The 57,116-nt window shown below is 34.2% G+C and carries 63 protein-coding genes and 1 pseudogene (2 of these 64 cut by a window edge); 28 read left to right on the top strand and 36 right to left on the bottom strand.

Annotated elements, in window-relative coordinates:
- The 27 genes from CLV55_RS01990 to htpG form a co-directional block, all read right to left on the bottom strand.
- Positions 1-1,449 carry the 5' portion of a M61 family metallopeptidase gene (locus tag CLV55_RS01990; protein WP_112112058.1) on the bottom strand. 402 nt of this gene lie to the left of the window's left edge, so the window shows 1,449 of its 1,851 coding nt (coding positions 1-1,449); the start codon lies at positions 1,447-1,449; its stop codon lies beyond the left edge, outside the window.
- A 56-nt stretch (positions 1,450-1,505) separates the two neighbouring features.
- Positions 1,506-2,903: an alpha/beta hydrolase family protein gene (locus CLV55_RS01985; protein WP_112112057.1), complete on the bottom strand. Its 1,398-nt coding sequence runs from the start codon at positions 2,901-2,903 to the stop codon at positions 1,506-1,508.
- A 52-nt stretch (positions 2,904-2,955) separates the two neighbouring features.
- Positions 2,956-3,231 carry a TIGR03643 family protein gene (locus tag CLV55_RS01980; RefSeq protein WP_112112215.1) on the bottom strand — a complete coding sequence of 92 codons (276 nt, stop codon included), beginning with the start codon at positions 3,229-3,231 and terminating at the stop codon, positions 2,956-2,958.
- A gap of 144 nt (positions 3,232-3,375) precedes the next feature.
- Positions 3,376-3,978 carry an alpha-ketoglutarate-dependent dioxygenase AlkB family protein gene (locus tag CLV55_RS01975; protein WP_112112056.1) on the bottom strand — a complete coding sequence of 201 codons (603 nt, stop codon included), beginning with the start codon at positions 3,976-3,978 and terminating at the stop codon, positions 3,376-3,378.
- A 247-nt stretch (positions 3,979-4,225) separates the two neighbouring features.
- The gene (locus tag CLV55_RS01970) at positions 4,226-4,456 is read right to left on the bottom strand and encodes a uroporphyrinogen decarboxylase (protein ID WP_112112055.1); all 231 of its coding nucleotides are present in this window, start codon (positions 4,454-4,456) and stop codon (positions 4,226-4,228) included.
- 762 nt (positions 4,457-5,218) lie between these two features.
- Positions 5,219-6,163 carry a peptidase associated/transthyretin-like domain-containing protein gene (locus tag CLV55_RS01965; RefSeq protein ID WP_112112054.1) on the bottom strand — a complete coding sequence of 315 codons (945 nt, stop codon included), beginning with the start codon at positions 6,161-6,163 and terminating at the stop codon, positions 5,219-5,221.
- Positions 6,164-6,217: 54 nt separating this feature from the next.
- The gene (locus CLV55_RS01960; RefSeq protein ID WP_112112053.1) at positions 6,218-6,850 is read right to left on the bottom strand and encodes a hypothetical protein; all 633 of its coding nucleotides are present in this window, start codon (positions 6,848-6,850) and stop codon (positions 6,218-6,220) included.
- Between the two features lie 553 nt (positions 6,851-7,403).
- Entirely contained in the window at positions 7,404-8,471 is a 1,068-nt protein-coding gene (locus CLV55_RS01955; RefSeq protein WP_112112052.1) for a type I restriction endonuclease, read from the bottom strand.
- A gap of 110 nt (positions 8,472-8,581) precedes the next feature.
- The gene (locus tag CLV55_RS01950; RefSeq protein WP_112112051.1) at positions 8,582-9,331 is read right to left on the bottom strand and encodes a hypothetical protein; all 750 of its coding nucleotides are present in this window, start codon (positions 9,329-9,331) and stop codon (positions 8,582-8,584) included.
- A gap of 250 nt (positions 9,332-9,581) precedes the next feature.
- Positions 9,582-10,433: a hypothetical protein gene (locus CLV55_RS01945; protein ID WP_112112050.1), complete on the bottom strand. Its 852-nt coding sequence runs from the start codon at positions 10,431-10,433 to the stop codon at positions 9,582-9,584.
- Positions 10,434-10,664: 231 nt separating this feature from the next.
- Positions 10,665-11,174 carry a hypothetical protein gene (locus tag CLV55_RS01940; RefSeq protein WP_112112049.1) on the bottom strand — a complete coding sequence of 170 codons (510 nt, stop codon included), beginning with the start codon at positions 11,172-11,174 and terminating at the stop codon, positions 10,665-10,667.
- Positions 11,171-12,034: a histidine kinase gene (locus tag CLV55_RS01935; RefSeq protein WP_112112048.1), complete on the bottom strand. Its 864-nt coding sequence runs from the start codon at positions 12,032-12,034 to the stop codon at positions 11,171-11,173. The genes CLV55_RS01940 and CLV55_RS01935 overlap by 4 nt, the downstream gene beginning before the upstream one ends.
- An 88-nt stretch (positions 12,035-12,122) precedes the next feature.
- A complete protein-coding gene (locus tag CLV55_RS01930; protein ID WP_112112047.1) occupies positions 12,123-12,830 on the bottom strand; it encodes a hypothetical protein in 708 nt (235 codons plus the stop codon).
- Between the two features lie 105 nt (positions 12,831-12,935).
- Positions 12,936-13,514, bottom strand: a complete 579-nt coding sequence (locus CLV55_RS01925; protein WP_112112046.1) for a DUF2971 domain-containing protein — start codon at positions 13,512-13,514, stop codon at positions 12,936-12,938.
- Positions 13,515-13,524: 10 nt separating this feature from the next.
- Positions 13,525-14,406 carry a macro domain-containing protein gene (locus tag CLV55_RS01920; RefSeq protein WP_112112045.1) on the bottom strand — a complete coding sequence of 294 codons (882 nt, stop codon included), beginning with the start codon at positions 14,404-14,406 and terminating at the stop codon, positions 13,525-13,527.
- Positions 14,403-14,906: a TIR domain-containing protein gene (locus CLV55_RS01915; protein WP_112112044.1), complete on the bottom strand. Its 504-nt coding sequence runs from the start codon at positions 14,904-14,906 to the stop codon at positions 14,403-14,405. The genes CLV55_RS01920 and CLV55_RS01915 overlap by 4 nt, the downstream gene beginning before the upstream one ends.
- Before the next feature lie 22 nt (positions 14,907-14,928).
- A complete protein-coding gene (locus CLV55_RS12775; protein ID WP_146739516.1) occupies positions 14,929-15,141 on the bottom strand; it encodes a hypothetical protein in 213 nt (70 codons plus the stop codon).
- Positions 15,142-15,243: 102 nt separating this feature from the next.
- Positions 15,244-15,711: a hypothetical protein gene (locus CLV55_RS01910; protein ID WP_112112043.1), complete on the bottom strand. Its 468-nt coding sequence runs from the start codon at positions 15,709-15,711 to the stop codon at positions 15,244-15,246.
- Between the two features lie 238 nt (positions 15,712-15,949).
- Positions 15,950-16,396 (bottom strand): lysozyme, encoded by a 447-nt coding sequence (locus tag CLV55_RS01905; RefSeq protein WP_112112042.1) that lies wholly within the window; start codon positions 16,394-16,396, stop codon positions 15,950-15,952.
- A gap of 18 nt (positions 16,397-16,414) precedes the next feature.
- Entirely contained in the window at positions 16,415-17,302 is an 888-nt protein-coding gene (locus CLV55_RS01900; protein WP_112112041.1) for a hypothetical protein, read from the bottom strand.
- 21 nt (positions 17,303-17,323) lie between these two features.
- Complete coding sequence (locus CLV55_RS01895; RefSeq protein WP_112112040.1) at positions 17,324-17,812, bottom strand: hypothetical protein; 489 nt, start codon at positions 17,810-17,812, stop codon at positions 17,324-17,326.
- Positions 17,781-18,053, bottom strand: a complete 273-nt coding sequence (locus tag CLV55_RS01890; protein WP_112112039.1) for a hypothetical protein — start codon at positions 18,051-18,053, stop codon at positions 17,781-17,783. The genes CLV55_RS01895 and CLV55_RS01890 overlap by 32 nt, the downstream gene beginning before the upstream one ends.
- A gap of 214 nt (positions 18,054-18,267) precedes the next feature.
- Entirely contained in the window at positions 18,268-18,879 is a 612-nt protein-coding gene (locus CLV55_RS01885; RefSeq protein WP_112112038.1) for a response regulator transcription factor, read from the bottom strand.
- On the bottom strand, positions 18,876-20,666 hold the full coding sequence (locus tag CLV55_RS01880) for a tetratricopeptide repeat-containing sensor histidine kinase (protein WP_112112037.1): 1,791 nt from the start codon (positions 20,664-20,666) through the stop codon (positions 18,876-18,878). The genes CLV55_RS01885 and CLV55_RS01880 overlap by 4 nt, the downstream gene beginning before the upstream one ends.
- Complete coding sequence (locus CLV55_RS01875; RefSeq protein WP_112112036.1) at positions 20,657-21,139, bottom strand: hypothetical protein; 483 nt, start codon at positions 21,137-21,139, stop codon at positions 20,657-20,659. The genes CLV55_RS01880 and CLV55_RS01875 overlap by 10 nt, the downstream gene beginning before the upstream one ends.
- Positions 21,140-21,363: 224 nt before the next feature.
- Positions 21,364-21,780, bottom strand: coding sequence for a DUF2721 domain-containing protein (locus tag CLV55_RS01870; RefSeq protein WP_112112035.1), 417 nt, complete (start codon positions 21,778-21,780; stop codon positions 21,364-21,366).
- 234 nt (positions 21,781-22,014) lie between these two features.
- Positions 22,015-23,901: a molecular chaperone HtpG gene (gene htpG, locus CLV55_RS01865; protein ID WP_112112034.1), complete on the bottom strand. Its 1,887-nt coding sequence runs from the start codon at positions 23,899-23,901 to the stop codon at positions 22,015-22,017.
- 176 nt (positions 23,902-24,077) lie between these two features.
- Between htpG and CLV55_RS01860 the strand changes: the two genes are divergently transcribed.
- From CLV55_RS01860 to CLV55_RS01825, 8 genes are all read left to right on the top strand, one after another.
- The gene (locus CLV55_RS01860; RefSeq protein ID WP_112112033.1) at positions 24,078-24,551 is read left to right on the top strand and encodes a lipocalin family protein; all 474 of its coding nucleotides are present in this window, start codon (positions 24,078-24,080) and stop codon (positions 24,549-24,551) included.
- Positions 24,552-24,571: 20 nt separating this feature from the next.
- Positions 24,572-25,264, top strand: a complete 693-nt coding sequence (locus CLV55_RS01855) for an OmpA family protein (RefSeq protein ID WP_112112032.1) — start codon at positions 24,572-24,574, stop codon at positions 25,262-25,264.
- 71 nt (positions 25,265-25,335) lie between these two features.
- Positions 25,336-26,262: an ABC transporter ATP-binding protein gene (locus CLV55_RS01850; protein ID WP_112112031.1), complete on the top strand. Its 927-nt coding sequence runs from the start codon at positions 25,336-25,338 to the stop codon at positions 26,260-26,262.
- Between the two features lie 115 nt (positions 26,263-26,377).
- Positions 26,378-27,385, top strand: a complete 1,008-nt coding sequence (locus tag CLV55_RS01845) for a 3-oxoacyl-ACP synthase III family protein (protein ID WP_112112030.1) — start codon at positions 26,378-26,380, stop codon at positions 27,383-27,385.
- Positions 27,386-27,507: 122 nt separating this feature from the next.
- Complete coding sequence (gene argS / locus CLV55_RS01840) at positions 27,508-29,286, top strand: arginine--tRNA ligase (RefSeq protein WP_112112029.1); 1,779 nt, start codon at positions 27,508-27,510, stop codon at positions 29,284-29,286.
- A gap of 51 nt (positions 29,287-29,337) precedes the next feature.
- Entirely contained in the window at positions 29,338-30,675 is a 1,338-nt protein-coding gene (ffh, locus tag CLV55_RS01835) for a signal recognition particle protein (protein ID WP_112112028.1), read from the top strand.
- 89 nt (positions 30,676-30,764) lie between these two features.
- On the top strand, positions 30,765-31,649 hold the full coding sequence (locus tag CLV55_RS01830; protein ID WP_112112027.1) for a bifunctional 5,10-methylenetetrahydrofolate dehydrogenase/5,10-methenyltetrahydrofolate cyclohydrolase: 885 nt from the start codon (positions 30,765-30,767) through the stop codon (positions 31,647-31,649).
- A gap of 1 nt (position 31,650) precedes the next feature.
- The gene (locus CLV55_RS01825) at positions 31,651-32,142 is read left to right on the top strand and encodes a GNAT family N-acetyltransferase (protein ID WP_112112026.1); all 492 of its coding nucleotides are present in this window, start codon (positions 31,651-31,653) and stop codon (positions 32,140-32,142) included.
- 46 nt (positions 32,143-32,188) lie between these two features.
- On the opposite strand, the gene secA is transcribed toward CLV55_RS01825, so the two are convergent.
- From secA to CLV55_RS01810, 3 genes are all read right to left on the bottom strand, one after another.
- Positions 32,189-35,530, bottom strand: coding sequence for a preprotein translocase subunit SecA (gene secA, locus CLV55_RS01820; RefSeq protein ID WP_112112025.1), 3,342 nt, complete (start codon positions 35,528-35,530; stop codon positions 32,189-32,191).
- A gap of 96 nt (positions 35,531-35,626) precedes the next feature.
- Positions 35,627-35,848, bottom strand: a complete 222-nt coding sequence (locus CLV55_RS01815; RefSeq protein ID WP_022828503.1) for a DUF2795 domain-containing protein — start codon at positions 35,846-35,848, stop codon at positions 35,627-35,629.
- A 198-nt stretch (positions 35,849-36,046) separates the two neighbouring features.
- Positions 36,047-36,616, bottom strand: a complete 570-nt coding sequence (locus CLV55_RS01810; RefSeq protein ID WP_112112024.1) for a cob(I)yrinic acid a,c-diamide adenosyltransferase — start codon at positions 36,614-36,616, stop codon at positions 36,047-36,049.
- A gap of 135 nt (positions 36,617-36,751) precedes the next feature.
- On the opposite strand from CLV55_RS01810, the gene CLV55_RS01805 reads away from it, so the two are divergent.
- The 5 genes from CLV55_RS01805 to CLV55_RS01785 all read left to right on the top strand — a co-directional run bounded on the left by CLV55_RS01805 (position 36,752) and on the right by CLV55_RS01785 (position 41,139).
- Positions 36,752-37,648, top strand: a complete 897-nt coding sequence (locus CLV55_RS01805; RefSeq protein ID WP_112112023.1) for a MerR family transcriptional regulator — start codon at positions 36,752-36,754, stop codon at positions 37,646-37,648.
- Between the two features lie 65 nt (positions 37,649-37,713).
- A complete protein-coding gene (locus CLV55_RS01800) occupies positions 37,714-39,174 on the top strand; it encodes a phytoene desaturase family protein (protein WP_112112022.1) in 1,461 nt (486 codons plus the stop codon).
- Positions 39,171-40,010 carry a phytoene/squalene synthase family protein gene (locus CLV55_RS01795; RefSeq protein ID WP_112112021.1) on the top strand — a complete coding sequence of 280 codons (840 nt, stop codon included), beginning with the start codon at positions 39,171-39,173 and terminating at the stop codon, positions 40,008-40,010. Before CLV55_RS01800 ends, CLV55_RS01795 begins: the two co-directional genes overlap by 4 nt.
- On the top strand, positions 40,007-40,456 hold the full coding sequence (locus tag CLV55_RS01790) for a sterol desaturase family protein (RefSeq protein ID WP_112112020.1): 450 nt from the start codon (positions 40,007-40,009) through the stop codon (positions 40,454-40,456). Before CLV55_RS01795 ends, CLV55_RS01790 begins: the two co-directional genes overlap by 4 nt.
- The gene (locus CLV55_RS01785) at positions 40,456-41,139 is read left to right on the top strand and encodes a lycopene cyclase domain-containing protein (protein ID WP_112112214.1); all 684 of its coding nucleotides are present in this window, start codon (positions 40,456-40,458) and stop codon (positions 41,137-41,139) included. Before CLV55_RS01790 ends, CLV55_RS01785 begins: the two co-directional genes overlap by 1 nt.
- A 3-nt stretch (positions 41,140-41,142) precedes the next feature.
- On the opposite strand, the gene CLV55_RS01780 is transcribed toward CLV55_RS01785, so the two are convergent.
- Positions 41,143-41,841, bottom strand: a complete 699-nt coding sequence (locus tag CLV55_RS01780) for an ABC transporter ATP-binding protein (protein WP_112112019.1) — start codon at positions 41,839-41,841, stop codon at positions 41,143-41,145.
- A 185-nt stretch (positions 41,842-42,026) separates the two neighbouring features.
- Between CLV55_RS01780 and CLV55_RS01775 the strand changes: the two genes are divergently transcribed.
- The 3 genes and pseudogenes from CLV55_RS01775 (at position 42,027) to CLV55_RS01770 (ending at position 43,391) form a co-directional block, all read left to right on the top strand.
- Positions 42,027-42,611, top strand: coding sequence for an RCC1 domain-containing protein (locus CLV55_RS01775; protein WP_158527011.1), 585 nt, complete (start codon positions 42,027-42,029; stop codon positions 42,609-42,611).
- A gap of 12 nt (positions 42,612-42,623) precedes the next feature.
- Positions 42,624-42,722, top strand: a pseudogene (locus tag CLV55_RS13070) (hypothetical protein); the annotation flags it as partial.
- Between the two features lie 72 nt (positions 42,723-42,794).
- Positions 42,795-43,391, top strand: coding sequence for a T9SS type A sorting domain-containing protein (locus CLV55_RS01770; RefSeq protein ID WP_112112017.1), 597 nt, complete (start codon positions 42,795-42,797; stop codon positions 43,389-43,391).
- Between the two features lie 2 nt (positions 43,392-43,393).
- Here the strand turns inward: CLV55_RS01770 and CLV55_RS01765 are convergent, their stop codons facing one another.
- Together CLV55_RS01765 and CLV55_RS01760 are read right to left on the bottom strand one after the other, a co-directional pair.
- On the bottom strand, positions 43,394-44,173 hold the full coding sequence (locus CLV55_RS01765) for an O-methyltransferase (protein ID WP_112112016.1): 780 nt from the start codon (positions 44,171-44,173) through the stop codon (positions 43,394-43,396).
- A 97-nt stretch (positions 44,174-44,270) separates the two neighbouring features.
- Complete coding sequence (locus CLV55_RS01760) at positions 44,271-46,130, bottom strand: ABC-F family ATP-binding cassette domain-containing protein (protein ID WP_112112015.1); 1,860 nt, start codon at positions 46,128-46,130, stop codon at positions 44,271-44,273.
- A gap of 85 nt (positions 46,131-46,215) precedes the next feature.
- Between CLV55_RS01760 and CLV55_RS01755 the strand changes: the two genes are divergently transcribed.
- From CLV55_RS01755 to ftsY, 10 genes are all read left to right on the top strand, one after another.
- Positions 46,216-47,340: a glycosyltransferase family 2 protein gene (locus tag CLV55_RS01755; RefSeq protein WP_112112014.1), complete on the top strand. Its 1,125-nt coding sequence runs from the start codon at positions 46,216-46,218 to the stop codon at positions 47,338-47,340.
- A 76-nt stretch (positions 47,341-47,416) separates the two neighbouring features.
- Positions 47,417-48,724 carry a dihydrolipoamide acetyltransferase family protein gene (locus CLV55_RS01750; protein ID WP_112112013.1) on the top strand — a complete coding sequence of 436 codons (1,308 nt, stop codon included), beginning with the start codon at positions 47,417-47,419 and terminating at the stop codon, positions 48,722-48,724.
- Positions 48,725-48,856: 132 nt separating this feature from the next.
- Positions 48,857-49,627: a 3'-5' exonuclease gene (locus tag CLV55_RS01745; protein ID WP_112112012.1), complete on the top strand. Its 771-nt coding sequence runs from the start codon at positions 48,857-48,859 to the stop codon at positions 49,625-49,627.
- A 41-nt stretch (positions 49,628-49,668) separates the two neighbouring features.
- Positions 49,669-50,280 (top strand): fumarylacetoacetate hydrolase family protein, encoded by a 612-nt coding sequence (locus CLV55_RS01740; RefSeq protein ID WP_112112011.1) that lies wholly within the window; start codon positions 49,669-49,671, stop codon positions 50,278-50,280.
- Positions 50,280-50,624 (top strand): Hpt domain-containing protein, encoded by a 345-nt coding sequence (locus CLV55_RS01735; protein ID WP_112112010.1) that lies wholly within the window; start codon positions 50,280-50,282, stop codon positions 50,622-50,624. Before CLV55_RS01740 ends, CLV55_RS01735 begins: the two co-directional genes overlap by 1 nt.
- A 35-nt stretch (positions 50,625-50,659) precedes the next feature.
- Positions 50,660-51,910 carry a CinA family nicotinamide mononucleotide deamidase-related protein gene (locus CLV55_RS01730; protein ID WP_112112009.1) on the top strand — a complete coding sequence of 417 codons (1,251 nt, stop codon included), beginning with the start codon at positions 50,660-50,662 and terminating at the stop codon, positions 51,908-51,910.
- Between the two features lie 74 nt (positions 51,911-51,984).
- On the top strand, positions 51,985-52,221 hold the full coding sequence (gene rpmB, locus CLV55_RS01725; protein ID WP_112112008.1) for a 50S ribosomal protein L28: 237 nt from the start codon (positions 51,985-51,987) through the stop codon (positions 52,219-52,221).
- Between the two features lie 27 nt (positions 52,222-52,248).
- Positions 52,249-52,431, top strand: coding sequence for a 50S ribosomal protein L33 (rpmG, locus tag CLV55_RS01720; protein WP_112112007.1), 183 nt, complete (start codon positions 52,249-52,251; stop codon positions 52,429-52,431).
- A gap of 43 nt (positions 52,432-52,474) precedes the next feature.
- Positions 52,475-52,627 (top strand): DUF4295 domain-containing protein, encoded by a 153-nt coding sequence (locus tag CLV55_RS01715; RefSeq protein ID WP_112112006.1) that lies wholly within the window; start codon positions 52,475-52,477, stop codon positions 52,625-52,627.
- 112 nt (positions 52,628-52,739) lie between these two features.
- Positions 52,740-53,693 (top strand): signal recognition particle-docking protein FtsY, encoded by a 954-nt coding sequence (ftsY, locus tag CLV55_RS01710; RefSeq protein WP_112112005.1) that lies wholly within the window; start codon positions 52,740-52,742, stop codon positions 53,691-53,693.
- A gap of 210 nt (positions 53,694-53,903) precedes the next feature.
- On the opposite strand, the gene CLV55_RS01700 is transcribed toward ftsY, so the two are convergent.
- Positions 53,904-54,989 carry a serine hydrolase domain-containing protein gene (locus CLV55_RS01700; protein ID WP_112112003.1) on the bottom strand — a complete coding sequence of 362 codons (1,086 nt, stop codon included), beginning with the start codon at positions 54,987-54,989 and terminating at the stop codon, positions 53,904-53,906.
- A gap of 103 nt (positions 54,990-55,092) precedes the next feature.
- On the opposite strand from CLV55_RS01700, the gene CLV55_RS01695 reads away from it, so the two are divergent.
- Together CLV55_RS01695 and CLV55_RS01690 are read left to right on the top strand one after the other, a co-directional pair.
- Positions 55,093-55,512 carry a hypothetical protein gene (locus tag CLV55_RS01695; protein WP_112112002.1) on the top strand — a complete coding sequence of 140 codons (420 nt, stop codon included), beginning with the start codon at positions 55,093-55,095 and terminating at the stop codon, positions 55,510-55,512.
- 9 nt (positions 55,513-55,521) lie between these two features.
- Positions 55,522-55,818 carry a DUF721 domain-containing protein gene (locus CLV55_RS01690; RefSeq protein ID WP_112112001.1) on the top strand — a complete coding sequence of 99 codons (297 nt, stop codon included), beginning with the start codon at positions 55,522-55,524 and terminating at the stop codon, positions 55,816-55,818.
- Positions 55,819-55,900: 82 nt separating this feature from the next.
- Here CLV55_RS01690 and CLV55_RS01685 read toward each other — a convergent pair whose 3' ends face one another.
- Entirely contained in the window at positions 55,901-56,320 is a 420-nt protein-coding gene (locus tag CLV55_RS01685) for a nucleoside-diphosphate kinase (RefSeq protein WP_112112000.1), read from the bottom strand.
- Between the two features lie 113 nt (positions 56,321-56,433).
- A protein-coding gene (gene bshC, locus CLV55_RS01680; protein WP_112111999.1) for a bacillithiol biosynthesis cysteine-adding enzyme BshC crosses the window boundary here: on the bottom strand, positions 56,434-57,116 show its end. The gene runs 910 nt beyond the window's last position; only the last 683 of its 1,593 coding nucleotides appear in the window; its start codon lies beyond the right edge, outside the window; it ends in the stop codon at positions 56,434-56,436.

Below are 57,116 nucleotides of genomic sequence, written 5' to 3'. Positions count from 1 at the left end.
GGGGATAGGGGTACTTCCATCAACATACGTTTTAAGGAAATCGCCAACTTCTGGGTATGTTAAAGCAGTAATTTTGTCAAAAAGAACACTGTCTTCAAAAGGTTTTTTCGGACCATATTCATCGGTTAACTTTTGCATTAAGTCCAAAATGCCAAGAGTTCCGTTGCTTTTTTCACGTATAATAATGTCTAAGCACATGCCAATCAAGGCTCCTTTTTCATACACATTCAAATATTGTTCTTTACAGGGGGACACCAACACATTGGCACTCATTTTGGTAAAAGGAAGCGTGTCATCCAATCGTTTGGCATTATTAATTTTTCCCACCATTCTTTTGTAGAACGCATTCTCATCAATCAAGCCTTGGTTTACTTGAAATAAATTTGCAAAATATTCGGTTACTCCCTCATACATCCATAAGTGTTTGGACATTTTAGGGTTGTTGAAATCAAAATAATGAATCTCATTGGAATGTACGCCTAGTGGAGTCACAATATGAAAAAATTCGTGCGATACCACATCAATAATTTCTTTTCCTAAGGCACTGCTTGGCATCATTTCTGGAAATACTACCGATGTAGAACTGTTATGTTCCAAGGCACCAAAGCCTCTAGCGTCTTTTCCTTTCATATCGGCGAGATACAACAAAACCGTATATCTTTTATTCGAATTGATGGGGCCTAGGAATTTCTTTTGGGCACGCATACATTTTTCTAAATCAGGGGCTAGCAGCTTTGCTGAATGTTTTCCAGAAGGACTGTACACACTAAACAAAACGTCCATGCCGTCTATGGTGAAGGTAACATTATCTGGAGCCGAATACATGATGGGGTTGTCTACCAACTCGTTGTAGCGTGCTACCGAAAACACATCGCTTGTGGTACTACTGTCGGTATCGACCAAAGAAGTCGCGCCAAATAATGTAGCAGGATGCGTAACAGTCACCGAATATGGAACGTCTTTTTTGGAATCGAAATACCCTACAAAACCATGGTTGTTGATCATAAAGTTTTTTCCATCATTGATGTTGGTTCCCGCTGGAGAAAACACGCCACTGCCAAAACCACCACCACTTTCAATATCATACGTGTCATTGACCCAATAGGTCACCTGATTTAAATGAGTTGCGTTTTTAATGAGCCACGAATTGGTATCAAGTTTAGTAATTGCTAAAGCTTTTCCGTGTGCATCCAAAGCTTTAAAATCATCGATAAATTTACCATAATCATCTTCAGAATAGGTCCCAGGAATAATTTTAGGAAAATGAAACACCACTTCATTAGTGTTTAGGGTAGGAGGGGTGATGTGTACTTGTACTTTATCGTCTACTACATGATTTAAATCGATTGTTACAGCAACTTGATCCGGTTGATGTGTAGCTACAGGAGCTCCTGATTTACAACTGACAAGAAGCGTTGCGACACATAGGCTAACTATAATTTTTTTCATAACTTAATACGTTTATTTCAAGAGTATTGGTAGTGAAGTTTTTGTTTTTGTTACAATTATTTTACTTGGACCTGAATCCATTTTAAGATTTCGGTTAGGGCAGTTGGTGAAAAAGTTTGTTCAATTTTAGCATATTCGCTAGGAGCTCCGGTGGTACACTCTTGAAACAAATGATTTAAGTTTGGAAGCTCAATTACGGTTACGTTTTTGTTTTTAGCTTTAGCCAAGGCATTCTTTATCGCTTCTAGATTTTCTTTTGGAGCCACTTGTAAATCTTTAGAACCATTAAGAGCTAATACGGGACAAGTCACTTTTTCTAAAGCAAGACTAGGGTCTAATCGAATGAAATATTTCATCCAAGTATAGGTGTATTGATGTATCTCAGATTGAATGTATTGCTCTTTGGTCATGCCCTCAGGGTATTTAACATCAGGGGTTTTATCGATAGCCTCTTCGAAAATATTCGTTAAGTCTTTATTTAGTTTTTCATCATCAGGGGTGTTGACTATTGTTTCAAAAATTTTTTGATTGAAGGCTTTATTCTCATTTACTTGTTCCTCTGTGGCACCCTCAGCTTTAGCAATTAATTCTTGTTGAATTAGAAGAAGTTTATCTCCACGAAGACCAGTTCCGGCCAGTAAAACGATAAAGCTTACGTTTTTATTTCTGCTTGCCACCATGGGTGCAATGACACCTCCTTCGCTATGTCCTAGCAAACCAATTTTCTTTTTATTGATGTCCTTACGAGTCATTAAATAAGTAACAGCCGCCTCGGCATCATGAGATAAATCGTATGTGGTGGCGTTGTTATAATTTCCAGTAGAAGCCGCTGTTCCTCTATCATCATAGCGCAAAACACCAATGCCATTTCGAGTTAGATAATCGGCAATGACCAAAAAAGGTTTGTGTCCTAAAATTTCCTCATCCCTATTTTGAGGACTACTGCCTGTAATTAAGACCACTACAGGAAAATTACCTTCTTTGTTTGGCAGCGTTAACGTTCCTGCCAGTGTGACACCGTCTTGTGTATTATTGAAGGTAACCTCTTCTGTATAATAGGGATAGGGTTTTTTGGGCTCTTGTGGTCGAGTCAAAACTGTTTTTTCTACTTTTTCGCGAGACAAATCCAATGGAAAACTTTGTCCAACTTGTTTAAAAACACCTTTTATTTTGTTGTTTTCAAACGTTCCTTGATATTCAATTCGACCAGCTGGGATGGCAAATTTAAGAACAGCGTTTTCAAAACTGGTGGTGGTAACAGGAATGCCAAAGGCTTTTTGATCAGGGCTGTCCATAGTTGATTGATACCCTGTTTCGGTTTTGGTAATATTGATTTCTAATGGAAGTTGCATGCCTGGTACGGTCAATAATCCATACCATTTTCCAGAAATGTCTTGGCTAAAAGAATTTAGTGTTACTAAAAAGAGTAGGCAGGTGAGCGTGATTTTTTTCATGAGTGCATTTTAAAATAAAAGCTGTCTAAAAGAGTAGACAGCTTTTTTGTGATTAATCAAATTTATTTTTTATATAATATTTCCCTTCCAAATCGTCGTCAAAATCATCTATAATCGGTTTGGGTTTGGGTTTGCTTGCTGTAGCTTTCTTTTTCCAAAGTTCAAAATGATCTTTGGGCAATCGTTTGCGCATCAATTCGGTAACGTCATTTTCATTCAATCCAAATTCTGCTTTCAATACTTCAAAAGGTTTGCGTTCCTCTTGTGCCATACTTACAACGCGTTCAATCTGTTCGCTGCTTAGTTCTACTCTTTTACTTTTTTTCATTAGTCGAAAAGTACCTTTAATGTTAGTTTTTTTTAATGTATCAAATAATAAACCAATATTAAGAAAAAAAATAATCACTTCACAAAAGTGTGTGTAAAAAAAATATTATTTTTTTTATCAGAGAACGAATAGGAGGGGGACAGCTTATTTTAACACCCTGAATGTAAGATTTATTCGAGGTCCCACCAATTTTGATGTTTTAGGAACCTGATGTTTCCAGTAGTGTTGTGTTGGGCCTTTCATAATCAAGAGGCTGCCTGATTCGAGGAGAATTTTTAGCTTTTCTTCTTTTTTAGTAATGTGTTGCAAGTGAAAAAAACGAGCGGCACCAAAACTCAGTGAGGCAATGGTAGGGTTTGTGCCCAATTCTTTTTCGTCATCAGCATGCCATCCGTTACTGTCGTTGCCATGCCGGTATAGGTTGAGCAATACTGTGGTAAAGTTTTCTTCACAAACTTCTTCTACTTCATGTTTTAAATACATCAACAAGGTGTTCCACGGATGGGGTTGCATCACGATGTTGGAGTAGGCATACGGTTTTCCTTCATTTCCAAAGAGAGCGGTCAGTCTGGGTTGCAAATGCGTTTTTCCATAGACCGTGAGGGTGTCTTGTTGCCAGGGAATTTCTGCATACAATTTTTCAAAAAGCATTTGAGCTTTTTCAGGCGAAAAAAAAGCAGGGTAATATAAAAGGTCAGCATCCTCTTTAGAGAACAAGATTTTTTCGGAAGGAAAAAGCGTAGCCATAGCCTAAAAAAAAGCATTTTCTATACACGTAGGCGTATAGAAAATAGTTTTATTGGTCTTAAAATTAGAGTTAAAACGATTCATTTTAGTGCATTTATCTTTCAGTTCTAAAAATATTTTTTACCACTAATTACACAAATTTCCGTAAATTTAGATTCGTGTAATTTGTGGTTGAAATTATGATGCTTCAATTTTGCTGACTTTCAGTCTGCTCAACCTAAACTAAGGACTTCAAGTCCCTAGTAGTTTATTTGCTCGTGAAATGTTTTACTAAGTAATACACATTAACTCCTAGAATAAACAAATTTGTAATTACTATAGGCCAAGATACATCGAGCATAAAGCCATAAATGACAAAGATGATTGCGCCTATTGAATTAATAATTCGAAGTGTGATGATATTTTTCATAAGAAAGGAAATCATCAAAACCAAAGAGGCTAAATAGCCTACCCATTCTGTTAACGTAATCGCCGCCATAAGTGTTAATTTTTTGTGGACGGCAAAGGTACTATTTCCAATTGAATCGTTTGGGGTCTCTATTTAATTATTTTTAGATTTTTAGATTGTTGGATTTTTAGATTATTGGTCAATTAGATTCAAAAGCAACTTCGTTCTTATAACCCTCATAAACTTTTAAACTTTTAACCTTTTTACCCCACTACCTAATTGCTCAATTATAAACCACATAGACATATTGATTTTATAGTTTTTTTTAAGGCGTTTCACTTTAGATAGAATTCATAGACCTTCAAACTTCGTTCTTATAACCCTCATAAACTTTAAAATCCTAATAACCCACAACCTACCGAATCCTTTCGTGTGGTTTTATTCAGTTTTAATGGGATTATATTCACTATTTAAGGACAGCCCAAAATTTTTAAGTGTATCAAATATATAAAGGAATCTCTTACGAGGAAGAGATTCCTTTAGTTTTTTTTAAATTATTCTAGGATTAATTTTTTCTGTAGGGTAATTTGACCGTCTTCTTTTAAGACCAACACATAGAGGCCTCGTGCTAAGGAAACGGTTTAAAAGTTTAAAAGTTTATGGGTTTAATAAGTGCTAAATAGAGGCGTTTTTTTTTTTTTTTCATGGTTTTAATTTTTCTACTTGATTTAGGCGTTGGTGTTTCTGGTTTTAGAAAGCTAACGAAAGGTTGTCATGATAGGGTAGCTCCGAAGTCGGGAGACTCCGGAGAGCTGGGAACGAAGAGCTGGGATAGAGAAAGTTTAAAAAAAATTAATTAGCTATCTCTTCTACTTTTAATCCAATAGATGGTTCATAATAAATCATAGGAGATAGAGGATGAAAATCATCATTATCTTCTCCACACTTTTCAACTAGATTAATATTCTGCCATCTTATATCATTTAATGCTACAAATACACAATAGTTATTATCTTCTGTTTTGTGTTTATATATTTCGGGCAATTGTATAATTGAAGTAATAGGTATTTTTATGCCTACATTATCATAAATATTTTTAGTGTATACACTTATAAAAATACCTTCTTTCGGTATTTTTAAATTTAAAGTATCAATTTTTACTTCAACAATACCTTTATTTTGGCTTGCATTTAACTTATATTGATAAGAATTAAGATTTTTTTTAATATTAGGTATTAATTCAGTTAATAATGTTTCTGTGGGATTTTTTGAATATGATTTATACTTTCTTTGAATAGTATCAATTGAATAAAAATCAAAAACTACATCAGTTGTGTTTGGTATTCTTTTTATGTTCAATAAAATCGATTTTATCCATAATTGTTTATTAGTTTTATTTTTAAATAAAACAGCAAAATGACTTCCTTCTTTACTAATTACACGAGTTTTCGAACTTTTTTTTAGATAATCACCTAGTATAATTTGTTTTTTATTAGCTCTAACTGTTACCTCTTTTAATATTGTTACCTTTTCATTAAGATGGATAATAATATTAGATTTATCTTTTTCAGTATATTTATAATTTTCATAACCAATTGAATGAACTATTATTGAGTCATAAAAGGTTTTAATATAAAATTCTCCTTTTTCGTTTGTATTTCCAGACTGAATATTTTTACCATCTTTATAAACTAGAATTGTTGCAGACTGAATAGGCTCATCAGTATTTGCATCTAAAACAACAATTTTTTGATTTTGAAAGAAGAAGAGACCTAGTAATAAAATTATAATTTTCATAAATAAAATTTTTTTAAAAGTGATTGAGTATATACTCAATCACTTTTATAGTAATTAGTGCATTCCACAAGGTTCAAACATATCTCCACCATCAACACCGATTGCAGCATGATGGCTTACTCTTATACCAAATACATAGTAATCTTCGTATAATTGAGCTGTGTCACCTATACATGGACCTTGGCTATAAGATGAACCCCAAAATCTACGTTTATCTGTTAAATTTGGATCATTTTCTGAACCTAAAGCGATTTTTATCATATCGAGCTTGTTAGTAGTGCTATATTTGATAAGTTCATCAATATTTTCAAATGTTTTAATCTCATCTGCTTTAATGTCATAAGAAGTTAATTTATAGTCAACTCTGTCAACGTCTACAAAATAAAGAAATAAATTTGTATCCTTACTAGTAAATACATACCCTCTAGCTATTTGACTGTCTACAATAAAGACTTCTGTAATTATCATATCATCAACTTCTGCAATTTTAGATGCTACAGATGGGCTTTTAATTAATGTTGTTTCTATAGATTTACCAAAACTGAAGTCTTTAGAGTAAAATGATTTTAAAAATGTTGAAACTTTAGTGTTTTCGCTAACATTTTTGTTCGATTCATCTTTTGAACAACTAGTAAGTATACTAGTTGATACAAGTAATAAAAATAAGATACTTTTGATTGTTTTCATAATTTATAGTTTTAAATTTTGCTTACTATGTTTTTTACGGTTTCTGTTCAGCTTATTTCTCCGTTTCAATCCAAAAGTATAGATAGTTTCAACTCAAATAACAACAACTTTACACTCGAAATTTTAGATTAAAATAAAAATTCTTGCCACTTTTTATCAATTTTTAAGTAACAAACAAGATTATTTAAAATCTTATCTTCATTAGTTTACATCATTTTTTTTGAATATGACTATTAACAATTTGGTTTATTATCTCTACCTACTTCCTTCAGGCATCGGCGTTCCTGGTTGTTTTTAAAGAACCACGCGAAAGGATTCGCTCGGCAGGGGGGTAAAAGTTTAAGAGTTTAAAAGTTTAAGGGTTTAAAAGTTTAAGGGTTTAATAAGTGCTAAATAGAGGTGGGGGTCTTTTTTTCATGGTTTTAATTTTAGGGTTCCTACTTGATACAGGCGTTGGTGTTCCTGAGGATTAACGATTGAAGATTAACGATTTTTGATTTTTGAACCGCTGCAAGGCATTCGCTCGGCAGGGGGGGTAAGGATGGTAATGATATTATTCAACTAAATTGTTTTCAATTGATTCTTTCAGTTCATTGGCTAATTCAAAAATGGCATCTAAACTTTTAAGTTCGGTTTTGTTTTCTTTTTTAGTCTTATCAAAAATTCCAATATATTTTTTAGAACTGTTAAAGTATAATCTACATATTGGTTTTCGATTATTGTCATCTAGTAGTATAGCAAAATAACTCTGATTGTCACGATAATGAATTCTTGAAACAGCTATATGTTGTCTTAATATTGTTTTAACAATCATAAACCCTTCTAGTTCTTCTTCTGTGGTAATGATTTTTGAATTTGCCTCTCCATTAAGTTCAACATCTTCGGCTACCATTTGTTTTTCATTTTCGTTTTCTTTTGTTAAAGCAGATTTTAATCTTTCTGTAATTAAGTCTGTTATATGATGTTGTATAGCTCTTTTGGTCAATCCTGTAAATTGTTCCAAAATTTTTGCAGTTACAATGCTAGGATAAACTTGTTTTGCAAAATGTTTTACAAAATCAGGTGAAGGGTTGGCAATTTCAGCCTGAAAAAGTTGTTTTAACTCATTCATAAATTTAAGCTCAGAAGCATTATTAATGATTGCATCTGCGTCAAAGTTTGCTTTATGAAATTTTTTAATTTCTTCAATTTGACTTTCTTTTAAATCAGTAAGATTGACTTCCATAAATGGTTTTTCGTCCATTATATTTGGTTGTACCAAATCAGAGTAGAAACGAAATTGAATGCCATTTGTCAGTATTCCAAATTTGGCTTTACTTACATGAAAATAACGTAGTAACTGACCATCATGAAGGTCAAGATTTTTATTCCAATGTTTACATTCAATCAAGATAGCAGGCTTACCATCTCTAAAAATGGCATAGTCAATTTTTTCTCCTTTTTTGGTGCCAATATCTGTAATATATTCTGGTACTACTTCTATAGGGTTGAATACATCATATCCTAAACTTTGTAAAAAAGGCATAATAAAGGCATTTTTGGTAGCTTCTTCCGTTTGTATTTGGTCTTTCATTTTTACAAATCGATCTCCAATTTGTTTCAGTTGGTCTTTTAAATCCATAGTAATAATTTTTTATTTACCTACTTGAATCAGGCATCGGTTTTCCTGGTTTTATAACTCCACAAAGTGGGTAGGTTCTGTGGAGCGGGTTCGCTTGGCAGCTGGGTGTGTTAGTTGCTAATTTTATTAAAAATGACTTTAATTTTATCATTTTCAAATCCTTCTAGTTTTTGATTCTGTTCGTTGCCATTTAAACTTAAACGGTATCTATATTTAATTTTAACGTCAGATTTGAGGATTTTAGTAAAAACTAATAGTAGATTAGTTGGGTGAAAATAAAAGTCTATTATAGTAAAGCCTTCTTCCATTTTATCATTTAATAAATCATACCAGGTGTTGTCTTTTATATAAATTTGTCTTTTAACACCATTTTCTGAATCATATGTACTTTCTTTAAATTCTATTAGTTCCCAATATCCATTTAAAATAGAGGAATCACTAACGGATGAGATTTGCTTTTTCAATTTTAAATTTTCTTCAAATAGTTCATCTTTCTTAATTTTAGAAATAAAATTGTTTCTTTTGACTATTATAAAAGCATCAAATGACAATATCCCAGATTTTAATATTGGAAAAAAAATAGTTGATACTATTGCATATAGAAGAGGCTTACAAGAATTATTTATAGGAGCAATAAACCAAAGTTTAAACCAAACTCCATCTTTTGATAATTGATTAGAAATAAATTCAAAAATTGAATTAAAACCACTAGCCTTGATTTGGGATTTATCATACCATAATAAAGACACTGTAATTTGCCAATTATAAATTAACCAATAGATTAAAAAATAAATTATTAATCTACTAGAAAACCTGTTTTTTAAAGTGTCTAATAGTTTTGAAATTTTTTCAGGTTCCATTTATTAACGTTTTAATTGACCTACTTGATTCAGGCGTTGGTATTCCTGGTTGTTTTTAAAGAACCACGCGAAAGGATTCGCTCGGCAGCGGGGTTTTTTTTTTTTTTTTCATGGTTTTAATTTTAAGTTTTCTACTTGATTCAGGCGTTGGTGTTTCTGAGGATTAACGATTGAAGATTAACGATTGTTGATTTTTGATTTTACTGCTGCAAAGGAGAGGCTTTGTGGGGCTGTTATTGTAATTTAATATCTATACTTTGGTTTGATTAATTAGATCAAATTCATCTATTGCAATAATCATTAATCCTTCCAAAGTATATTTTCTGTAAAATTTCATAAAAGACATGAAGAAAATAAACGAAAGGAATAGTACTAGAACTAAAAGGAATATTATTTCTTTTGTGAAATGACTGTAAAAACAAAAATGAATAATTATGTACCAAAAAATAAGAACAAAAATTAATGTAAATGTTCTTAAAAACCCATAAAGAGCAACATAATTGGTGAATTTTTTTTGATGATTTTTTGAATTTTCAAATACATAATGATGAATTATTCTATTAAAGTCGGCTAGATTACTTTCTTCTTTTTTAAAACCATTTTTCTCATTTATACCTAATTTGTTAAGTAAATTATTAATTTTAAAATTAATAACGTCTATTAATTTATTATCTAAAGATCTAACAAACAAGAATTTGAATTTTAGAATATTATTTAGTAAAAAATCAATAATAACTAATGGCAAAATAATTATCATCATTATAGCTCCCCAAATACAACCATGAAATGATTTAAAATGAGCAAAAAATTTAGGAAAAGGAATTTTTAAAAGATATTTTGAAGGGTAACCGTATTTCCAAATCGAATATTTTTCAATTGTTATAGAAGAACTGAAACTAAGTATATGTCCAACAAGATAAGACATTAAAACTAGTAATACAATTGATTCATTAGAGCAAGAAGGTATTTCAGATAGCATACTATCAAAATCGTAACTTGAGTTTTCTTTAATTGATAAAATTATTCTGTAAGTGTAAATTGTAAAAATTCCAGGAAAAAAATATCCCAAAAAGTCATAAATAGAAAATAAGTTGTCTTTCATAATCTTTAAAGTTTAATTGACCTACTTGATTCAGGCATCGGCGTTCCTGGTTGTTTTTAAAGAACCACGCGAAAGGATTCGCTCGGCAGCGGGTTTTTTTTTTTTTTTCATGGTTTTAATTTTAAGTTTCCTACTTGATTCAGGCGTTGGTGTTCCTGGTTTTAATGCCCTATCGAGGTATGTATTTGGATAGGGGACTCCGAAGTCGGGGGACTTTGGAGAGCTGGGGAATTAAGGTTTGTTTAATCCGTATTTAAAAAAATATTTTCCTAGTTTATATATTACTTTCTGATAGATTTTGGTCTTTTGTTTTAGATATTTTTCAATCATAATATTTAATTCTTCACAAAAATCGACTGGTGTCATAAGTCTTTCAGAAATAATATAATCTCCATAATTTTCTCTGTTTTTCAAATGAAATTTATGAGCCGATGTAGTAGCTACAAAAGTATTTGTATTGTTAAAAACGTGGCTTGCCACATTGAATCCATCTTTTCCAATATCTTCTGTAACTGTTCCTTTTATATCAATTATTAGAATATCTCTTGGATTTTCAATTAAATTTTTCAGCAAAATCCCATCACATTTGTAATATCTTTCAAATGAAATATTACCGTTAGCACTAGCAATAGATAACATATTTTCATTAAAATATGATTTAACATCATCAATAATAATTATTTTCATAGGACTTATTTTCATTAATAATTTTCCTATTTTGTTAAACCCACCATTTTTCATAAGCTATTAATTTTAAGATTAATATTTTCAATTTTAAATTTTTGAAATGCAGTATTTTTTTTTGTTAATATTTGTTCATGGCTTATTAATAATCTATTTTCAGTAGTGTTTTGAATAAGATTGTTATAACTATCTTCTAAAGTTTTTATCCAATATAAGCCAAATCCAAAACCTTTACTATTTTCATTTACTTTGGATCCCATTTCAAATAAATTAATGTTATTTGGAATATAATTTGATTGATTGGTAAACTCAATGTTGTAAGAATCTTTTTTTTTATTAACTACACTGATAGTTACTGTTGAATTGTTTGTAGAATATTTCCAGATATTGTCAATTAATATTACTATAATATATTTAATAAAATCACTGTAAAATTCAATAGTATAATCTCTATTTATTAAATTATTAAGAGTAATATTTTCAGCTCTATCGTTTTCTTTAATAATGCTATAAATGCCAAAATAATATTCTATAACATTCTTTAAGTTGATTGGTTTTTGTGAAATATTTGAAGGAGTAGAATGGAATTCATGAACTCCAGTAATCATCTGTATAAAATTATCAAGTATCACGGTATTTCCAATAATTATGCTTAATGGTTTATCAAGTGAAATAATTTTAGTAGATAAATTTGGGTCTAAAATTGTTGCTTGTTCAATAATTGATTGTAAAATTGGGTTAATCTCGTGTCTTAGGTTTTTAGCAATTGTTGATAAAGGAATTTTAGGCTCTTTTTTTTCAATATTCCCATGTCTATTTACAAATGAGACACCATATTGACAAATATCAAAAGTATCATTTTTTGTTTGTTTACATGGTTTAGAATGACAATTGTAGCAAGTTAAAATATCAGACATTTTATTTTTTTTATAGTTTATGTTTAGTTACTGAAGATAAATTATGTTTTCTGTGTACCTAATTCCCTCCTTAATATTTCAAAATTTATCATGCGTTTGAATATAAATCTTTAAACTTTTCTTGTATTTTACTAACTCCATCACTTGTGAAAAATGGACTTAAATAGTCAACAATGTTTTCTGCTATTTCTTCACCTGCTTTGTCTGCTATTTTAGTACCTAGCTTTTTGAATACCCCTTTTAGAAAACCTTTCCAGCTTGTGTCTGCTTTCGCTCCAATAGTTACTAATGCCTCAGTAATTTGTTTCTTTGATTCCTCTGGAATATAACTGTCAAATAAAGCTACGAAAGCATCGGGAGTAAGTTTGATTAACTCAGGAGAAAAAGAACCATCTGTAATATGGTTTAATTTTTTTAGTTTGTCTTTTAAATAATCGATTAAGTAAGGGTTCCCAATTTCTAAACCAATTTTATCATTCTCTTTTAAAAATATTGGATTCGATAAATAGTTGATTAATTCTGCATCTAGTTGCTTTGTAGTAGATTGTCTTAATTTAGATTCATAAAGTAAGTTTCTTGCTTTTGCTCTTGTAACCCTTAATTCAGAAATTAGTTCATACATTTCTGGATTATCAGAAATTAAACCTAACTTTTGAAGTTTTGTGAATAATAATATATCTAAATCCCTCTTTGATATTGAACCAAATGCTGGACTAAAATAATCGGTCATCAATTCCTTAAAAACAATTTTTATTTCTTCACTTTTTAAAGAATCTATTCTGTTTATTAAATTCATAATTTATTTTTTTTTTATTTACCTACTTGCTTCAGGCATAGGTATTTCTGGTTTTAGAACGCTACAAAGTGGGAGACTTTGTGGAGGTGATAGTTTTCTATTAAATTAAATCATAATGTTTTCTGCTCGGCTTATTCTAATTTCGGGATTAATTTTTTCAATAAGATCCCTTATTATACCAACATCATAATTGCTCATAGCTCTTCCCAAAATGATTTCTTTAATTTTAACATTTATGTATTGTCTATCATGAATAAAAACTCTTTCTTCTTCTTCATAATTCCAAACTTCTAGTTTATGGCTTAAAATTTCAATGGCTGTTTGATTATTTAGTTTATGATTTTGAATATAAGGAAGCCCATTGTATTGTACCTGTCTTACCATATATTGTAATCTGTCAATTTCTACACCAATAGCAACTCCTCTTTGTCCATTAGCATAATGAGACCACATAAGTTCATTATTATTCACTCTAGATAATGAACATATCCTAAGATTATTTTTTTCTTCTGATAATTGATTTCTTATATCTATGTTGAGTTCACCATTTCGATAAAGGTATTGTCCTTCCATTGGATCGTTTAGCTCTTTAAATTTTGCTGCATATAATCTGTTTTTTAGAATAATATCTATAAATGTTTTAAAATTTTCGAAGTTTCTGTACTTGTATAAAATATTTTCCATGTTATAATTTTTAATTTAACTTGTTTTTTCCATTAATACTTCTAGTTCTATAATCTTGATATTCAATTTTAGCTTTTGAAAAATCACCGATGTTTTCAAAGTTTATTTTGTGTTTTTTTATGTCAGTTGCATTAAAACAAATAGTTAAACTTTCGGCATAATTTTTTGAAGATAATGAAGATAAAAATGATAGTAATATTTCTTGAAAAACTATTACTCTATCAGTTTTTAATCTACCGTTACCAGTACCAATCAAAGGAATAATAAAATCTTCTTTACTAGCGCATTCTGATAGATACATCCACAATTCATTGATACTTTTTTCAAATATTTCATCATTGCATTCAGATTTATTTTGATTGTTTAATATTGTATTTGCTAAGAAGTAGAATTTTTTTTCATTTTTAATTATTGGGACGACAGTTCCAATTTTATAATGCTCTCCAACTTTATAATTTATATAAAAATTTTCTTTTAAAACCTGATCTATTTCAAATTGTAATTCCTCAGGTTTTGAACCATAATATTTTTTCACAACTTGAGATAAAATACTACTTGATGTGAGTAGGTTTCCATCTTGATTTATTTTAAAGTAGTAGTTTACGGGAACAATTAACGAACCTTCCACTTTTAAAATATTTTTCTTTTGAATTTTTATTATTGCATCTCTGTGAGGGACTTTAAATTCATAACTATTTTTTGGAAGTAATTTGAAAATAGCATATAACAATCCAATTAGACCAAAAAGCCACCAGTAGTTTTTTATTTCTTTACTAACTAAATCATTACCAAAATATGAAATTATACTAACTAATAACCATAACATTCCAAAAGACGCCAATAAGTTGATACAAAAACTTAAAATTTTATTTAATAAATCTTTTACTTTCATAATCCAAGTTTTAGGTAAATATTAGAATCATAATAAAAGTCTCCAATGATATTTTTTTTCTTATTTTCATAGTGCATAACTTCCCAATCAATTAATGCTTTTTCTATAATTTTAGCATTAAAACTGACATGTAATGCTAGCTCATTTCTAATTATAGGAGGACATTTTTCAGTATCTATGCTTCTCAATCCATTTAGGTTAACACATATGATAGGAAGATTTAATTCTAAAGCTTGGTTAATCTCCCATCTGATATATTTATAATGAAATCTTGTTTGTTCACCTATTAACAGTATGAATGTTTTACTGTTTTTTAGTCGTTCTTTTAGTTTGTTTTTTATTGTTTCTTCAGTGCTCCAATCTCTTAAGTTATTAATATCATGTGCATCATAAAAGTCAAAAGACGAATTATCATTTTGTTTCCATGCTTGCATTAATCTGTAATATCTAATATCATTATCAGCATCAAAAGCTACATATACTTTATTTCTGTAAGCCATTTTTTATTATTTACAAGTTAATTCACCTACTTACTTCAGGCATCGGTATTCCTGTTAGTGAAAACATCACTACTGTTCTAAAATCAAGAACTCGTGTTCTGAAAATCACTACTGCTGTTCTGAAATCGAGAACTCGTGTTCTGAAAATCATTACTACTGTTCTGAAATCGAGAACTCGTGTTCTGAAAATCACTACTGCTGTTCTGAAATCGAGAACTCGTGTTCTGAAAATCATTACTACTGTTCTGAAATCGAGAACTCATGTTCTGAAATTCATTACTGCTGTTTTGAAATCGAGAACTCATGTTCTGAAATTGAGAACACGAGTTGTTTTGAACTATTTCACTGTTTTTTTCTTTCCTTGTGCTTTAAATCGCTCACTAATCAAGGCAACCATTTCTTTTACGCTTGCATTATTTTTTGAAGATGATTTCAAGCTAGCATATACTTCACTAGAAGCTCCCATAATGTCTATGCCTGCTGCAGCCATAGTGTCGTCTATCTGTTCGAGCAAGCTGGCAACAGCAACCCTAACGCCCAGTAGATTGTTGGCTAGGTTTACATCCTTTTGGAACTCAGCTAAATTGAAATTGGCTTTCAATTCGTTCGGAAAAGCAATTGCACCTTCTAAACATTGGTTGGCATAGGCCACACTTTTTGGTCCCATGTTGCCATAGCTTTTTCGTTCGACTTCGGGCAAACTGATTAGAAAAGGCATTTGAGCTTTTGACTCGTTAATTTTTGTTAACGCTGCGGTCTTTGCAGCAGCGGTAAAATCGGCGGAAATTTTGTTGGTTCTTGCCATTAAAAAAATGTATTAAAATGGTACCTACTTGCTTCAGGCGTCGGTATTCCTGTTTTTTTTTAGATTATTGGATTTTTTGATTATTTGATTATTGGATTTTTGGATTCAAAAGCAACATCGTTCTTATAAACCTTATAAACTCATAAACCTTATAACCTTTTAAACCCTTAAACCCTTAAACTCATAAACCCTTAAACTCTTAAACCTTTAAACCCATAAACCCTTTTATCCCTACTCCCTAACTAAAATACAATGCCGCTTCTTCCGTTCGGCGAACCACCAATCCTGGGAGAATCTTGCCGTTGCTGTGTACCCATTTTAAAAACTCGTTTTTAATGGTGGGGTCGCTGGGGCTTTGGTTTACTTTTTTCAGTAGGGTGCTGCCCCGCAGGGCTTCCAGTCCTAAATTGTAGGCAAAGGAGACCAAGGCATCAAATTGATTTTGATGGATGCGCTTTTGCACGTAGCGGTTCACGCCGTCTTCATAATGACTCAAGACTGCCTGCAACAATGCGGTGGCTTGAGGTTCAGTGAGCGCTGGGTCGGCAAGAGTGACAGGTTTCCCATTGGGGTAATGGGTGCAACCATAGCCAATGGTGGGAACCCCAGCCGGACAGCGATAGGGTTTGGCTTTAAAGCCTTCACTTTTTTTGATGAGGGCAATTCCAGGAGAAGCAGTTTTCATGATAGGTAAAAGTTAGGTCTATTTTGTAATCAAATTTGTGATGTTTTCAATGTCTAGGTTTACTCCCAAATAGATAGAATTGAGCGGAACTTGTCCTAATATGCCTCTAAAATCGGTTCCTATTAACAGTTGGGTATTAGCGCTTGAAGAGGTATTGTATTGAAAATAGGTTCTGAACAGATAGAACCAATTTTTTTGATACCCGTCATACCCAATGTTACCCATTGAGGCATTGGAGGGATGTTCTAGGGACCAGCCTGCTGTTCCTTGCGCAAATAGTGAAAACTTCTTATTGTAGTTGTAGTCTAGAGTTAAACCAAGACCAAAGTTCCCTGCTGCTGAGGAGTAGTTACTACCTTTGTATTTTACTAAATAGGGTATTATAGTAGTGCTTGAAGGAATTTGAGCCTCATTTTCAATAAGAACGGTTCGAGTGGCAATAGTATCTATAGTTGTAGCAGACGAAATCTTTGAAATTAATAGTTCAGCATGTCCATGTACGCTAAGCGACACATCACTTGTAAAAATAATTTTGCGCAATACTTGAAAATAGGCACTATACGTTGAAACACTAGTCTTAGTAGTATATTTATTATACTGTTTATTATAACTAGAACCGACAACCAAATGATCTAAAGGATTACTCAATACATTGTCTTGTTGGTATCGAGCGATACTATCGTTGTTGAGGTTGTTTAGTTTTAATAACCCCACGTTAAAACCCCATTTTTTAGATTCGCTCACGGGGATGTAAATATTAAAATGGCCTACATATTTTAGTTTGTCAATATTTTCCAATTGAAAATCGAAACCATTCATAAACATGTATTTTGGAGTGGTTCTGTCTTGTCCTAGAAGGTGTAGGGTTACCAAAAAGGAGGCTAATGTTAAAAAAAATGTTTTCATGATGTAATGTCTTTTAAAGAGTTAATTGTTGGAGACTTGCCCTTTTTTGAGCCACGAAGCACCAAAAAAGAGTAATGAAGTGGTTTCAAACCAGAAAAGATAGGGAAACCCAATTTGGACTGCCCATTGATGTAAAAATGGAATGCTTTTGAAAAGAATAATCAAAAACAAGGAACCAAAAATTCCAAAACCACACATTTTATAAAAATTATGTGAAGGCATTTTGCCAAAGTTCTCTATGGTATTTGTTCTTCTAAAGTTGATGATACAAATAATTCCTAAAGAGAGAAAAAAGAAAAATGCTGCATAGTAATGAATTGTTCCTGCTAGTCTATGACTGATAAAAGATCGAAAATTATCAGGAAACCAAAGATTAAAATCCATTGGGAAAATAGCCACGAGTAAAGCACATACACCTGCAAAATTGGTCATAAAACTATCCGATGGGAAGAGTTCGCCTTCTTTTTTATCATAGCCTTTATAAAGGAAAAAGAAAGAAAGATACGGCACAAAGTGTTCCTACAAATAGCTCTCCCATAGGAGTATAATAATATTCGCTAATGCTGTCTCGGAGAAACTTAGTCGAAGTATAGTTGGGATCTTTCATAGCCATCAATAGGTCGTTTTTGTAAATTGAACAGAAATGAAACAGCCAATTTCCAGTGAATAAAGTAAAAGGAAGGCTAATTCCTAAATAGCCCACCCATCTTCGCATGCGGTGATAAGACATCACTAAATTTTTTTCTTCCATAATCATTAAATTTTTTGTTTGCCTACTCTTTGATTTCCTTTTCGGCTTTCGGAACTAAGTGATACCTCAAAGTTTAAAAATATAAAGCACAAAAAAATCCCTATAAGTAGGGATTTTTCATTTATTTTGATTAAGGAGTAAAAGGGTTAAAAAACTAGTGAAATAAGGGGTTTGTAGTTTTTTTTGTTTTTTTTTTGAGAAAAAAGAGTCTTTTTTAAAAGTCGTACTTTCTCTCGACAGCATAACGAACTAAATCACTTTTACCATGAAGGTTTATTTTTTTCATGATGTTTTTTCGGTGTGAATCAACGGTACTTTTTCCAATACATAATATTTCTGCAATTTCTTGTGAAGTTTTGCCTTTAGCAATTTGACGAAGAATATCTTTCTCTCTTCTGCTTAGGGTAATTTCTTCTTTAGAATCGTTGTCGGTACCTATACCATATTTTTCGAAAAAGGTTTTATTATCGGCAACAATTCGAATCACTTCAAGTACTTTTTTTAGGGAAGCATTTTTCAAAATATATCCGGAAGCCCCTGCCTCTTTCATTTGTAAAATAGCTTCTTCTTGTTCAAACATGGTAAAAGCTATCACTTTTGTATTGGGATATTCGTTTTTAATAATTTTTGTAGCAGCAATGCCATCATATTTAGGCATGCGAATATCCGTAATTACAATATTTGGTTTTTTATTTCGCACCAATTCGATTAACGCTTCACCATCGTTGGCTTCTCCCAATACGGTAATATCTTTTTCATACTCTAGAAAGACTCGCAATCCATCAATAAGGGCTTGATGGTCTTCAGCGATTACAATAGTGATCATATTTCTAAGTCTATTATTATGGTGGTACCGTTATTGATGACGGAATCAATAGTGATGGTACCTCCCATTTGTTCTATTTTCTTTTCAATGCTTTTTAAACCAATACCGCCTTTGGTTGTAACTTTTTTGTAATCAAAACCTTTTCCGTTGTCTTCAATAATGATATTGATTTCAGATTGATCGTGTTGTGTGAGATATATATTGACTTCTGTAGCTTCGGAATGCTTGATAATGTTAGTGCACAATTCTTGAATAATACGAAATAACATAATCTCAGTGGTATTCTCAATGCGTTCCGTCATGCCAAATGGCAAGACATTGAAGGTGATTTTTTCAAGAAAGCTCATTTTTTCAGCCATTTTTTTTACCGAGGCTTCCAACCCCTCTTGCCCAACCACTCCCAAATTCTTTAAATGTGAAATGGCACGAACTTCTTGATAGGCTTCCTCAAGCAATTGATCTGTTTTTTCAAAAAGGAGGAGCCTATTTTTTTCTTCAGAATCTAAGGTTTTTTTAATGTTTTGAAAATTAAATTTTAACGTAGCTAGAATACTCCCGATATTATCATGTAGTTCATTGGCAATACGTTGTCGTTCTTTCTCCTGACTTTCGAGCATCACATCGATCTCGTGAAGTTCTTGTTCTTTGAGGGTCGCTTCTAGTTTTTGAATTTGAATAAATTTTTCTTGTTCGGCTATTTTTTTCTTTTTGTCTAGGTTTTTATACATTAAAACGCTTGCTATAATCGTAATAATTAACAGTATTGAGCCAATTATTAATATGACATAATTTTTATTCAGTTCGTTCTTTAAACTTACATTTTCAAGCTTTGTTTGTTTGGTGTTGTATTTGGTATCAATATCTTTTATAGCAAGTTGTTGTTTGTTTTCGTCAAAAATGTTTTTGTATACATTTTTTTTGTCTATATATTCTAATGATTTTTTATAATCGCCCATGCTTTTGTAGTTCTCCGACATAAAATCATATAGAATTTCTTTCTTTTTGGTTTTGTATTCGAGAATAGGAATTGAATCGGCTTTGTTATAGTAAAATAGTGCTTTTTTGTAGTTTTTCTTTAAATGATAGGCAACCCCGATATTGGTGTATACATTAAACAAATCATTAATGTTATTCTCTTTTTTTAAATAAGGAAAGGCAAGGTTATAAACATAAAGAGCCGAGTCAATTTTGTTTATTTTTGGGTCAGCATAGACTACGCCTAAATTTTGTAATATGCGGCATAGATACTGTGAGTTATTTGTTTTAAGAATTTCCCGATAGGCTTTTTTGAAATATACTAACGATAGATTGATATTGCTTTCATACAACGACTTACCTACTTGCATATAGGCTTTACTCAATTTGTATGGGTTGTTCTTTTGTTTAGCATAGTTAATATATTCGTTAAGATAGGGATGATAATCAATAATGTTTTTTCTAAAAGCGAGCAAGACTTCAATGATTTCTATGTTAATATCAATAGCTTGATCGAGGCTGTCTAGAGCTTTAAATTGTTTTTTGGCATTTATTAAATAGGTGTAGGCAATATCGTCTCTGTTTTTTTCAGTATACACCTCAGCCATACAACGATTGAATCGAGCGAGGTCTAAAAGGCTTAATTTTTTGAAATTTATCTTTGAGGCTAGTGAGGTAGCAGCCTCAATATTTTTTTCGGCAACTAGTTGGTTTAATTGGGTGATAGAGGTTGACTGGGTATAAACATTTGCAACGCTACAGAATAGCGTTGCAAATAGTAAAATTACATTTTGTACAGCTTTTAGTCGCATGTTCCAGTTATTGATAAAATACCACCTGTTCCTTTCTTTGGTTTAGATGTGCTTTCATAATTGGGTAACCCAGCTTTTACCTCTTCCCAAATTTCAGTCATAGACAGTTTTTTTTCTTTAAAGACTTTTAAAATGTCTGTGTTAAAAGCGGTGTCGTGCCAACAAAAGAAAAACAACGTGTCGGTTTCTTTAATTTCTGTGAGCAATCGTGTGGCGTATTTAGAATTAATGAATTCCAAGTCTAAAGCGGGTGCTACTGGAACTTGTTTTAAAGGTTCAGAGGATTTGGTTAAATCATTGTTACCAATATTGTCCATCATCACTCCAAAAACACCAAACTCTTTGTCGTTTGAAATGTTATAAAATTCGATGTACTTGTATACGGCACCTTCAATACTGGGTAAATAGGTGTTGGCTTGTGTAGTCATTTTGTTTACATCAAAACTACCACAGGTTTCATAAGTTGTTTTCATAACTATAGATAATTAAAATTAGAACGACAAATTTCAGGTATTAAAATATAAAAAAAATCCCTATAAGTAGGGATTTTTCAAATAATGTTAAAAAGTTTATTTGTTGATTATGAAAGGTTTGGTTTTTTTTGTCCAATAACCCTGCCGCATAAAGTCTTCTTTTTTAACACTACGCTACGCAAATGCACAGCTCTTTATAGGAAGTCTTTGCGCGTTAGAGCCTTTTATTTAATACCGTTGTTCTTGTCTTCAATAGCCGTAATGTCACTCAAATGCAATCGTAGTGCAGTTACTGAAATACTGATTTCCCAAAAGGAAATACCTAACGAAATCAATAAACACAATAAGCTAGACCCAAATAAGTAAATACCCATAACTTGTTGTTCAAGAAATAGCGATAACATGGCGAAAACCGATAGAAAAAGACAAAGCACTCCAAATAATTGCATGTATCGAATAAGCGATAAGCGTAGATTAAGACTTTTTATTTGAAGCAAAATACTTTTCGTTTTTACTTCGTCATAATTGTTTTTCAATCCGCGTACAATCTGGGCAATGGTCAAAAACCGATTGGTATAGGCCAACAAGATTAAAGAAGTCGCAGAGAATAATAAAGCAGGCGTTTCGATGTGTAAAGTCATGGAATTAGGAATTAGGAATTAGGAATTAGGAATTAGGAATTAGGAATTAGGAATTAGGATTTAGGATTTAGGATTTAGGATTTAGGATTTAGGATTTTGAAATAGCGTTATAAAAGTACAAAAAAAACCTGCAAGTTTCTACTCACAGGTTTTCTCTATTTATTCTATAGTCTATTCACTATTCACTAATCACTATTCACTAATCACTATTCACTAATCACTAATTACTACAGTCTATTTAATCAACTCAAAACTTCGTTTTACGAAAGCGGTCAATTCTTCGCCTTTCAGCAAGCCTTGAGAGATTTTAGCTAAGTCTAAGGCTTGTTTTACCAAACGTTCTTGTGTCGATTTGTCGTCGGTGTGTAAAATCGTGGCAGCCAATTCGGAGTTGGTATTCACCACCAAATTATACATTTCAGGGAAATTCCCCATACCAAACATTCCGCCACCGCCTGTTTGACCCATTTCTTTCATTCTACGCATAAATTCGGGTTGCGTAATCATAAAAGGGGCCATGGCACTGTCCATAGGCTCGAGTTGAACCGTGTATGTCGCTTTTGGAACCAATTCCTCCAAAACGGTTTTCAATTTGCTTGACTCGTCCTCCGATAATTTAGAGATTTGCGCGTCTTCTTTTTGAATCAATTTATCAATATGGTCTGAGTCTACACGCGTAAACGTCATGTTTTCGTTGTCTTGCTCCAATTTTTGAATCAAGTGAGATACAATAGGAGAGTCTAACAATAACACTTCATAGCCTTTTTCTTTAGCAATATCAATGTAACTGTGTTGGGTTTCTTTGTTGGAAGCATACAAGACTACCAATTTTCCGTTTTTGTCGGTTTGGTTGGCTGTGATGGCTTCTTTCAATTCGGCTAAAGTGTAGTATTTGTCATCTACGGTGGGGTACAATACAAAGTCACCCGCTTTTTCATAGAATTTAGGTTCTGACAACATTCCGTATTCCAATACGATTTTAATATCATTCCATTTTTTCTCAAAATCGTCACGGTTTTCGTTGAACAACGATTTCAATTTGTCGGCTACTTTACGAGTGATGTAATTTGAGATTTTCTTTACATTACCATCGGCTTGTAAGTAGGAACGCGATACGTTAAGCGGAATGTCTGGCGAATCAATCACCCCTTTCAACATCACTAAAAATTCAGGAACAATGCCCTCAACATTGTCGGTCACGAAGACTTGATTTTGATACAATTGGATTTTGTCTTTTTGCATTTGCATGTCCGACGACATTTTTGGGAAGTACAAAATTCCAGTCAAGTTGAACGGATAGTCTACATTCAGGTGAATGTTAAACAACGGCTCTTCAAACTGCATAGGGTACAACTCACGATAGAAGTTTTTATAGTCCTCATCGGTTAAATCTACAGGTTGTTTGGTCCAAGCCGGTGTAGGGTTGTTGATGATGTTGTCAACTTCTTCATATTCGGTTTTGTAGTCTTCAGGGGCATCTTCGGGTTTTGGAAGCGCTTGTTGTTTGGTTCCAAATTTGATAGGTATTGGCATGAACTTGTTGTATTTGGTCAACAATTCACGAATTTTGAATTCTTCTAAAAATTCTAGGGAATCTTCTGCAATATGTAGAATGATTTCGGTACCTCTATCGGTTTTATCGGCCGCTTCTAGTGTAAACTCGGGGCTACCGTCACAGGTCCAGTGTGCTGCGGGTTCGTCTTTGTAGGATTTGGTAATGATTTCCACTTTACTAGCTACCATAAACGCTGAGTAAAATCCTAATCCAAAGTGACCAATGATTCCTGAATCTTTGGCAGAATCTTTATACTTTTCTAAAAATTCTTCCGCTCCCGAAAAAGCCACTTGATTGATGTATTTTTCCACTTCATCGGCAGTCATTCCCAATCCTTGGTCGATGATGTGTAATTTCTTGCCTTCTTTGTCAATTTTCACTTCAATCCTTGGGGAGCCATAGTCTACTTTAGCCTCGCCAATACTCGTTAAATGCTTTAATTTTAACGTCGCGTCAGTAGCATTAGAAACCAATTCACGAAGAAAAATTTCGTGGTCGCTGTATAAAAATTTCTTGATTAATGGGAAAATGTTTTCTACCGAAACATTAATTTTTCCTGTTGACATATTTTGAACTTTTTTAAGTGAAACAAATTTGATTGCCTAGTTTCAAATTCAATACCAAACAAAACAATCTGACAAAATGACGTAGAAATTGTTGTACAAACATTTTTTTAGTAATTTAGTGAGGTTAGAAAAAGGAAAAGTATCTTTGTAAAAATAAATTTTAAAATTAGAACACTATGAAAAAAGGATTAGTTGTATTACTTATGATGATTGCTTTTACAAGTTGCAAACCACAACAAAATGTAACCAGTACCAAATTAGACACTAAATCTGAGGTGGCTATTAAAGGAAATTGGACCCTTAGTTCAGTGACCTATCTGGGGTCGGAGTATATTAAAGTAACTTCTTTTGACATTGCCGATTCCAAATGTTTTATAGGAAGCACTTGGAAATTTATTTCCAACAATAACAAAGGAGAAATGGCATTGACAAGTTCGAATTGCCCCGCTTTTTCCTCACCAATTACTTGGTATATTAATAAAGAGGGAAAATTTGTTATGAAAATAATCAATGAAACAAAAGCAAAGAACGTGTTGGACGGGTATATTTTATCTGTGGCCAACCAAACCGAATCGTCATTCCAATTGATCGATCAAGTCAATGTGGGAGGCAAAATAGTAGATGTGGTGTATCAATTCCAAAGAAATTAATTCCATAAAAATAGAAGATTATGAAAAAGGTAACTTTATATGTATTAGTAAGTATTTTGAGTTTAGGTTCGTTATTATCTAGTTGTGAAGCAGCTAAAAACACCAACAGAACACAACGAGGCGCTGCCATAGGCGCTGTGGCTGGAGGTATATTAGGTGCTGTAATTGGCAACAATGTAAAAGGCGGAAACAGTGCCATGGGCGCAGTACTAGGCGGTGTTATTGGGGGTGTAGCAGGAGGTGTTATTGGCAACAAAATGGACAAACAAGCTCGAGAAATACAAACGGCCTTGCCAGGCGCTCAAGTAGAACGAGTGGGAGAGGGAATTAAATTGACTTTGGGGGAAAACGCAGTACGTTTTGATACCAACAAAGCAACCTTAACGACTGCTGCTAAAGCAAATTTAGATAAATTAGTACCTGTTTTTCAGAGTTATGCCGACACCGATTTGGTTATATATGGGTATACCGACAATACAGGAGCTGTCGAATACAATCAAACCCTTTCGGAACAGCGTGGTGCAGCCGTAAAAACCTATTTGGCTTCCAAAGGATTGAATGTATCGCGTTTTACTACCAAGGGGATGGGCATCGCCGATCCTATTGCTACCAATGATACTCCAGAAGGTAGAAGTCAAAACCGTAGAGTAGAGTTTGCCATTACAGCCAATGCTAAAATGGTGGAAGACGCTCAGAAAGAAGCAGGAAGATAACATGTGAAAAGTCCGTTGTAAAAAGCGGACTTTTTTTTTGTTCCTCATTTTTTGCGTTATATTTTTGTATCATGCTACAAGTAAAAGAAATCACGTATTCTTACAACGATACCCCTACAATAGAAAACCTTTCCTTGTCTATTCCCCAAGGCACGATACTCGGAGTGATTGGCGAGAGTGGTTGCGGAAAAAGTACGCTGCTCAAACTCCTCTATGGGTTGTATGATTTGGATGAAGGACAGATTTTTTGGAAGGATACCGAAGTGTTAGGCCCCAAATACAACCTGATACCCGGGATGGATTTCATGAAATACTTGGCGCAAGATTTCGATTTGATGCCCTACATTACTGTAGCAGAAAATGTGGGGAAATACCTGTCCAATCGGAATCCTGAGGCCAAAAAGAAGCGCATTGCCGAATTACTCAAAAGTGTCGACATGACAGAATTTGCTCACGTGAAAGCCAAAACCTTGAGTGGAGGACAAATGCAACGTGTGGCGCTTGCCAAAACCTTGGCTCTAGCTCCCGAAGTCTTGTTGCTCGACGAACCTTTTAGTCATATCGATGCTTTCAGAAAAAACAGCCTCCGCCGGTCTTTGTTTGCCTACATCAAAGAAAAACAAATCACCTGTATTATGGCTACCCACGACAGCACAGATGTTTTATCGTTTGCCGATACATTGGCGGTGATGAAAGACGGCAAACTTATAGATTTTGGCACGCCAAAAGCAATTTACGAACACCCTAAGGACCACTACACCGCAGCGCTTTTTGGCGATGTAAATGTGATTCAAACTTCCACACAAACGCATTACCGATACCCACATCAAATACGCCTAAACCCACAAGCACCCACCAAAGCGACTGTGTTGCAATCCTATTTTAGAGGAACGTCCTACCTTATTGAAGCTCAAGTAGCTCAAACGACAATCTTTTTTGAGGCACAAGACGCACTATTACCCAATACCGTTGTGGGTATTGAAGTGGAGGGGATGTAAAATTTTATAAAACCCTAGGAAGGCAATATTGATGTAAGTATATTAGAAAAAGCAAAGAAGTTTCTTAAAAAAATAAAACATCACTACATTTGTAATATAATAGGAAACGAAACGTATGTATCATTCAAAAATAAGCGGACTAGGGTATTATGTCCCTGAAAATAGAGTTACCAACGATGATTTGTCTAAAATAATGGACACCTCAGACGAATGGATTCAAGAGCGCACGGGAATCCAAGAGCGCCGTCATGTGGTGCGCGGCGAAGATACCACCACCTCAATGGGGGTTAAAGCAGCAAAAAAAGCCCTTGACCATGCTCAGTTAGCTCCTGAAGCTATTGATTTTGTGATTTTTGCTACCTTAAGTCCAGACTACTATTTTCCTGGACCTGGCGTGTTGGTGCAACGCGATTTAGGACTTCGCACGGTAGGCGCATTGGATGTTAGAAACCAATGTTCGGGATTTGTTTATGCCTTGTCTATTGCCGATCAATACATTAAAACGGGCATGTACCAACATATTTTAGTCATTGGGTCTGAACTGCATTCTACGGGTCTCGACATGACCACTCGTGGACGTGGCGTGTCCGTAATTTTTGGCGATGGCGCAGGAGCAGCCATACTCTCTCGTTCCAATGAAGATGCCAAAGGAATTTTATCGACACACTTGCATGCCGAAGGGCAACACGCAGAAGAACTCGCTCTCATCGCCCCAGGAATGGGAAAACGCTGGGTAACCGATATTTTGGCAGACCAAAATCCTGAAGATGAAAGTTATTTTCCCTACATGAACGGACAGTTTGTGTTTAAAAATGCCGTAGTCCGTTTTAGTGAAGTCATCATGGAAGGTTTGCAAGCCAATAATTTACAAGTATCAGATATTGATATGTTGATCCCACATCAAGCCAATTTACGAATTTCGCAATTCATTCAGCAAAAATTCAAACTCACAGACGATCAGGTTTTTAACAACATACAAAAATATGGAAATACCACGGCGGCCTCCATTCCAATTGCTTTAACAGAAGCTTGGGAACAAGGCAAAATCAAATCGGGCGATTTGGTGGTATTGGCTGCTTTTGGAAGCGGATTTACGTGGGGCAGCGTCATCATGAGGTGGTAAAAGGCACTTCTAAAAAATCATACGCAAACGGAATACCGCAATTTTGAAGCAACAAGATTGCGGGGTTCGGTTTCTTTTTTTGCAATTAAACTATATCTTTGCATCCTCTAAAAAGACTAAAAATGATACTACAAGAAATCTTATCTCAAGCCATTAAGGAAGCCGTTCAAAAGCAATTCGATACCACTATCGAAAAAGTTGAATTTCAGGCCACAAGGAAAGATTTTGAAGGTGATATCACTGTGGTTGTGTTTCCGCTATTAAAACTGATTAAAGGAAATCCTGTTGAAATAGGGACTAAGATTGGGACCTATTTAGTAGAGCAGGTGTCTGTAGTAGAAAAGTTTAATGTGGTTCAGGGGTTTTTAAACCTTGTGATTACTGATGCGTATTATGTGAATTTCTTCAACGAAATTAGAACAAATGAAACGTTTGGTTTTGTTGCAGCACAAGCAGAAAGCAAGGCAGTTATGGTAGAATATTCTTCCCCCAATACCAACAAACCTTTACATTTGGGACATATTCGTAACAATCTTTTAGGGTATTCGGTGGCTGAAATTCTCAAAGCCTCGGGTAAAAAAGTATATAAAACCCAAATCATTAACGATCGAGGCATTCACATTTGCAAGTCGATGTTGGCTTGGCAAAAGTTTGGGAAAGGCGAAACGCCTGAAAGTTCAGGTATGAAAGGAGATCATTTGGTCGGAAAATACTATGTAGAATATGATAAAGAATATAAATCGCAAATCCAAGCTCTTGTAGCGCAGGGAAAAACTGAGGAGGATGCCAAAAAAGAAGCTCCAATTATTTTGGAAGCTCAACAAATGCTACTCGATTGGGAAGCCGGAAAACCTGAAGTCCTTGAACTTTGGAAAACCATGAACCAATGGGTATACGACGGATTTGCCCAAACCTATAAAAATTTAGGTGTCGATTTTGACAGCTATTATTACGAAAGCAATACGTATTTGCTAGGAAAAGAAGTGGTGCAGTTTGGTCTTGAAAAAGGTATTTTTGAGAAAGACCCTGACGGTTCGGTGTGGATTGATTTGACTGCAGAGGGGTTGGATCGAAAAATTGTTTTGCGCTCGGATGGAACGGCTGTTTATATGACCCAAGATATTGGAACTGCCATTCAACGGGTGAAAGATTTTCCAGATGTAGGCGGAATGGTTTATACTGTTGGGAATGAGCAAGATTATCATTTTAAAGTATTGTTTTTAATTTTAAAGAAACTAGGCTTTGAATGGGCGGAACAACTCTATCATTTGTCGTATGGCATGGTCGAATTACCTACAGGGAAAATGAAATCTCGTGAGGGAACCGTGGTTGATGCAGATGATTTGATGGCAGAAATGACTACAACCGCCAAAACCATTTCGGAAGAATTAGGAAAATTAGACGGTTATTCGGATGCAGAAAAAGAAAAGCTTTATAAAACCATTGGTCTAGGCGCTTTAAAATATTATATGCTCAAAGTAGATCCTAAAAAACAAATGTTATTCAATCCAGAGGAATCGGTCGACTTTAATGGCAACACAGGCCCTTTTATACAGTATACTTATGCTAGAATTCAGTCGATTTTACGTAAGGCTAATTTTAGTTTTGACTCGGTAGCATCCCTCAATGAGTTGCATTCAAAAGAAAAAGAATTGATCAAACAAATCGCACTTTTCCCAGAGGTTATTCAAGATGCAGCTAAAAATCACAGTCCGGCATTAATAGCAAATTATACCTATGATTTGGTGAAAGAATTCAATTCATTTTATCAAAATGTGTCCATTTTAGGAGAAGAAGACCCAACAAAAAGAATATTTAGAGTGCAACTTTCTAAAAAAGTAGCTGACACGATTCAATTGGCTTTTCGGGTATTAGGAATAGAAGTTCCCGAACGAATGTAAATTTTAATTAAACCTTTATAGTATATTTGCACTTCAAAAAAATAGAATGTTATGTTCAATAATTTAAGCGAAAAATTAGATAAAGCCTTTCATATTTTAAAAGGACATGGAAAAATCACTGAGGTAAACGTTGCTGAAACGCTGAAAGAAGTAAGACGTGCCTTATTGGATGCCGACGTGAACTTTAAAATTGCGAAAGATTTTACTACTTCTGTAAAAGAGAAAGCATTAGGACAAAACGTATTAACGACGCTAGAGCCTGGGCAATTGATGGTGAAGTTGGTGAAAGACGAACTAACCGAATTGATGGGAGGGGAAGCTACAGGAATTAACCTTTCGGGGAATCCAACCGTGATATTAATGTCGGGATTGCAAGGTTCAGGAAAGACTACTTTTTCAGGAAAATTAGCGAATTATCTAAAAACAAAAAAGAATAAAAAACCGCTATTGGTAGCGTGTGATATCTATCGTCCAGCCGCAATCAATCAGTTGCATGTAGTTGGAGTGCAAATAGGTGTTGAAGTCTATTCAGAACCTGAAAATAAAAACCCTGTAGATATTTCATTGAAAGCCATTGCCTATGCCAAATCAAATGGTTTTAATGTAGTGATTGTCGATACAGCAGGACGATTGGCGGTAGATGAAGAAATGATGACCGAGATTGCCAATGTGCATCAAGCGATTAAACCGCAAGAGACCTTATTTGTGGTGGATGCCATGACAGGACAAGATGCAGTAAATACGGCAAAAGCCTTCAACGATCGTTTGAATTTTGATGGGGTAATTCTTACCAAATTGGACGGGGATACGCGTGGAGGAGCTGCCATTACGATTAAATCGGTAGTCAATAAGCCTATAAAATTTGTGGGTACAGGAGAAAGGATGGATGCGATTGATGTATTCTATCCGTCTCGTATGGCCGACAGAATTTTAGGTATGGGAGATGTGGTATCTCTGGTAGAGCGTGCTCAAGAGCAATATAATGAAGAAGAAGCGCGTAAACTTCAAAAGAAAATCGCTAAAAACGAATTTGGTTTTGACGACTTCTTGGCTCAGATTCAACAAATCAAAAAAATGGGAAGCATGAAAGATTTGGTTGGGATGATTCCAGGTGCTGGTAAAGCCTTGAAAGATGTAGAAATTGAAGATGATGCGTTCAAACATATCGAGGCTATCATTTATTCGATGACTCCAAAAGAACGAAGCAAACCTTCTATCATAGACATGAAACGCAAAACAAGAATTGCGAAAGGTTCGGGTAGAAAAATTGAAGAAGTCAATCAATTGATGAAGCAATTTGACCAAATGAGTAAAATGATGAAGATGATGCAAGGACCTGGTGGTAAAAATTTAATGCGCATGATGGGAGGAATGAAAGGAATGAGATAATGATATTTAGAGACGCGATAAATCGCGTCTTTTTTTTATAAAATCAATATTGATTTTATAATTTTGTACAACAACACAACAACCTATATATGCAAATTTTAGACGGAAAAAAAGTATCTGAGGATATTAAAAACGAAATCGCCGCAGAGGTTCAAAAAATGAAAGACCAAGGCGAAAAAGTACCCCATTTGGCAGCGATTATTGTGGGAAATGATGGTGCCAGTTTGACCTATGTATCCAGCAAAGTAAAGGCGTGCGAACGAGTTGGTTTTGAATCGACGTTAATTAAAATGCCTAGTACGACCTCTGAAACCGAGTTGCTTAAAAAGATTCATGAACTCAATCAAAATGACGCTATAGACGGGTTTATTGTTCAACTCCCGTTGCCTAAACAAATCGATACTCAGCATATCATTATGTCGATTGACCCGAGTAAAGATGTAGACGGTTTTCATCCAGAGAATTTTGGGAAAATGGCACTAGATATGAGTACGTTTATTCCTGCAACTCCTTTTGGGATTTTGGAGTTATTAGAACGCTATAACGTGCAAACCAATGGAAAGCACACCGTAGTAATTGGACGTAGTCATATAGTTGGTCGCCCCATGAGTATCTTGATGGGCAGAAATCATTTTCCCGGAAATTCTACCGTGACGCTCACACACAGTCATACAAAAAACATCAACCAAATTACCACACAAGCAGATATCATTATCACCGCTTTGGGAGTCCCCAATTATTTAAAAGCAGAAATGGTGAAAGATGATGTCGTGATTATTGATGTAGGAATCACACGGGTTGCAGATGAAACTTCTGAAAAGGGATATCGAATTGTAGGTGATGTTGATTTTGAACATGTGTCGAAAAAAGCTTCCTACATTACACCAGTTCCGGGAGGGGTGGGACCGATGACAATTGCCATGTTGTTAAAAAACACTTTATTGGCAAGAGAACAGAAACGATTAAAAAAATAAAATGGTTCTAGTTGAAGCGACTGCACAGCAATTTCCAATTATTCGAGAGTTAGCCTACAAAATTTGGCCGCATACGTATGGTGCGACACATTCCCAAGAGTCGTTGGATTATATGTTGGGAACGTTTTATGCCTTATCGGCTTTAGAGCAGCAAAAAGAACAAGGTCATGTGTTTATTCTCGCTCAAAAAGCAGACACTTTTATAGGTTTTGTGTCTTATGAGCTTCATGCAGAAGGAAGCCTAGCTACTAAAATACACAAACTATATGTGCTCCCAGAAGTTCAAGGAACAGGAGTTGGCAAGGCTCTTGTAGCTTATGTTATCCATCAAGCGAAAGTGCATCATGACACGACTTTATATCTAAATGTAAATAAGCAAAATAGTGCTATTTCATTTTATAAAAAAAATGGTTTCGAAATCATTAAAGACATTGTTATTGATATTGGAGCAGGATTTATAATGGATGATTATGTTATGGAATTGATACTTTGAGAAGCGCAAAAAAAAATCCTCAATTGAGGATTTTTATATATTTTGATTATTCATGAACAATGACCCATTCGCCACTGGCAATCATACTCTCCGCTTTTTTGTATTTCATGCTTTCAGTTTTTCCACTCATAACATGTTTAATCGTCACGTTGTCGTTTCGGTTAATTTTAGGTTGATCACGAACAATCGTTTCGGTAACTTGACGTTTCGGTTGTTCTCCCTCATGACGGGACGTATCGCTACTTTGAAATTCTTCTCTTGATTCGGTGTAATTTTCTTTTCTGCGAACTTCTTGTTTGGCTTCTTGAATCGTGTTGTCTTGTTGCGGTAAATCTCCTTTAAATAAGAAAGAAATCACTTCTTTGTTGACACCATTTAGCATGTTTCTAAATAAATTGAACGCTTCAAGTTTGTAAATCAATAGAGGGTCTTTTTGTTCGTGAACGGCCAACTGAACAGAAGTTTTCAATTCGTCCATTTTACGCAAATGTTTTTTCCAAGCTTCATCTACAATCGCCAAGGTGATATTTTTTTCGAAATCGGCAATAAGTTGAGCGCCTTGACCCTCATAAGCTTTTTTCAAATCGGTTACAACATTTAAGGATTTGATTCCGTCTGTAAAAGGAACGATGATGCGCTCATATTGGTTGTTAGGATTCTCGTATACATTAGCGATAATAGGGAATGCTTCTCGGGCACAACGCTCACATTTTTCATTGTAAAATTGCATGGCTACTTTGTACACTCTTCCCGTAAGTTCCATCTCATTCATTTTTTCAAATTCATTTTGAGAGACTGGAGCGGTTATAGAAAAATAGCGAATGAGTTCAAATTCAAAGTTTTTAAAATCGTTTGTAGCTTTGCTGTTACTAACAATTAATTCGCAAGTATCGTACAACATATTGGCAATATCCAACTTCAAGCGTTCGCCATGAAGAGCATGACGGCGGCGTTTGTAAACGACCTCTCTTTGAGCATTCATCACATCATCGTATTCTAGCAAACGTTTACGTGTACCAAAGTTGTTTTCTTCTACTTTTTTCTGTGCTCGTTCAATAGATTTGGTCATCATAGAATGCTGAATCACTTCTCCTTCTTTCAAGCCCATTCTATCCATAATTTTAGCCACTCGTTCTGAACCAAAAAGACGCATTAAATTATCTTCTAAGGATACATAAAATTGAGAACTTCCTGGATCTCCTTGACGGCCGGCACGACCACGTAACTGACGGTCTACACGACGTGAATCGTGACGCTCTGTACCGATAATTGCTAATCCGCCAGCGGCTTTCACTTCTGGAGTAAGTTTAATATCGGTTCCACGACCTGCCATATTTGTTGCGATGGTTACCACGCCTGGTTTACCAGCTTCGGCCACAATCTCGGCTTCTTTTTTGTGCATTTTAGCATTCAACACATTGTGTGCTACACCACGCATTTTAAGCATTCGGCTTAATAATTCAGAAATTTCAACCGATGTGGTTCCTATCAATACAGGTCTTCCTGAAGCAGCAAGTTGGGTCACGTCTTCAATCACAGCGTTGAACTTTTCACGAACCGAACGGTAGATTAAATCTTCTTTATCATGACGAGAAATTCCTTTGTTTGTAGGAATTTCAACGACATCCAATTTGTAAATTTCCCAAAATTCTCCAGCTTCCGTAACAGCAGTACCTGTCATACCAGCCAACTTACTGTACATGCGGAAATAGTTTTGGAGCGTGATGGTTGCAAAAGTTTGTGTAGCTGCTTCGATAGTTACTTGCTCTTTCGCTTCAATAGCTTGGTGTAATCCATCAGAATAGCGACGACCATCCATAATACGACCTGTTTGTTCGTCCACGATTAAGATTTTGTTATCCATGATCACGTATTCTACATCTTTTTCAAAAAGCGTATAGGCTTTCAATAACTGAGTTAGCGTGTGAATACGTTCTGATTTGATTCCGAAGTCTTGAAATAAATGTTCTTTGGCCTCAGCTTCTTTGTCTTTATCTAAATTTTGTTTTTCGATATTTGCAATTTCTGTTCCAATATCTGGCAGTACGAAGAAATTTTCGTCGGTATCTTGTGATAAGAATTTGATACCATGATCTGTTAATTCAACTTGATTGTTTTTTTCTTCAATAACAAAATACAAGGCTTCGTCAACAAGAGGCATTTTTCTATTGTTGTCTTGCATGTATTCGTTTTCAGTTTTTTGGAGCAGTTGTTTTACTCCTTCCTCACTCAAAAATTTGATAAGTGCTTTGTTTTTAGGAAGCGAACGGTAGGCTCTTAGTAATTGGAATCCGCCATCTTTTGTGTTTCCTTCTTTGATTAATTTTCGAGCTTCTGCTAAAAAACCATTCGATAATTGACGTTGTAAATTATATAAATTTTCAACTTTAGGTTTTAATTCATTAAATTCATGACGGTCTCCATCAGGTACAGGTCCCGAAATGATTAAAGGCGTACGAGCATCATCAATTAATACCGAATCGACCTCGTCGACAATCGCATAGTTGTGTTTTCGTTGTACCAAATCCTCAGGAGCATGAGCCATATTATCTCTTAAATAATCAAAACCAAACTCATTATTGGTTCCATAAGTGATGTCGGCTTCATACGCTTTGCGTCGCGCCTCAGTGTTGGGTGAATGGTTGTCAATACAATCTACTGTTAAACCATGAAATTCAAACAAGGGAGCCTTCCATGTGCTATCACGTTTGGCTAGATAGTCATTTACAGTAACCAAATGGACACCATTACCGGTAAGTGCATTTAAATATAGTGGAAGGGTAGCAACTAAGGTTTTACCTTCTCCGGTTTGCATCTCAGCGATTTTACCTTGATGCAGAACAATACCTCCAATAAGCTGCACGTCATAGTGAATCATATCCCAAGTGATATCTTTTCCCGCAGCATTCCATTGGTTTGCCCATAGAGCATTATCTCCATCTAATGTGATATAGGGTTTAGTAGCTGAAAGTTCTCGATCTTTTGCAGTTGCAGTAACTTCAATAGTTGCATTTTCTTTAAAACGGCGTGCGGTTTCTTTAACAACAGCAAATGCTTCAGGAAGAAGTTCCATGAGCACTTTTTCAGAAATGTCATACGCCTCTTTTTCTAATGCATCAATAGCATTATAAATATCTTCTCTCAGGTCGATATCAGAGGTGTTTTCAGCTTCAATCTTTTTAGCGGCTATTTCAGCGTCTTGTTTGGCACGTGCCGTTTTTATTTTTTCTTTGAACTCAGTCGTTTTGGCTCTCAATGCATCGTGTGACAACGCCATTAAAGCAGGTTCTAAAGCTTTGATTTTCGTAATATAAGGTTGTGTGGCTTTGACATCTTTTTCAGATTTATCGCCAACAAACATTTTGATAATGTTGTTAATAAAACTCATAATTTTTTATTTAATATACCCCGAATAGGGTGTGCAAATTTAAACAAAAAAAAAGCCCCATAGGAGACTTTTTTTACGGTTTAGTTTATTTTTTGATTAATATTCATCCTCATTCCAAAGGTAATCTTCGTCAGTCGGATAATCAGGCCAAATTTCTTCCATTGATTCATATATTTCTCCCTCGTCTTCAATTGACTGAAGATTTTCTACTACTTCTAGTGGAGCTCCAGCTCGAATAGCGTAGTCAATGAGTTCATCTTTGGTAGCAGGCCACGGTGCATCACTTAAATAAGATGCTAATTCTAATGTCCAATACATCTGCTTTCGATTTTATAATTTATGCAAAAATAAATTTATTACTCAAAAAGTCAAGTAAAAATTGATTTATTTTTAATTAAAGTTAAGAACGTGTTGCTTGTTTGATTTGAGAACAATGATTTTTGGTTTTTTGATTTCAATTTTTGTGTAGCTTTTAACTCTAAAATTTATAAATCGTTAATCAACAATCCAAAAACATCATTTTCTTGGTATCCACTGAACTTCTTCAGCGTTCAAATCGTAAGACAACTTTCGTGCCAAGACAAAAAGATAGTCAGAAAGTCGGTTTAGGTATTTGATTACATGCTCATCCGTGGGCTCAATGTCATTTAAATGTACAGCTAAACGTTCGGCACGTCGGCAAACACATCGCGCAATATGACAATGTGACACTGTAGGATGTCCTCCAGGAAGAACAAAATGTGTCATGGGAGGGATATGGGCTTCCATGTTGTCGATTTCGTGTTCTAAAAATTCAATATCAGATGCTTTAATGCCGAGATTTTGAAGTCTTTTCTCGCCGTTTTTGAGTGTTTCTTTTTCAGGAGGAGTAGCCAAAATAGCTCCAACTGTAAAAAGTCGGTCTTGCACTTCAATGAGCACCTTTTTATAGAGGGAATGAATTTCTTGATCCCGAATAAGACCAATATAGGAGTTCAATTCATCTACAGTTCCGTAACTTTCAATGCGAATGTGGTGTTTTGGCACTCGTGTACCTCCAAAAAGTGAGGTGAGTCCTGAATCTCCAGTTTTGGTATATATTTTCATGACTTTTTTTAGGATTCAAAAGTAATAAAAAGGATGGAATAAAAGTAAAAAGAATGGAATTGCATTATTTTAAGGTATTTTGTTTGGTTATTCGGTAAGGAATTGTAATTTTGTTTAATATTATATTTGTTTAAGATGAACAATATTAAAATTGAATTTAGTATAAAAGATTTAGAAAATCTTTCCGGGATAAAAGCACATACAATCAGGATATGGGAAAAACGCTATCATATATTTAATCCCAATAGAACCGAGACAAATGTAAGGTTTTATTCTATTGAGGAATTGTGTAAATTGTTGAATATTGCATTCTTGAATAATTATGGGTATAAAATTTCTAGAATAGCATCACTCTCTGATAAGGATCTGATTGCTACTGTAAAACAAGTAAATTCAAGCATTACAAACTTAAATTACTCTATAAATGTTCTAAAAGTAGCGATGTTTAATTTTGATTCTGTTTTATTCAATCAGACGCATGAGGAATTGGCTAAAGTAAAAAGCTTTGGTGAAATATTTATAGATGTGTATTTTCCATTTTTAAGAGAAATTGGAATGCTTTGGCAAACCAATAGTATAAAATCGATTCATGAACATTTTGTAAGTTACCTAATTTATCAAAAGTTAATTTCCTACATAGCTACAATTAATAAAGAGGCTAATTATATAGATGAAACTAAAACATTTGTATTGTTTCTTCCTGAGAATGAAATACATGAGATGTCATTGATGTTTGTTAATAGCCAGTTGCTAGAGATGGGCTACAAAACCATTTATTTGGGATCGAGTGTGCCGTTTTCGGATTTGGTAGAAATGAATAAGATGTTTCAGGAAGTCATTTATGTATCATATTTTACTGTTGCCCCTCATGTGGATGTTTTAGAGTCGTATCTCTTCCGTTTTAATGATGAAATAATTGCCCAAAGTAACAGTAAATTATTGATTTCTGGAGCCCAAACTAAACAGTTAGCCTCTTTATATTCAGGAATTTATAAGTTTGATACCGTGGCATCTCTAATTGATTTTGTATAAAATATTGTTTTTTATTTGTTTTTGTTTAATTTAAAAACTACATTTGTTAAACAAAATGACAATAAATGAAAGTAGCAATCATCGGTTCTGGATTTTCATCACTGGCTTCGGCTTGTTATCTTGCTAAAGCAGGATATGAAGTAGCGCTTTATGAAAAAAATAGTCAAGTAGGTGGTCGAGCCCGACAATTAAAAACCAAAGGGTTCACCTTTGATATTGGGCCTACTTGGTATTGGATGCCTGATGTATTTGAAAAATTCTTTCAAGATTTTGGAAAAAGAGTAGAGGATTATTACCAGCTTGAAAAGTTATCACCCGCCTACAAAGTTTTTTTTGGACAAAATAATGCTGTTGAAATCGCTGATTCGTTAGCTCAAATCGAGCAAACTTTTGAAGAAATTGAGCCAGGTAGTGGCAAAAAATTACATTCCTTTATTGATGAGGCAAGAAATAATTATGAAATTGCTATTAAAGATTTGGTGTACAGACCTGGAGATTCTATTCTTGAATTGATTACACCAAAAACAGTTTTAAAAGTCTCTCAATTCTTTTCTACTATTAGTAAAACGGTTAAGTCGCGATTTAGAGATAAGCGATTGCAGCAAATTCTTGAATTTCCTATATTGTTTCTAGGTGCCAAACCATCAAACACTCCTGGATTTTATAATTTTATGAATTATGCCGACTTTGGCTTGGGAACATGGCATCCAAAAGGAGGAATGTATTCTGTGGTTGAGGCTATGGAACAATTAGCGATAGAATTAGGTGTAACAATTCATATTAACGCTACTGTGGAAAAAATAAATGTAGTGAAGGGTAAGGTTACAGGCTTGCAGGTAAATAAAAAAAATATTTTAGCCGATATCGTGCTTAGTGGTGCTGATTATCATTTTACTGAAACATTATTAGCTCCAAATCTTCGTCAATATTCTGAACAATATTGGAACAAAAAAACGTTTGCTCCTTCTTCATTATTATTTTATGTTGGATTTGATAAAAAGATTGCTCACGTAAAGCACCACACACTTTTCTTTGATGCTCCTTTCGAGGAACATGCCATAGAGATTTATGATACCAAAAAATGGCCTAAAAATCCGTTATTCTACGCAAGTTTTCCCTCTATCACTGATGATAGTTTTGCGCCAAAAGATAAAGAAGCGGCTATTTTTTTAATCCCTTTAGCTATTGATCTTGAAGATACTCCTGAAATACGAGAACAGTATTTCGAAAAGATTATCACTCGTTTTGAAAAAATAACCAATCAATCGGTTCGAGAGCATATCCTTGTCAAAGAATCATTTTGTGTTAATGATTTTAAAAATGATTATAATTCCTACAAAGGAAATGCTTATGGATTGGCAAACATCCTAACACAAACGGCTTTTTTAAGACCTAAAATAAAAAGTAAAAAAGTAAAAAATTTATATTTTACGGGACAGCTAACGGTTCCCGGCCCAGGAGTACCACCCTCGCTAATTTCTGGAAAAATTGCAAGTGATAAAATTAGTAAAGAAAACAAATTATGAAAAGTTTATTTGACACATCTGCAATAGAATGCAGCAAAATAATTACCAAAAAGTATAGTACCTCTTTTTCATTAGCTATCAAAATGTTAGCTCCTAAAATCCAAAATGATATTTATGTCATTTATGGATTTGTTCGTTGTGCCGACGAGATTGTAGATACTTTTGACGAGTTCAATCAAAAAGAGTTGTTAGACGAATTTGAAGCTGATTTTTACAAAGCTTATGAGCGAAAAATAAGTTTAAATCCTGTGCTGAATGCTTTTCAAGAAGTGGTGCATCGTTATGATATGCTCGATTTGGTAAAGCCTTTCTTAAAAAGTATGCGATTGGATTTGAATAAAAAAGAATATCTTACTAAAGAGGAATATGAAGCGTATATTTTTGGTTCTGCTGATGTGGTAGGGTTGATGTGTCTTTTGGTTTTTGTGAATGGTGATAGAAAACGATATGATGCCCTAAAAGCTAGTGCAATGAAACTTGGTTCGGCTTTCCAAAAAGTGAATTTTTTGCGGGATTTAAAACATGATTACGAGAATTTAGGAAGAATTTATTTTCCCAATGTAAATATGAAATCATTATCCCATACGGATAAGCAAGCTATAGTTGCTGAAATCGAAAACGATTTTAAAGAAGCACTTGTAGGAATTAAAAATTTACCAAATGAGGCAAAATTTGGAGTGTATACCGCGTACAGATATTACAAAAGTTTATTGCATAAAATCGCCAAAACTGAACCTGAAGAAATTTTAAATAAACGAATTCGTGTTGATGACGTGAGTAAAATGTTTATTATTGGAAAATCTTTTGTGAATTGCCAATTAAATTACATGTTATGATGGCGCTACAATTTTTTTTAATCACTTTTGGAACCTTTATGGGCATGGAATGTGTTACTTGGTTAACCCATAAATATGTTATGCATGGATTCTTGTGGTACCTGCATGAAGACCACCACCAACCCAGATATCTTTCTTTTTTTGAGAAAAATGATTGGTTTTTTGTGATTTTTGCCATTCCTAGTATGTTGCTTTTTTATTTTGGTGTGCATCCAGAACTAAATTTTATGTTTTTCATCGGATTGGGTATACTGCTTTATGGTATGGCTTATTTTGTGGTACATGAAATTATCATTCATCAGCGAATAAAAATGTTTTCAAGGGTTAAAAACAAGTATATTGTAGGTTTACGAAAAGCTCATAAAGTACATCACAAACATTTAGGGAAAGAAGAAGGAGAATGTTTTGGCATGCTGTATGTGCCCAAAAAATATTTCAAAATGTAATGAATACATATCTCTATTTGGCGTTAAATCTAGGAAGTATTTTTGTTCCTTTCATGGCTAGTTTTTACAAAAAACATGCTTTTGTCAAGGAATGGAAACCCTTTTTTTTGGCAAACAGTGTGGTGGCCACTTTTTTTATTGTATGGGATGTTTGTTTTACCCATTTAGGCGTTTGGGGATTTAATAAAACGTATTTAATGGGGTATTATTTAGTCAATATTCCAATAGAAGAAGTCTTATTTTTTTTCTTTATTCCTTATGCAAGTGTTTTTATATATTTCGCTTCAAAGTACTTTATCAACGAGTCATGGAAACTCTCCTTTGAAAGAGTATTAACACTATTTATGGCTCTAAGTTTGGCAGTTATTGGGCTCATTTTCATAACAAAATGGTATACCGCTTCCACTTTCCTTCTCACTTCGATTTTTTTATTTCATCAATGGAAGAAAAAAGTTGATATGTCTAAAACATACGTGTCTTATGGCGCAACGCTTCCTTTTTTCTTTTTAGTAAATGGAATTTTAACAGGTACTTTTATTAAAGCGCCTGTAGTGTGTTATAATGACAAGGAAAATCTCGGCATCCGATTAGGAACCATTCCTATAGAGGATGTTTTTTATGGTTTTTTACTTATTGCATCTATCATACACTTGTATGAATTTTTTAAACAAAAAGAGATCTAAACATTACAAGTGATTCACATTGGGCGTATCACTTTCTATAAGTCCATCTCGTAGTCGGATGATGCGGTGAGCGTATTGAGCGATATCTTCTTCATGAGTAACCAAGATGACGGTGTTTCCAGCCGCATGGATGTCACCAAAAAGTTTCATGATTTCTACCGACGTTTTACTATCAAGATTTCCTGTAGGTTCATCGGCAAGAATAATTGATGGATGATTGACTAAAGCTCTTGCAACAGCGACACGTTGGCGTTGCCCTCCCGAAAGTTGGTTGGGTTGATGATCCATTCTGTCTGCCAAGTTTACTTGTGTTAAAACTTCTGTAGCTCTTTTATGACGTTCAATCTTGCTGTAACCTGCATAAATCATGGGTAAGGCAACATTATCTAGAGCTGTTGTTCTTGGTAAAAGGTTAAACGTCTGAAAAACAAATCCAATTTCTTTATTGCGAATGTCGGCCAAATCATCATCGTGCATTTGCGAAACGTCTTTTCCGTTTAAAATGTATGTTCCTGAAGTAGGCGTATCTAAGCATCCTAAAAGATTCATTAAAGTTGATTTTCCTGAACCTGAGGGCCCCATTAAGGCAACATATTCGCCCTTGTAGATTTGTAAATCAATTCCTTTTAAAACGTTAATGATTTCACTTCCAAGTTGAAAATCACGTTTGATGTTGCTGATGTTGATTAATGGGGTGCTCATTTTGATTTTGGATTACCACTTAATGGGAAATTTATTTCAAATGTAAGTATAAGGTTTGTTATTTTTGTTACAGAATATTAATTTAGATTTGAGTTTTATTTTAATATATTTGAGAGTTTTTTAAATCAAATTTATTTCATCCAACCTTTCAGGTTTTTGCATTATTGATGAATAATACTAAATTTATGAAAAAGATTCTTATTTTAATTTTATTACTTCTTTTTTTTCAAAATAGCAATGCGCAATGTTGGAAATCGATTTCAGTTGGACTTTACAATACATTAGGCATTAAGAATGATGGTACTTTGTGGGGTTGCGGTGCTAATTGGAGTGGTCAGTTAGCAAATGGTACTTTGACAGATAGCAATACTTTTATACAAATTGGAAACGAAAACAATTGGAAAACGGTTTCAATTTGTGGAGCACATGCACTTGCAATAAAAATAAATGGCACTTTGTGGGCTTGGGGTTCAAATAGTTCTGGACAATTAGGTAACGGAACAACTACAGATAAACTAATTCCAACTCAAATAGGAACTGCAAATGATTGGAAAACAGTTTCAGCGACCGCTTTTTCTAATTTAGCATTAAAGAACAATGGAACGCTTTGGGCTTGGGGTGATAACTCCAACTATGGACAATTGGGAGATGGAACTTTAGTAAATAAAACTGTACCAACTCAAATAGGAACTGCAAATGATTGGGCTCAAATTTGTGCTAGTCCTTCTCACAGTTTAGGAATTAAAAATAACGGAACTTTATGGGCATAGGGAAATAATTTTTATGGTCAATTTGGAAATGGAAATAATACTAATTCTTATATTCCAATTCAAGTTGGAACTGATAATAATTGGAAAACTGCTTTATCAGGTTCGTATTATACACTAGCTTTAAAGACAAATGGTACAATTTACACGACAGGACACAGTAGTTTCGGTGCTTTAGCACATGGTATGATAACTAATTTGAATTCACTAACTCAAGTTGGAACTCAAAATGATTGGGAAAGTATAGGTGTTGGGAGAGAGAATTCTTTGGCAATAAAATACAACAAAACATTATGGATTAGTGGTTATAATCTTTACGGTATGCTTGGAGATGGAACAACTATTCAGAAAAATGTTTTTACACAAGTAGGAACTGCTACTAATTGGAAATTTGCCTTTACAGGTGAGTATCATACAATTGGAATTAATATGGATGATTCTATGTTGGCATGGGGTCAAAACTTTTATGGCGAACTTGGAAATGGAAGCACTACAACATCATTGGTACCAATAACAATAACTTGTCCTGCTTTAAATAATGAAGAGTATCAGATTTTAAATTCATTTCAAATTTATCCAAATCCTGTAACAACCATTTTAAACATTAATTCAAATGAAAATGAAATAGAAGAGATTTCAGTAATTGATTTAATGGGAAAAGTGATGCTAAAACAGAAGAATAATTTTAATCAAATCAATGTTCAAAATTTAGCTTCGGGTATTTATTTTCTTTCGGTTACTTCTAGTGGAAAAACAACCATTCAAAAGTTTATTAAAGAGTAGTGTTACATTCTAATCACAAAATGCTCTTTTTCTTGCTCTTTTCTGAAAAAAACAATGCCCCATTGAAAGGTATCGATGGTCACTTTTACTTTGGGATGTTTTTTTATATTATCCCATGCTTCTTCCATGGCTGCATTCCAATGAATGTCGTCAAAAATCCAAACGGAATCGTTGGAAATGGTGGGTAGTAATAACTCAAAATAGGCTAAAGTTGCTTTTTTAGAATGATTGCCGTCAAAGTACACTAAGTCAAAAGTCGAAAGTCGAAAGTTGAAAGATTTTAAGTAGTCTTCAAATTTGGTGTTTACACATTCAATATTTTTTAGATTTTGTAATTGAAATTGATTTTTTGCAATTGCTATTGTGTTTGGGCATCCTTCCAAAGTACTAATTTTTGCATTTTTGTTTCCTAATGATAATGCAGCAGTGGCTAAACCTAGCGACGTACCTATTTCTAAAATGTTTTCGTGTTGAAAATAACGAACGAGTCGAAACAATACTTCAGCGCGTTTTGAAGAAATTCCGGCGTTTTTTGCAATTTGATTGATCGCTCGTGTGTTGCTTTTAAAAACTCGTGAACCCGCACCAAAATCGGTGACTTCAATCGTGTTTTTGTTTTGTAATAGCGAATTTCGATATTCTTTTAAAACAGAATATTCGGTATAGTTTTTCTTATCGTAAAAGCATTTTGTCACTAAATCAAACACAAAAGGCGAATGGACTCCATGTTCGTTTTTGGAGTGCCAAAGGAAGGTTAGGTATGATTTTATAATTTGTAGCACAGAGTATCTCAAAGTTTAGTACAAAGTAACACAAAGGAATAATAATAAAAAAGCATCGCGAAACGTTGTGAAAAACGTCGTGCGACTTTGTGAACCATTATTCCATTTTACTTGAAAGTTCAAACCAACGTTCTTCTTTTTCTTCTAGTGTATGAATTACTTTTTGTAATTCGTTGGCTTTGGTTTCAATTTCGTTATCGGCTACTTTTCCGTCTGAAAATAATTGTTCGATTTGCTTTTTTTGGTATTCTAAATCTTTAATTTCTCTTTCAAGTTTATTAAATTCTTTTTGTTCGTTAAAGCTCAACCCTGAACTCGTGTTTTGGTTTTGTTTCCAATTGTTTTTTTCTTTCGGACTATCTTCTTTTTCCGGCTCGATAGAGTCTTCATAGGCTCTAAAATCGGAGTAATTCCCTGGGAAATTTTCAATCACCCCTTCACCTCTAAAAACCAGTAAATCATCCACAATTTTGTCCATAAAATAACGATCGTGCGAGACTACTAATAAACAACCAGGATAATCTAGTAAGAAACTTTCTAATACATTTAACGTTACGATATCCAAATCATTGGTGGGCTCATCGAGAATCAAAAAATTCGGATTCTGAATCAACACCGTACACAAATACAAACGTTTCAATTCGCCTCCACTCAATTTTTCTACATAATCGTATTGTTTTTTGCTGTCAAACAAGAAGCGTTCCAACAGTTGAGAGGCCGAAATCAATTTGCCCTTCATCAACGGGATGTATTCGCCATATTCTTTAATCACATCAATCACACGCTGACCTGGTTTTGGATTGATGCCACTTTGTGTGTAATACCCAATTTTAATAGTGTCTCCGGTAATCACTTTTCCAGAATCTGTAGGAATAGTTTGAGTTAATAAATTCAAAAAAGTTGATTTTCCTGTACCGTTTTTACCAATAATCCCAATGCGTGCGCCACGTTGAAAATCGAAACTAAAATTTTCCAAAATCTTTTTGTCTCCAAATTTTTTCGAAATTTTGTGCAACTCGATAATCTTGCTGCCCAAGCGTTCCATGTTTATTTCGAGTTCGACTACATTTTCTTTTCGACGACTTTCAGCAACGGCTTTGATTTTGTAAAAATCATCCTGACGGGATTTTGATTTAGTTGTTCTCGCTTTGGGTTGACGTCGCATCCAAGCCAATTCTTTGACAAATAAGTTTTGAGCTTTGTCGATTGTGGCATTTTCAGAAGCAATGCGTTCTTCTTTTTTTTCTAAATAATAGGAGTAATTGCCTTTGTAACTGTATAACTTTCCGTTATCCAATTCAATGATTTCGTTACACACACGCTCCAAAAAGAACCGATCGTGAGTAACCATAAACAAGGTGATGTTTTCTTTAGCAAAATAACTTTCCAACCATTCAATCATTTCCAAATCGAGGTGGTTGGTGGGCTCGTCTAGAATCAATAAATCAGGACGATTGATTAAGATAATCGCCAAGGACAAACGTTTTTTTTGTCCTCCCGACATGTTTTTGACTTTCAATTTGAAATCTTCCAACTTCAATTTGAATAAAATTTGTTTGAATTGTGTCTCAAAATCCCACGCATTGAATCGGTCCATATCGTCAAAAGCTTTTTCATATGCTTCAGTGTCTTCTGGATTCTCTAACGCTTTTTCGTAACGTTCAATCACATGTAGAATTTCATTATCACTGGCAAAGATGCTTTCTTCCACTGTCAATTCATCTTGCAAATTCGGTACTTGCGACAAAAAAGCCATCTTAATGTCTTTTCGAATGATAACCTGACCCGTATCAGGTTCGTCTTCCCCATTCAAAATTTTCATAATACAAGTTTTACCCGAGCCATTTTTTGCAATAAAAGCGATTTTTTGGTCTTTGTTGATGCCAAAAGAGAGGTCTTTGAACAAGGTGCGTTCGCCAAACGATTTTGAAATATTTTCTACAGAAAGGTAATTCACAAGTGTAATTTTTTGCAAAAATAGACTTTTGTTTTTTGGAATTTATATTTGTTTTTTGGAATTTTAAAAAGTTTATATTTGCGCTATGCAACTATCGGTTATCATCCTTAATTATAATGTGCGCTATTTTTTAGAGCAATGCGTTTTAAGTGTTCAAAAAGCCCTTGAAGGCATGGATGGCGAAATCATTGTGGTGGACAATCATTCATCTGATGAGAGTTGTGCTATGATGAAGCAACGTTTTCCTAATGTCAAACTTATTGAAAATACAGAAAATGTAGGGTTTCCAAAAGGGAATAATATTGGAGTGGCTCAAGCAAAAGGGGAATACATTTGCATCTTAAATCCCGATACAGTAGTAGCGGAAGATACTTTTAAAAAGATTGCTGCGTTTTTCGAAGTGACAGATAATGTGGGAGTTGTAGGTTGTAAATTGATTGACGGCACTGGAACGTTTTTGCCTGAAAGTAAGCGTGGCGTTCCCACCCCATGGGTTGCGATTACAAAAATTTGTGGGTTCTATAAGTTTTCTGATGTTTTTGGGAAATATTATGCACAACATTTATCTGAAAATCAATCAGGAAAAGTGGATATTTTGGTAGGTGCTTTTATGGTGATGAAGCGCAATTTATATCTAGAAGTAGGAGGATTTGATGAAAAGTGCTTCATGTATTCTGACGATATAGATTTGAGTTATATGGTTCTGCAAAAAGGGAAAACCAATTATTACTTCCCTGAAACGACTGTAATTCATTATAAAGGAGAGAGTACGATTCGAGACGAAAAATATATGAAACGTTTTCAAGAAGCCATGCAGTTTTTTTACAACAAACATTTTAAAAAATCGGTTGTATTTGATTTTTTTATGAAAATCGGAGCGTTGGCTTTTTCATTTCTCAAAAAAAAGCAATCTGTTTCACAAAAAAGAGCGATTGATGAATATGTGATTTTCTCTAAAGAAAAACTATACTTACACTCAGGAAAAAAAGAAACGATTTTGAATGATTTGATCCACTTTAAAAACGATTTTCAAAACTCAATAGAGGTTGTTTTTGACACCAAATCATTTAGTTATAAAGAAATCATCGCTTTTATGAATTCTCATAAAAGTAAAAATTTAACATTTAAAAACTATATTTACACTTCAAATTATTTGATTGGAAGTAATAATGCAATAGATCGAGGAGAAGTATGGCAAGTAAAAAATTAGTATATTCTTTATAAAATGAAGAGAAAATTACTAATTTTGCAATCATAATTAAAAAACACAACTTTAGTTTAGATATATGGCAAAGTTTGAATTGAAATTACCGAAAATGGGTGAAAGTGTTGCGGAAGCGACCATTACCAATTGGTTAAAAAACGTAGGCGATTCTATTGCTGCCGATGAAGCAGTATTGGAAATTGCGACCGATAAAGTTGATAGTGAAGTTCCTAGTGAAGTTTCGGGAACACTAGTAGAACTCCTGTTTCAAGTAAACGATGTGGTTCAAGTAGGACAAACGATTGCTATTATTGAAACAGAAGGTGGAAGTGTAGAAGCTCCTAAAGCTTCAGAAGCCGTGGCTCCTGCAGTTGCTGAAATCACTAAAGCGGTTGAGGTGGCTAAAGAAACGGCTGCTCCTGCTGATTTTTCGGGTTCTGACAAATTCTTTTCTCCATTAGTGAAAAACATTGCTAAAGAAGAAGGTGTGTCATTGGCTGAATTAGAAAGTATTGCAGGTTCAGGAAAAGAGGGACGCGTGACAAAAGAAGATATTTTAAATTTTGTAAAAAATAGAAGCAATCAACCTGTAACGACGGCTCCAGCATCGGTTTCACAACCAGTAGCATCTAAACCAGTTGCTGCAACTACTCCAATTGCAACGCCAGTATCGGTTAATGGTGGCGACGAGATTGTTGAAATGGATCGTATGCGTAAACTGATTTCAGGTTATATGGTGGCTTCAGTGCAAACTTCGGCACACGTACAATCCTTTATTGAGGTGGATGTTACGAATATTGTGAAATGGAGAGATCGCGTTAAAAATGCTTTCGAAAAACGTGAAGATGAAAAACTTACTTTTACACCTATATTTATGGAAGCTGTTGCTAAAGCGTTGAAAGATTTTCCAGGAATGAATATTTCTGTAGATGGCGAATATATTATCAAAAGGAAAAATATTAACTTAGGTATGGCTGCGGCGTTACCTAACGGAAATTTAATTGTTCCTGTGATTAAAAATGCAGACCAGTTAAATTTGGTGGGAATGGCAAAAGCGGTGAATGATTTAGGAAACCGCGCGAAAGCGGGTAAGCTAAAACCAGACGATACACAAGGAGGAACCTATACGGTTACCAATGTAGGAACTTTTGGTTCGGTTTTTGGAACACCTATTATCAACCAGCCACAAGTGGGGATTTTAGCATTGGGTGCTATTCGAAAAGTGCCAGCAGTTATTGAAACTCCAGAAGGTGATTTTATTGGAATTCGTCAAAAAATGTTCTTGTCACACAGTTACGATCATAGAGTGGTAGATGGTGCCCTTGGCGGAAGTTTTGTAAAACGTGTAGCCGATTATCTTGAGGCTTGGGATGTGAATAGAGAATTTTAAAATAACTTTTACATAACATTGAAAAGACTGAGTCAGCTTAAATTGTCTCAGTCTTTTTTTGTGAGTAAAAAAATAAAGCTATCGATAAACGACACACACATTATCATATATTTGTAGCATAATATAAAAAGAATGGAATTAAAACTAAATAGGCCTATTTGTTTCTTTGATCTTGAAACAACTGGAATTGATGTGGCAAGAGATCGAGTTGTAGAGATTTCGATTTTCAAAGTGTATCCAAATGGGAATAAAGAAAGTAAGACATGGTTGGTCAATCCCACCATTCCAATTCCGCCACAAACTACTGCAGTGCATGGTATTACCGACGAAAAAGTAGCCCATGAACCTACATTCAAAGAATTGGCTTCTCATATTCACAACATGATTAAAGATGCTGATTTGGCGGGATTCAATTCCGACCGATTCGATATTCCGTTACTTGCTGAAGAATTGCTACGTGCTGGAGTCGATTTTGATATGAAAAACCGTGTTTCAGTGGATGTTCAAACAATTTTTCATAAAAAAGAAGAGCGAACATTAAGTGCCGCGTATAAGTTTTATTGTAATAAAAATCTCGATAATGCACATTCTGCCGAAGCAGATACAATGGCAACCTATGAAATATTGACGGCGCAACTTGATCGTTATGAAGATTTGAAAAATGATATCAAAGCGCTTTCAGAATTTACTACCCGAAAAAAAATAGTTGATTTTGCTGGATTCATTGCTTTAAATGACAAAGGGCAAGAAATTTTTACTTTTGGGAAAAATAAAGGACAATTGGTTGAAGAGGTACTTGAGAAAGAACCTGGATATTATGGTTGGATTCAAGGAGCCGATTTTCCGCTGTATACTAAAAAAGTATTAACAGGAATTAAATTAAGAAAGTTAAATACGAAATAGAAAGAGGTGCATTTTGTAGCCTTTTTTAGCATAGTTTTAAAATGAAGATAATTTGTATTGGTAGAAATTATGTCAATCATATTAAGGAGCTTGAGAATGAAAAGCCAGAAGAACCTGTTTTTTTTCTAAAGCCAGATTCGGCTGTCTTATTAAAGCAACATCCTTTTGTGATTCCGGAGTTTACAAATGAAGTGCATCATGAAGTGGAAGTTCTTGTGAAAATTTGTAAAGTGGGTAAATACATCGAACCAAAATTTGCGCCTAATTATTATGACGAAATAGGGTTAGGAATTGATTTTACAGCACGTGATGTGCAAAATAAGTTGAAAGAAAAAGGATTACCATGGGAAAAAGCAAAAGCATTTGATGGTTCGGCGGTAATTGGGTTGTTTTATCCGAAAGATCAATTTGAATCTTCTGAAAATATAGATTTTCAACTTTACAAAAATGGAGAAATCGTGCAAAAAGGGAATACCCAACAGATGATTTGGAATATTAACGAGTTGATTGCATACGTTTCCCAATATGTGACCTTAAAAAAAGGAGATATTATTTTTACAGGAACTCCAGAAGGAGTTGGACGTGTTAAACCCAACGATATTTTGGAAGGATTTATTCAAGAAAAAAAATCGTTTAGAATACAAGTTAAATAATGGCTTTACACTACAATTTATCAAAAGTTTATGCATTGTCAGACAATGATTCTGATTTTGTATTGCAAATCATGAAGGTTTTTATTGCCGAAGTACCCCATGATCTAATGCATCTTGAATCAGGAATCGAAGAAAAAAACTATAGCCAAACCTATTCTTATGCGCACAAACTTAAGCCTACACTTGATTTATTAGGAATGGAAATGATGTATGACGAAATACTTCAAATAGAGTCATGGACAAAAGCTAAAGGAAAGAGAAAAGAAATAGAGGAGGTTTTTAAAAGTTTAAAAGCGCAATTGGATAAAGCTATAAAAGAAATAAAAAAAGACTTTAATTTATAAAATACGTAATGTATTAAGTCAATCCGATTTAACAGATGAAAGCAGCTATTGTAACTATTGGGGATGAAATTTTAATTGGGCAAATTGTAGATACCAATTCAGGATTTATTGCAAAAGAATTAGATGCTGTTGGGGTGCAGGTTGTTGAGATGCTCTCGATTTCAGATGATAAACAGCAAATATTAGAAACATTTGAGAAATTTCAGAATCATGTAGATTTGGTGGTTATCACCGGGGGACTTGGACCTACAAAAGATGACATCACAAAAAAAACGTTTTGTGAGTATTTCGATGATGTTTTAATTGAGAATACCTCAGTTTTAGAACATGTAAAAGAGCTTATTGAACGTGTGTTTAAACGACCTATTACCCAAATGAATAAAGAGCAAGCGCTTGTGCCTTCAAAATGTCATGTGCTTTTTAATAAATATGGAACTGCTCCTGGAATGTGGATGAAAAAGGAAGATACGGTTTATGTGTCTTTGCCTGGTGTCCCCTTTGAAATGAAATACTTGATAGAGAATGAAGTCGTTCCCAAGATAGTACAAGAATATAAGAGGCCTTATATTATTCATAAAACTATCCAAACCTATGGGCAAGGGGAAAGTTTAGTGGCAGAACGAATTGAAACTTGGGAAAATGAATTGCCACAAAACATTAAGTTAGCCTACCTTCCTGCCCCTGGTAGGGTGAAATTACGACTTACGGCTAGGGATTTTGACAGGAATTATATTGAAAATTTAATAAATCAAAAAGCATCAGAATTAGTATCGATACTTAGCGATATTGTGGTTGGCTATGACGATAATGAGCCTATAGAAGTGGTTGTTGGTAGAGAACTTTCTAAAATAGGAAGGACATTAGCTACGGCTGAAAGTTGTACAGGAGGTAAGATAGCTCAGATGATTACATCGGTTCCAGGAGCATCGAACTATTTCAGAGGAAGTATAGTGAGCTATGCAACCGATGTCAAAGTATCTGTGTTGAACGTTTCTGAAGATGTGATTAAAACAAACTCTGTGGTGAGTAAAGAAGTTGCAAAAGAAATGGCATTGGGAGTAAAAAACATAATGAATACCGATTATGCTCTTGCAACAACGGGCAATGCCGGCCCGCTTAAGGGAGACTCTGATGTTGAAATAGGAACCGTTTGTATTGCGCTTGCAACTCCTTATGGGGTTGAAGTAGAGGAGTTTAATTTTGGACAACCTCGTGAAAAAGTAATAGACAGAGCTGTTGTCAAAGCGTTTGAAATGCTGAGAAAAGAAATTTTAAAAAATGTGTAATATTTTTTTGTGTATAAGGTTTCTTTTTTGTTTCTTTGCACCCTGATTTTGAATAACGATAAAAGAAAAGCATAATGTCAAGAGTTTGTGACCTTACAGGTAAAAGAGCGATGGTAGGAAATAACGTTTCTCACGCTATGAATAAAACTAAGAGAAAGTTTTCTGTGAACTTAGTAAAAAAACGTTTTTATCTTGCTGAAGAAGACAGATGGGTTACTCTTAGAGTAGCAGCGTCTACAATTAAAACAATCAATAAAAATGGATTAGCTGCTGTGTTAAAAGACGCAAGAGCTAAAGGGTTTATCAAATAATTCTTGTTCCAATAAAAATAAAGTAAGATGGCAAAGAAAGGTAATAGAATTCAAGTAATTTTAGAGTGCACAGAGCACAAAGCAACTGGTTTACCAGGAACTTCACGTTATATCACAAAGAAAAACAAAAAAAATACTCCAGACAGATTAGAGATTAAAAAATTTAATCCAATCTTAAAGAGAATGACTGTTCATAAAGAAATTAAATAATTCGGATTTTTTTTATAGAAAATTCAAAAATACTTGTTAAATCATGGCAAAAAAGACCGTTGCAACGTTACAAACAGCTTCAAAGAGATTAACAAAAGCCATCAAAATGGTAAAATCTCCAAAAACAGGTGCCTATACTTTCGTTGAAAGCATTATGTCTCCTGAAGAAGTAGATGAGTTTCTTAAAAAGAAATAATTCATAATTCATAATATAACAAAGCTACTTTCATGCGAGAGTAGCTTTTTTATTTTTATATTTGTTCTACCTTTGTAGCAAAATAGTGTTACAACTAATATAATTTGTATAAATGAGTTTTTTTAAAAGAATTTTTTCTTCAGAAAAGAAAGAAACATTAGATAAAGGATTAGAGAAAACGAAAACCACATTTTTTTCTAAACTCACTAAAGCTATTACAGGGAAGTCTAAGGTCGACGATGAAGTTTTAGATCATCTTGAAGAGATTTTGGTGTCTTCTGATGTTGGTGTAGAAACAACTCTAAAAATCATTCAACGAATAGAAGCTAGAGTTGCCAATGATAAGTATTTGGGTACTGACGAACTCAATCAAATATTAAGAGAAGAAATTGCAGCACTTTTGGCGGAGACAAACTCAGGAAATGATTCCGAATTTGTTGTGCCAGCTAATAAAAAGCCCTATGTTATTATGGTAGTTGGCGTTAATGGTGTAGGAAAAACGACAACTATTGGAAAATTAGCATATCAGTTTAAAAAAGCCGGACTAAAAGTGGTGTTGGGTGCCTCTGATACTTTTAGAGCAGCCGCAATCGATCAATTACAAATATGGGCAGATCGGGTGCAAGTGCCTATTGTAAAGCAACAAATGGGGAGTGACCCTGCTTCTGTCGCTTTTGATACATTGCAAAGTGCTGTGGCTCAAAATGCGGATGTGGTGATTATTGACACTGCGGGGCGTTTGCATAACAAAATTGGATTAATGAATGAGCTTACAAAGGTTAAGAAAGTAATGCAAAAAGTACTAAGTGATGCGCCGCACGATGTTCTTTTAGTATTAGATGGTTCTACGGGACAAAATGCTTTTGAACAAGCGAAACAATTTACTGCTGCCACTGAAGTTTCTTGCTTGGCGGTCACAAAATTGGACGGAACGGCAAAAGGTGGTGTGGTTATTGGAATTTCAGATCAATTTCAAATCCCAGTAAAATATATTGGAGTAGGAGAAGGAATTGACGATTTACAAGTATTTAATAAATTCGAATTTGTGGATAGTTTTTTTAAATAGGGTTTTATGAATAAAATGAGTTTGTTTTTCAAATCGGCTTCCCCATTAATACTCTTGTTGATAAGTGGAGCAATCGGAATTCTAGCCAAATTTATAGAAAAAAAATTTACAGATATAGCCATGGGGCTTCAGCTCATAACTTTTGCCCTATTTATATATGCTTTGATTAAGTTTTTTAACAAAATATTTAAGTGAAAAGAAACTAGCGCTTTATGGATATAAGGCGCTTATTTTTTGCCACAAAACTTCATCAAAATCAGATAAGGCCATATTGCTACTATCTGCGGCATCACCCATTCTAACAATCACCATTTTTTTACTAGGTATTACGTAGATTTTTTGATCGTCTTTTCCTAAGGCACAGAACATGTCGTTTGGTGCTGTTGGGATTAAACAGCCACTAAATTGAAGTTGTGTTTGAGGTAAATGATAACTGGATTTTCCATTAAGCCACCATAAGTAGCCGTAGGCTTGATTAATGTTTTGTGAGGTTGAAGTAGCATCGTTTAGAAACGCTTCGTTTATGATTTGAGTACCATTCCATTTTCCTTTATTTAAGGCTAATAATCCAAATCGAGCCATACTTCGTGTAGTACTGAAATAAATTTTCAAACCTAAGTTAGCTCCAGTACCTATATACCAAAATCCAGAGGATTCCATGCCAATTTTATCTCGCAATTTTGTGTTGAAATACGTGTTCCAGGGTTGTCCAGAGGCTTGTTCAACAACATCTTGTAATTTAACATAAACATTATGATACGCCCATCGAGTCCCTGCATCAGCTAAGTATTTCAAATTTGAAGGAGAAACATCATCTCCTAAAGAATCGTCAAGACCTGAATTCATGCATAATAAATTTTTACAGGTAATCAGGTTTTCTTTTGTCAATGGGGCGCTAGTCCACCCCGTTCCGATATAATCCGATACTTTATTGTTTAGATTAAGTAAACCTTCTTGTGCAGCAATTCCTGCAACTGTTGAGGTTAGTGTTTTTCCAGCACTATTCCATTTCCAAAGGGTAGACGCAGTATGGCCATTAAAATAGTGCTCTAAAACGATACGCCCATTGCCTAAAATGATGAATGATTTCGAATTTTTTTCTTGCAAATAATCCAGCAACGGTTGAACAGCGCTAACATTCCAACCCAAATCGGTAATGGATTTTGTTTCCCATGTCGTACTTCCATCTGTAGGAGGGAAATACATGTTATCAGCACTTGTATTAGACTCACTGTGTTCTGTAGAACAGCTAAAAAGAATAAAAATCAAGGTGAGAAATGTTATTTTTTGTATCATTTTGTTGGGTTTTAGAGTAGGAACAAAATTTAGACAGAAGGTTTAATCAAAATTACTTTTTTATTTTTTAAAATATATTGTATTTTTAGATTTTATTTAGAGTATGAAAAAAATATATGTATTAATAACGTTGGGTCTCTTTGGAATTTCATGTCATCATGCTGTTTCAGAGCAAGATATCAAAAAACTGAATGGGTATTGGGAAATTCAAAAAGTAGAAATGCCCGATGGTACTAAAAAAGAATACAAAGTTAATGAGACTATTGATTTTTTTAAATTGGATGGCAAGAAAGGTTTTCGTATGAAAGTGATGCCTCAATTAGATGGAAAGTACTTAACAAACGACATTAGAGAGGCACTAGAGATTTCCAAAAGTGAAGAAAATTACTACATTGAATATCATTCGAATTATGGCAAATGGAAAGAAGAAATTTTAGACCTACAAGATAGTATTATGGTCTTGAAAAATAAAGATAATACGGAATATCATTATGTGCGTCAAACACCTTTTTCAATAAAATAAACAGGTACAATGGCAAAACGATTAAGCAACGAGAGTTCTATTTCGGCTGTATTGAAAGAATTCATTCAACAGCATAAATTAGAATCAGGTATGGATAAGATTGATGTGGAACAGGCTTGGAAAACGCTTATGGGTAACGGAGTTAATAGTTACACTCAAGAAGTGGTGCTTAAAGGACAGACGCTTTATGTCAAATTAAGTTCAGCCGTATTACGAGAAGAGCTGAGTTATGGGAAACATAAAATCATCAGTATGCTTAATGAAGAACTTCAAAAAGAAGTAGTTAAAGAGCTAATTTTACGATAAAAAATCCCATTTCAATTACGAAATGGGATTTTTTATTTTTACACAATTTGCATAACTGCAAACTGCTACTGAATACTAAATACTAGAATTGCTCTCTTCCTGCAAAGTGGAATGCACTTTCTATAGCAGCATTTTCATCAGAATCTGATCCGTGTACAGCATTTTCACCGATTGAAGTGGCGTATCTTTTACGAATAGTTCCTTCAGCAGCTTCCGCAGGATTTGTAGCGCCAATTAATTTTCTGAAATCCTCTACTGCATTATCTTTCTCTAAGATAGCTGCTACAATAGGACCGCGTGACATAAACTCAACTAATTCTCCGTAGAACGGTCTTTCAGCGTGAACTGCATAAAATTTTTGTGCATCCGCTACCGTCAATTGGGTTAATTTCATAGATACAATTCTGAAACCTCCTTCAGTAATCATATTTAAAATACCTCCGATGTGTCCTTTTTCAACAGCATCTGGCTTAATCATGGTAAATGTTCTATTTGTTGCCATCTTGTTTTTTTAAATTTTTGGCAAAAGTAAGGTATCTGAAGCGAAAAAAAAAATCAACCGCTTATGGATTTTAAGAATGTTTTGAAAATAATGTATTTTTGTTCAAAGGAAGCCTATTCGAAAATAAGGATACTAAAGTGAGCGTCAAGAGGATCAAAAAAAGCACCAATTTTTTTGAAGAATTCTTGACCATATTCTATATAAAATTCGGAAAAATTAGCTTTTCTTTCTTGCAAACTTTGATTAGGAAACAACTCATTCTGTATTGAAACTATTCGGACTAGTAGATCATGATGCACTCTTTTTTCTGCTTTCAACAAGCGTTTTTCTATATGATCAAGTCCCTTCATTTGTTTGACTTCTTGGGCTTTTACGGCTCCAATAAAAGATTTGTCGGTTTGTTGAGCTATTTTATAAAGAGCCTCAAATTGTTTTTTGAGAATCTCTTTTTGTTCTGTAAAATCGATTGTTATGTTAGAAAAATCACTAACTTTTCTATTAAGTAATTCTTGTTGCTTTACAAACAAATCTTGCCACGTCAAACCTAATTTTTTTATTTTCTGTTCTTGTTTTCGATGGGCTAAGAGTGCCGAATTACGTAATACCAAGATTGGAAATGTGGTAGTATTGGCTTCAAAATTAGATTTCAATTCTAACCAATACGCCAATTCGCCTCCCCCTCCAATATAAGCAAGATTGGGCAAAAGAACTTCTTGATACAACGGACGAAGGATGACATTAGGACTAAATTTTTCAGGATGGTTTTCTAATTCACTTAAGAGTTCAACCTTTGAGA

Source organism: Flavobacterium aciduliphilum (assembly GCF_003268855.1).
In the GTDB taxonomy this organism is placed as follows: domain Bacteria; phylum Bacteroidota; class Bacteroidia; order Flavobacteriales; family Flavobacteriaceae; genus Flavobacterium; species Flavobacterium aciduliphilum.
Note: the sequence above shows the minus strand (reverse complement) of the source record. Positions and strands in the feature narration are given on the sequence as shown.

Excerpts from the sequence above, each read along its gene's own strand:
- ftsY (WP_112112005.1), top strand. The coding sequence starts at position 52,740 with ATGAGTTTTTTTAAAAGAATTTTTTCTTCAGAAAAGAAAGAAACATTA.
- rpmG (WP_112112007.1), top strand. The coding sequence starts at position 52,249 with ATGGCAAAGAAAGGTAATAGAATTCAAGTAATTTTAGAGTGCACAGAG.
- CLV55_RS01845 (WP_112112030.1), top strand. The coding sequence starts at position 26,378 with ATGTATCATTCAAAAATAAGCGGACTAGGGTATTATGTCCCTGAAAAT.
- secA (WP_112112025.1), bottom strand. The coding sequence starts at position 35,530 with ATGAGTTTTATTAACAACATTATCAAAATGTTTGTTGGCGATAAATCT.
- CLV55_RS01775 (WP_158527011.1), top strand. The coding sequence starts at position 42,027 with ATGAAAAAGATTCTTATTTTAATTTTATTACTTCTTTTTTTTCAAAAT.
- CLV55_RS01850 (WP_112112031.1), top strand. The coding sequence starts at position 25,336 with ATGCTACAAGTAAAAGAAATCACGTATTCTTACAACGATACCCCTACA.
- CLV55_RS01690 (WP_112112001.1), top strand. The coding sequence starts at position 55,522 with ATGGCAAAACGATTAAGCAACGAGAGTTCTATTTCGGCTGTATTGAAA.
- CLV55_RS01905 (WP_112112042.1), bottom strand. The coding sequence starts at position 16,396 with ATGAAAACTGCTTCTCCTGGAATTGCCCTCATCAAAAAAAGTGAAGGC.
- CLV55_RS01735 (WP_112112010.1), top strand. The coding sequence starts at position 50,280 with ATGGCTTTACACTACAATTTATCAAAAGTTTATGCATTGTCAGACAAT.
- CLV55_RS12775 (WP_146739516.1), bottom strand. The coding sequence starts at position 15,141 with ATGATTTTCAGAACACGAGTTCTCGATTTCAGAACAGCAGTAGTGATT.
- CLV55_RS01980 (WP_112112215.1), bottom strand. The coding sequence starts at position 3,231 with ATGAAAAAAAGTAAAAGAGTAGAACTAAGCAGCGAACAGATTGAACGC.
- CLV55_RS01780 (WP_112112019.1), bottom strand. The coding sequence starts at position 41,841 with ATGAGCACCCCATTAATCAACATCAGCAACATCAAACGTGATTTTCAA.
- CLV55_RS01855 (WP_112112032.1), top strand. The coding sequence starts at position 24,572 with ATGAAAAAGGTAACTTTATATGTATTAGTAAGTATTTTGAGTTTAGGT.
- CLV55_RS01955 (WP_112112052.1), bottom strand. The coding sequence starts at position 8,471 with ATGGATTTAAAAGACCAACTGAAACAAATTGGAGATCGATTTGTAAAA.
- CLV55_RS01795 (WP_112112021.1), top strand. The coding sequence starts at position 39,171 with ATGAAAAGTTTATTTGACACATCTGCAATAGAATGCAGCAAAATAATT.
- CLV55_RS01875 (WP_112112036.1), bottom strand. The coding sequence starts at position 21,139 with ATGAAAACAACTTATGAAACCTGTGGTAGTTTTGATGTAAACAAAATG.
- CLV55_RS01730 (WP_112112009.1), top strand. The coding sequence starts at position 50,660 with ATGAAAGCAGCTATTGTAACTATTGGGGATGAAATTTTAATTGGGCAA.
- CLV55_RS01870 (WP_112112035.1), bottom strand. The coding sequence starts at position 21,780 with ATGACTTTACACATCGAAACGCCTGCTTTATTATTCTCTGCGACTTCT.
- CLV55_RS01915 (WP_112112044.1), bottom strand. The coding sequence starts at position 14,906 with ATGGCTTACAGAAATAAAGTATATGTAGCTTTTGATGCTGATAATGAT.
- CLV55_RS01985 (WP_112112057.1), bottom strand. The coding sequence starts at position 2,903 with ATGAAAAAAATCACGCTCACCTGCCTACTCTTTTTAGTAACACTAAAT.
- CLV55_RS01890 (WP_112112039.1), bottom strand. The coding sequence starts at position 18,053 with ATGGAAGAAAAAAATTTAGTGATGTCTTATCACCGCATGCGAAGATGG.
- CLV55_RS01965 (WP_112112054.1), bottom strand. The coding sequence starts at position 6,163 with ATGAAAATTATAATTTTATTACTAGGTCTCTTCTTCTTTCAAAATCAA.
- CLV55_RS01770 (WP_112112017.1), top strand. The coding sequence starts at position 42,795 with ATGATAACTAATTTGAATTCACTAACTCAAGTTGGAACTCAAAATGAT.
- CLV55_RS01920 (WP_112112045.1), bottom strand. The coding sequence starts at position 14,406 with ATGAAAGTAAAAGATTTATTAAATAAAATTTTAAGTTTTTGTATCAAC.
- CLV55_RS01935 (WP_112112048.1), bottom strand. The coding sequence starts at position 12,034 with ATGTCTGATATTTTAACTTGCTACAATTGTCATTCTAAACCATGTAAA.
- CLV55_RS01805 (WP_112112023.1), top strand. The coding sequence starts at position 36,752 with ATGAACAATATTAAAATTGAATTTAGTATAAAAGATTTAGAAAATCTT.
- CLV55_RS01750 (WP_112112013.1), top strand. The coding sequence starts at position 47,417 with ATGGCAAAGTTTGAATTGAAATTACCGAAAATGGGTGAAAGTGTTGCG.
- CLV55_RS01685 (WP_112112000.1), bottom strand. The coding sequence starts at position 56,320 with ATGGCAACAAATAGAACATTTACCATGATTAAGCCAGATGCTGTTGAA.
- CLV55_RS01950 (WP_112112051.1), bottom strand. The coding sequence starts at position 9,331 with ATGGAACCTGAAAAAATTTCAAAACTATTAGACACTTTAAAAAACAGG.
- CLV55_RS01790 (WP_112112020.1), top strand. The coding sequence starts at position 40,007 with ATGATGGCGCTACAATTTTTTTTAATCACTTTTGGAACCTTTATGGGC.
- CLV55_RS01945 (WP_112112050.1), bottom strand. The coding sequence starts at position 10,433 with ATGAAAGACAACTTATTTTCTATTTATGACTTTTTGGGATATTTTTTT.
- CLV55_RS01970 (WP_112112055.1), bottom strand. The coding sequence starts at position 4,456 with ATGGCGGCGATTACGTTAACAGAATGGGTAGGCTATTTAGCCTCTTTG.
- CLV55_RS01930 (WP_112112047.1), bottom strand. The coding sequence starts at position 12,830 with ATGAATTTAATAAACAGAATAGATTCTTTAAAAAGTGAAGAAATAAAA.
- CLV55_RS01910 (WP_112112043.1), bottom strand. The coding sequence starts at position 15,711 with ATGGCAAGAACCAACAAAATTTCCGCCGATTTTACCGCTGCTGCAAAG.
- CLV55_RS01860 (WP_112112033.1), top strand. The coding sequence starts at position 24,078 with ATGAAAAAAGGATTAGTTGTATTACTTATGATGATTGCTTTTACAAGT.
- CLV55_RS01900 (WP_112112041.1), bottom strand. The coding sequence starts at position 17,302 with ATGAAAACATTTTTTTTAACATTAGCCTCCTTTTTGGTAACCCTACAC.
- CLV55_RS01740 (WP_112112011.1), top strand. The coding sequence starts at position 49,669 with ATGAAGATAATTTGTATTGGTAGAAATTATGTCAATCATATTAAGGAG.
- CLV55_RS01700 (WP_112112003.1), bottom strand. The coding sequence starts at position 54,989 with ATGATACAAAAAATAACATTTCTCACCTTGATTTTTATTCTTTTTAGC.
- CLV55_RS01940 (WP_112112049.1), bottom strand. The coding sequence starts at position 11,174 with ATGAAAAATGGTGGGTTTAACAAAATAGGAAAATTATTAATGAAAATA.
- CLV55_RS01825 (WP_112112026.1), top strand. The coding sequence starts at position 31,651 with ATGGTTCTAGTTGAAGCGACTGCACAGCAATTTCCAATTATTCGAGAG.
- CLV55_RS01975 (WP_112112056.1), bottom strand. The coding sequence starts at position 3,978 with ATGGCTACGCTTTTTCCTTCCGAAAAAATCTTGTTCTCTAAAGAGGAT.
- CLV55_RS01810 (WP_112112024.1), bottom strand. The coding sequence starts at position 36,616 with ATGAAAATATATACCAAAACTGGAGATTCAGGACTCACCTCACTTTTT.
- CLV55_RS01745 (WP_112112012.1), top strand. The coding sequence starts at position 48,857 with ATGGAATTAAAACTAAATAGGCCTATTTGTTTCTTTGATCTTGAAACA.
- rpmB (WP_112112008.1), top strand. The coding sequence starts at position 51,985 with ATGTCAAGAGTTTGTGACCTTACAGGTAAAAGAGCGATGGTAGGAAAT.
- ffh (WP_112112028.1), top strand. The coding sequence starts at position 29,338 with ATGTTCAATAATTTAAGCGAAAAATTAGATAAAGCCTTTCATATTTTA.
- CLV55_RS01815 (WP_022828503.1), bottom strand. The coding sequence starts at position 35,848 with ATGTATTGGACATTAGAATTAGCATCTTATTTAAGTGATGCACCGTGG.
- CLV55_RS01715 (WP_112112006.1), top strand. The coding sequence starts at position 52,475 with ATGGCAAAAAAGACCGTTGCAACGTTACAAACAGCTTCAAAGAGATTA.
- CLV55_RS01785 (WP_112112214.1), top strand. The coding sequence starts at position 40,456 with ATGAATACATATCTCTATTTGGCGTTAAATCTAGGAAGTATTTTTGTT.
- CLV55_RS01960 (WP_112112053.1), bottom strand. The coding sequence starts at position 6,850 with ATGAAAACAATCAAAAGTATCTTATTTTTATTACTTGTATCAACTAGT.
- CLV55_RS01925 (WP_112112046.1), bottom strand. The coding sequence starts at position 13,514 with ATGGAAAATATTTTATACAAGTACAGAAACTTCGAAAATTTTAAAACA.
- CLV55_RS01755 (WP_112112014.1), top strand. The coding sequence starts at position 46,216 with ATGCAACTATCGGTTATCATCCTTAATTATAATGTGCGCTATTTTTTA.
- CLV55_RS01885 (WP_112112038.1), bottom strand. The coding sequence starts at position 18,879 with ATGATCACTATTGTAATCGCTGAAGACCATCAAGCCCTTATTGATGGA.
- CLV55_RS01800 (WP_112112022.1), top strand. The coding sequence starts at position 37,714 with ATGAAAGTAGCAATCATCGGTTCTGGATTTTCATCACTGGCTTCGGCT.
- htpG (WP_112112034.1), bottom strand. The coding sequence starts at position 23,901 with ATGTCAACAGGAAAAATTAATGTTTCGGTAGAAAACATTTTCCCATTA.
- CLV55_RS01880 (WP_112112037.1), bottom strand. The coding sequence starts at position 20,666 with ATGCGACTAAAAGCTGTACAAAATGTAATTTTACTATTTGCAACGCTA.
- CLV55_RS01695 (WP_112112002.1), top strand. The coding sequence starts at position 55,093 with ATGAAAAAAATATATGTATTAATAACGTTGGGTCTCTTTGGAATTTCA.
- argS (WP_112112029.1), top strand. The coding sequence starts at position 27,508 with ATGATACTACAAGAAATCTTATCTCAAGCCATTAAGGAAGCCGTTCAA.
- CLV55_RS01830 (WP_112112027.1), top strand. The coding sequence starts at position 30,765 with ATGCAAATTTTAGACGGAAAAAAAGTATCTGAGGATATTAAAAACGAA.